Source organism: Ohtaekwangia kribbensis (assembly GCF_042676245.1).
GTDB classification, from domain to species: domain Bacteria; phylum Bacteroidota; class Bacteroidia; order Cytophagales; family Cyclobacteriaceae; genus Ohtaekwangia; species Ohtaekwangia kribbensis.
Genome location: NZ_JBHTKA010000001.1, coordinates 288,358 through 346,028, shown reverse-complemented (window position 1 = coordinate 346,028; position 57,671 = coordinate 288,358). Strand labels below are relative to the sequence as shown.

The 57,671-nt window shown below is 44.1% G+C and carries 54 protein-coding genes (2 of these 54 only partly in view); 28 read left to right on the top strand and 26 right to left on the bottom strand.

Annotated elements, in window-relative coordinates; translation table 11 throughout:
- The 7 genes in view from ACFQ21_RS01535 to ACFQ21_RS01505 are tightly spaced (at most 14 nt apart) and all read right to left on the bottom strand, a layout consistent with a single transcriptional unit that may run on beyond the window.
- Positions 1-362: the 5' portion of an NAD(P)-binding protein gene (locus tag ACFQ21_RS01535; RefSeq protein ID WP_377573826.1), read on the bottom strand. 1,264 nt of this gene lie to the left of the window's left edge; 362 of the gene's 1,626 nt are visible here — the first part of the coding sequence; the start codon lies at positions 360-362; the stop codon falls past the left edge of the window.
- Positions 359-1,885, bottom strand: a complete 1,527-nt coding sequence (locus tag ACFQ21_RS01530) for a polyamine aminopropyltransferase (protein WP_377573824.1) — start codon at positions 1,883-1,885, stop codon at positions 359-361. Before ACFQ21_RS01530 ends, ACFQ21_RS01535 begins: the two co-directional genes overlap by 4 nt.
- Before the next feature lie 9 nt (positions 1,886-1,894).
- Positions 1,895-2,101, bottom strand: coding sequence for a DUF350 domain-containing protein (locus tag ACFQ21_RS01525; protein WP_377573823.1), 207 nt, complete (start codon positions 2,099-2,101; stop codon positions 1,895-1,897).
- Positions 2,102-2,115: 14 nt separating this feature from the next.
- Positions 2,116-2,289: a hypothetical protein gene (locus tag ACFQ21_RS01520; protein WP_377573821.1), complete on the bottom strand. Its 174-nt coding sequence runs from the start codon at positions 2,287-2,289 to the stop codon at positions 2,116-2,118.
- Between the two features lie 9 nt (positions 2,290-2,298).
- A complete protein-coding gene (locus tag ACFQ21_RS01515; RefSeq protein WP_377573818.1) occupies positions 2,299-3,552 on the bottom strand; it encodes a DUF4178 domain-containing protein in 1,254 nt (417 codons plus the stop codon).
- Positions 3,539-4,177, bottom strand: a complete 639-nt coding sequence (locus ACFQ21_RS01510) for a hypothetical protein (RefSeq protein WP_377573815.1) — start codon at positions 4,175-4,177, stop codon at positions 3,539-3,541. The genes ACFQ21_RS01515 and ACFQ21_RS01510 overlap by 14 nt, the downstream gene beginning before the upstream one ends.
- A gap of 2 nt (positions 4,178-4,179) precedes the next feature.
- Positions 4,180-4,578 carry an S-adenosylmethionine decarboxylase family protein gene (locus ACFQ21_RS01505; protein WP_377573812.1) on the bottom strand — a complete coding sequence of 133 codons (399 nt, stop codon included), beginning with the start codon at positions 4,576-4,578 and terminating at the stop codon, positions 4,180-4,182.
- A 237-nt stretch (positions 4,579-4,815) separates the two neighbouring features.
- Between ACFQ21_RS01505 and ACFQ21_RS01500 the strand changes: the two genes are divergently transcribed.
- The 3 genes from ACFQ21_RS01500 to ACFQ21_RS01490 all read left to right on the top strand — a co-directional run bounded on the left by ACFQ21_RS01500 (position 4,816) and on the right by ACFQ21_RS01490 (position 7,178).
- On the top strand, positions 4,816-5,418 hold the full coding sequence (locus ACFQ21_RS01500; protein WP_377573809.1) for a hypothetical protein: 603 nt from the start codon (positions 4,816-4,818) through the stop codon (positions 5,416-5,418).
- Between the two features lie 144 nt (positions 5,419-5,562).
- Positions 5,563-6,489 carry a sensor histidine kinase gene (locus ACFQ21_RS01495; protein WP_377573807.1) on the top strand — a complete coding sequence of 309 codons (927 nt, stop codon included), beginning with the start codon at positions 5,563-5,565 and terminating at the stop codon, positions 6,487-6,489.
- Entirely contained in the window at positions 6,486-7,178 is a 693-nt protein-coding gene (locus ACFQ21_RS01490) for a LytR/AlgR family response regulator transcription factor (protein ID WP_377573804.1), read from the top strand. The genes ACFQ21_RS01495 and ACFQ21_RS01490 overlap by 4 nt, the downstream gene beginning before the upstream one ends.
- A gap of 184 nt (positions 7,179-7,362) precedes the next feature.
- On the opposite strand, the gene ACFQ21_RS01485 is transcribed toward ACFQ21_RS01490, so the two are convergent.
- The 3 genes from ACFQ21_RS01485 to ACFQ21_RS01475 form a co-directional block, all read right to left on the bottom strand.
- Positions 7,363-8,007 (bottom strand): SGNH/GDSL hydrolase family protein, encoded by a 645-nt coding sequence (locus tag ACFQ21_RS01485; RefSeq protein ID WP_377573801.1) that lies wholly within the window; start codon positions 8,005-8,007, stop codon positions 7,363-7,365.
- A gap of 96 nt (positions 8,008-8,103) precedes the next feature.
- Positions 8,104-9,351 (bottom strand): MFS transporter, encoded by a 1,248-nt coding sequence (locus ACFQ21_RS01480; protein WP_377573798.1) that lies wholly within the window; start codon positions 9,349-9,351, stop codon positions 8,104-8,106.
- Positions 9,352-9,929: 578 nt separating this feature from the next.
- Complete coding sequence (locus ACFQ21_RS01475; RefSeq protein WP_377573795.1) at positions 9,930-11,045, bottom strand: ATP-binding response regulator; 1,116 nt, start codon at positions 11,043-11,045, stop codon at positions 9,930-9,932.
- Between the two features lie 252 nt (positions 11,046-11,297).
- On the opposite strand from ACFQ21_RS01475, the gene ACFQ21_RS01470 reads away from it, so the two are divergent.
- The 6 genes from ACFQ21_RS01470 (at position 11,298) to ACFQ21_RS01445 (ending at position 18,280) form a co-directional block, all read left to right on the top strand.
- Positions 11,298-11,453, top strand: a complete 156-nt coding sequence (locus ACFQ21_RS01470) for a hypothetical protein (RefSeq protein ID WP_377573792.1) — start codon at positions 11,298-11,300, stop codon at positions 11,451-11,453.
- Positions 11,407-11,670 carry a hypothetical protein gene (locus ACFQ21_RS01465; protein WP_377573789.1) on the top strand — a complete coding sequence of 88 codons (264 nt, stop codon included), beginning with the start codon at positions 11,407-11,409 and terminating at the stop codon, positions 11,668-11,670. Before ACFQ21_RS01470 ends, ACFQ21_RS01465 begins: the two co-directional genes overlap by 47 nt.
- A gap of 30 nt (positions 11,671-11,700) precedes the next feature.
- Positions 11,701-12,084, top strand: a complete 384-nt coding sequence (locus ACFQ21_RS01460; RefSeq protein ID WP_377573786.1) for an ATP-binding protein — start codon at positions 11,701-11,703, stop codon at positions 12,082-12,084.
- Positions 12,085-12,543: 459 nt separating this feature from the next.
- Complete coding sequence (locus tag ACFQ21_RS01455; protein WP_377573783.1) at positions 12,544-13,266, top strand: LuxR C-terminal-related transcriptional regulator; 723 nt, start codon at positions 12,544-12,546, stop codon at positions 13,264-13,266.
- 304 nt (positions 13,267-13,570) lie between these two features.
- On the top strand, positions 13,571-16,804 hold the full coding sequence (locus ACFQ21_RS01450; protein WP_377573780.1) for a SusC/RagA family TonB-linked outer membrane protein: 3,234 nt from the start codon (positions 13,571-13,573) through the stop codon (positions 16,802-16,804).
- A gap of 12 nt (positions 16,805-16,816) precedes the next feature.
- On the top strand, positions 16,817-18,280 hold the full coding sequence (locus ACFQ21_RS01445; RefSeq protein ID WP_377573777.1) for a SusD/RagB family nutrient-binding outer membrane lipoprotein: 1,464 nt from the start codon (positions 16,817-16,819) through the stop codon (positions 18,278-18,280).
- A gap of 188 nt (positions 18,281-18,468) precedes the next feature.
- Here the strand turns inward: ACFQ21_RS01445 and arr are convergent, their stop codons facing one another.
- From arr to ACFQ21_RS01410, 7 genes are all read right to left on the bottom strand, one after another.
- The gene (gene arr, locus ACFQ21_RS01440) at positions 18,469-18,924 is read right to left on the bottom strand and encodes an NAD(+)--rifampin ADP-ribosyltransferase (protein WP_377573775.1); all 456 of its coding nucleotides are present in this window, start codon (positions 18,922-18,924) and stop codon (positions 18,469-18,471) included.
- A gap of 259 nt (positions 18,925-19,183) precedes the next feature.
- The gene (locus ACFQ21_RS01435; RefSeq protein WP_377573773.1) at positions 19,184-19,582 is read right to left on the bottom strand and encodes a VOC family protein; all 399 of its coding nucleotides are present in this window, start codon (positions 19,580-19,582) and stop codon (positions 19,184-19,186) included.
- A gap of 119 nt (positions 19,583-19,701) precedes the next feature.
- Positions 19,702-20,787, bottom strand: a complete 1,086-nt coding sequence (locus ACFQ21_RS01430) for a DUF4932 domain-containing protein (RefSeq protein WP_377573770.1) — start codon at positions 20,785-20,787, stop codon at positions 19,702-19,704.
- 17 nt (positions 20,788-20,804) lie between these two features.
- On the bottom strand, positions 20,805-23,171 hold the full coding sequence (locus ACFQ21_RS01425) for an ABC transporter permease (protein ID WP_377573768.1): 2,367 nt from the start codon (positions 23,169-23,171) through the stop codon (positions 20,805-20,807).
- Between the two features lie 200 nt (positions 23,172-23,371).
- A complete protein-coding gene (locus tag ACFQ21_RS01420; RefSeq protein WP_377573765.1) occupies positions 23,372-24,151 on the bottom strand; it encodes a DNA-formamidopyrimidine glycosylase family protein in 780 nt (259 codons plus the stop codon).
- 125 nt (positions 24,152-24,276) lie between these two features.
- The gene (locus tag ACFQ21_RS01415; protein ID WP_377573762.1) at positions 24,277-24,732 is read right to left on the bottom strand and encodes a VOC family protein; all 456 of its coding nucleotides are present in this window, start codon (positions 24,730-24,732) and stop codon (positions 24,277-24,279) included.
- A 61-nt stretch (positions 24,733-24,793) separates the two neighbouring features.
- A complete protein-coding gene (locus tag ACFQ21_RS01410) occupies positions 24,794-25,690 on the bottom strand; it encodes an NAD(P)/FAD-dependent oxidoreductase (protein ID WP_377573760.1) in 897 nt (298 codons plus the stop codon).
- 270 nt (positions 25,691-25,960) lie between these two features.
- Between ACFQ21_RS01410 and ACFQ21_RS01405 the strand changes: the two genes are divergently transcribed.
- Positions 25,961-26,893 (top strand): LytR/AlgR family response regulator transcription factor, encoded by a 933-nt coding sequence (locus ACFQ21_RS01405; RefSeq protein ID WP_377573757.1) that lies wholly within the window; start codon positions 25,961-25,963, stop codon positions 26,891-26,893.
- Between the two features lie 153 nt (positions 26,894-27,046).
- Here ACFQ21_RS01405 and ACFQ21_RS01400 read toward each other — a convergent pair whose 3' ends face one another.
- A complete protein-coding gene (locus ACFQ21_RS01400; protein WP_377573754.1) occupies positions 27,047-27,193 on the bottom strand; it encodes a hypothetical protein in 147 nt (48 codons plus the stop codon).
- 36 nt (positions 27,194-27,229) lie between these two features.
- Here ACFQ21_RS01400 and ACFQ21_RS01395 point away from each other — a divergent pair, with 36 nt between their 5' ends.
- Positions 27,230-29,638, top strand: coding sequence for a TonB-dependent receptor (locus ACFQ21_RS01395; protein ID WP_377573751.1), 2,409 nt, complete (start codon positions 27,230-27,232; stop codon positions 29,636-29,638).
- A gap of 109 nt (positions 29,639-29,747) precedes the next feature.
- Entirely contained in the window at positions 29,748-29,948 is a 201-nt protein-coding gene (locus ACFQ21_RS01390; protein ID WP_377573749.1) for a hypothetical protein, read from the top strand.
- Between the two features lies 1 nt (position 29,949).
- Here the strand turns inward: ACFQ21_RS01390 and ACFQ21_RS01385 are convergent, their stop codons facing one another.
- The 5 genes from ACFQ21_RS01385 to ACFQ21_RS01365 all read right to left on the bottom strand — a co-directional run bounded on the left by ACFQ21_RS01385 (position 29,950) and on the right by ACFQ21_RS01365 (position 32,679).
- Positions 29,950-30,447: a hypothetical protein gene (locus tag ACFQ21_RS01385; protein ID WP_377573746.1), complete on the bottom strand. Its 498-nt coding sequence runs from the start codon at positions 30,445-30,447 to the stop codon at positions 29,950-29,952.
- Positions 30,448-30,495: 48 nt separating this feature from the next.
- Positions 30,496-31,038: a hypothetical protein gene (locus ACFQ21_RS01380; protein WP_377573743.1), complete on the bottom strand. Its 543-nt coding sequence runs from the start codon at positions 31,036-31,038 to the stop codon at positions 30,496-30,498.
- A gap of 69 nt (positions 31,039-31,107) precedes the next feature.
- Positions 31,108-31,620: a YfiR family protein gene (locus ACFQ21_RS01375; protein ID WP_377573740.1), complete on the bottom strand. Its 513-nt coding sequence runs from the start codon at positions 31,618-31,620 to the stop codon at positions 31,108-31,110.
- 157 nt (positions 31,621-31,777) lie between these two features.
- On the bottom strand, positions 31,778-32,239 hold the full coding sequence (locus ACFQ21_RS01370; RefSeq protein WP_377573737.1) for a hypothetical protein: 462 nt from the start codon (positions 32,237-32,239) through the stop codon (positions 31,778-31,780).
- A gap of 11 nt (positions 32,240-32,250) precedes the next feature.
- The gene (locus ACFQ21_RS01365) at positions 32,251-32,679 is read right to left on the bottom strand and encodes a hypothetical protein (RefSeq protein ID WP_377573734.1); all 429 of its coding nucleotides are present in this window, start codon (positions 32,677-32,679) and stop codon (positions 32,251-32,253) included.
- A gap of 238 nt (positions 32,680-32,917) precedes the next feature.
- Here ACFQ21_RS01365 and ACFQ21_RS01360 point away from each other — a divergent pair, with 238 nt between their 5' ends.
- The gene (locus ACFQ21_RS01360; RefSeq protein ID WP_377573731.1) at positions 32,918-35,323 is read left to right on the top strand and encodes a TonB-dependent receptor domain-containing protein; all 2,406 of its coding nucleotides are present in this window, start codon (positions 32,918-32,920) and stop codon (positions 35,321-35,323) included.
- Between the two features lie 112 nt (positions 35,324-35,435).
- Here ACFQ21_RS01360 and ACFQ21_RS01355 read toward each other — a convergent pair whose 3' ends face one another.
- Complete coding sequence (locus ACFQ21_RS01355) at positions 35,436-36,128, bottom strand: NUDIX hydrolase (RefSeq protein WP_377573729.1); 693 nt, start codon at positions 36,126-36,128, stop codon at positions 35,436-35,438.
- A gap of 198 nt (positions 36,129-36,326) precedes the next feature.
- Here ACFQ21_RS01355 and ACFQ21_RS01350 point away from each other — a divergent pair, with 198 nt between their 5' ends.
- From ACFQ21_RS01350 to ACFQ21_RS01335, 4 genes are all read left to right on the top strand, one after another.
- Positions 36,327-37,820 carry a xylulokinase gene (locus ACFQ21_RS01350; RefSeq protein ID WP_377573726.1) on the top strand — a complete coding sequence of 498 codons (1,494 nt, stop codon included), beginning with the start codon at positions 36,327-36,329 and terminating at the stop codon, positions 37,818-37,820.
- 17 nt (positions 37,821-37,837) lie between these two features.
- Positions 37,838-38,083 (top strand): hypothetical protein, encoded by a 246-nt coding sequence (locus tag ACFQ21_RS01345; protein ID WP_377573723.1) that lies wholly within the window; start codon positions 37,838-37,840, stop codon positions 38,081-38,083.
- 299 nt (positions 38,084-38,382) lie between these two features.
- On the top strand, positions 38,383-39,711 hold the full coding sequence (gene xylA / locus ACFQ21_RS01340) for a xylose isomerase (RefSeq protein WP_377573720.1): 1,329 nt from the start codon (positions 38,383-38,385) through the stop codon (positions 39,709-39,711).
- 158 nt (positions 39,712-39,869) lie between these two features.
- Positions 39,870-40,253, top strand: a complete 384-nt coding sequence (locus ACFQ21_RS01335; protein ID WP_377573717.1) for a hypothetical protein — start codon at positions 39,870-39,872, stop codon at positions 40,251-40,253.
- Between the two features lie 24 nt (positions 40,254-40,277).
- On the opposite strand, the gene ACFQ21_RS01330 is transcribed toward ACFQ21_RS01335, so the two are convergent.
- Complete coding sequence (locus tag ACFQ21_RS01330) at positions 40,278-41,573, bottom strand: S41 family peptidase (protein WP_377573715.1); 1,296 nt, start codon at positions 41,571-41,573, stop codon at positions 40,278-40,280.
- A gap of 144 nt (positions 41,574-41,717) precedes the next feature.
- Between ACFQ21_RS01330 and ACFQ21_RS01325 the strand changes: the two genes are divergently transcribed.
- Entirely contained in the window at positions 41,718-42,272 is a 555-nt protein-coding gene (locus ACFQ21_RS01325; protein WP_377573712.1) for a hypothetical protein, read from the top strand.
- 129 nt (positions 42,273-42,401) lie between these two features.
- On the opposite strand, the gene ACFQ21_RS01320 is transcribed toward ACFQ21_RS01325, so the two are convergent.
- Complete coding sequence (locus ACFQ21_RS01320) at positions 42,402-43,442, bottom strand: Rieske 2Fe-2S domain-containing protein (RefSeq protein ID WP_377573710.1); 1,041 nt, start codon at positions 43,440-43,442, stop codon at positions 42,402-42,404.
- 269 nt (positions 43,443-43,711) lie between these two features.
- Here ACFQ21_RS01320 and ACFQ21_RS01315 point away from each other — a divergent pair, with 269 nt between their 5' ends.
- The 10 genes from ACFQ21_RS01315 to treS all read left to right on the top strand — a co-directional run.
- Entirely contained in the window at positions 43,712-44,866 is a 1,155-nt protein-coding gene (locus ACFQ21_RS01315) for a Gfo/Idh/MocA family protein (RefSeq protein WP_377573707.1), read from the top strand.
- 180 nt (positions 44,867-45,046) lie between these two features.
- On the top strand, positions 45,047-46,099 hold the full coding sequence (locus tag ACFQ21_RS01310; RefSeq protein WP_377573704.1) for a sugar phosphate isomerase/epimerase family protein: 1,053 nt from the start codon (positions 45,047-45,049) through the stop codon (positions 46,097-46,099).
- Positions 46,100-46,137: 38 nt separating this feature from the next.
- Positions 46,138-46,563 carry a c-type cytochrome gene (locus tag ACFQ21_RS01305; protein ID WP_377573701.1) on the top strand — a complete coding sequence of 142 codons (426 nt, stop codon included), beginning with the start codon at positions 46,138-46,140 and terminating at the stop codon, positions 46,561-46,563.
- A gap of 138 nt (positions 46,564-46,701) precedes the next feature.
- Positions 46,702-47,409, top strand: a complete 708-nt coding sequence (locus tag ACFQ21_RS01300) for a 3-keto-disaccharide hydrolase (protein ID WP_377573698.1) — start codon at positions 46,702-46,704, stop codon at positions 47,407-47,409.
- 53 nt (positions 47,410-47,462) lie between these two features.
- Positions 47,463-50,774, top strand: coding sequence for a ThuA domain-containing protein (locus ACFQ21_RS01295; protein WP_377573695.1), 3,312 nt, complete (start codon positions 47,463-47,465; stop codon positions 50,772-50,774).
- Positions 50,775-50,799: 25 nt separating this feature from the next.
- Entirely contained in the window at positions 50,800-51,654 is an 855-nt protein-coding gene (locus tag ACFQ21_RS01290) for a sugar phosphate isomerase/epimerase family protein (RefSeq protein ID WP_377573692.1), read from the top strand.
- A gap of 109 nt (positions 51,655-51,763) precedes the next feature.
- Entirely contained in the window at positions 51,764-52,132 is a 369-nt protein-coding gene (locus ACFQ21_RS01285) for a transmembrane 220 family protein (protein ID WP_377573689.1), read from the top strand.
- 279 nt (positions 52,133-52,411) lie between these two features.
- Entirely contained in the window at positions 52,412-54,085 is a 1,674-nt protein-coding gene (locus tag ACFQ21_RS01280) for an alpha-amylase family glycosyl hydrolase (protein ID WP_377573686.1), read from the top strand.
- A gap of 81 nt (positions 54,086-54,166) precedes the next feature.
- Positions 54,167-56,113: an alpha-1,4-glucan--maltose-1-phosphate maltosyltransferase gene (locus ACFQ21_RS01275; protein ID WP_377573683.1), complete on the top strand. Its 1,947-nt coding sequence runs from the start codon at positions 54,167-54,169 to the stop codon at positions 56,111-56,113.
- Between the two features lie 3 nt (positions 56,114-56,116).
- Positions 56,117-57,671 carry the start of a maltose alpha-D-glucosyltransferase gene (gene treS / locus ACFQ21_RS01270; RefSeq protein WP_377573680.1) on the top strand. 1,790 nt of this gene lie beyond the right edge of the window, so only the first 1,555 of its 3,345 coding nucleotides appear in the window; its start codon is at positions 56,117-56,119; the stop codon falls past the right edge of the window.

The following is a 57,671-nucleotide window of genomic DNA, read 5'->3' as shown; positions in this document are numbered from 1 at the left end:
GGCAGTGGCAAATAGTGCGCACCCCATGGATAAGCAGATATAGCATTGCTTCCGGCCATGGCGTTGCCACCGGTATCATTATCCAGTTCAAGCAAAATAAAATTACCGGTATACTTTTTCAGATAACGCGCTGCGGATAGTCCGGATATACCACCGCCAATAATTACAACGTCTGCGCTACTGCTTTCGGATGGTGCATCAAATTTACCGGTGCGCAGCATATGTCCTAACTGTGCGTTAGGACCAACGAGGTTTGACGGGTATGCGGAAGGTGTAGTGCAGGATTGCAGTGCTGATAACAACAGCGATGAACCGGCTGCTGCCTGCATGGAATGCTTTACAAATTTTCTGCGCGAGATCATCGTGTATAATCAGCCCATTCTTTTTCAAAGGTATTCACCAGCACCTGATTGTTCAGCGTGTTGTACGGACTTTCTGCCACACGCATGTCCGGAGGAAAATTTTCCATCTGCCTGATGGTTTCCTCATTCACAAAGCGAAGGTCTTTTGGAAGATTGAAGTGTTGTGACAGACTTTCTTTATATCCCAATACAAATCCCCATTCTCCGAAGGAAGGAACATAGCAATGGTAGGGCGTTGTCAGAAAACCGCTTTGACGCAAGGTACGATCAATGATCCAGAAAGAGTTTTTAGCAACAAAAGGTGATGTCGATTGAATGACGAGACAACCTTGTGGCGCCAGTATACGGTAAAGTTCTTTATAGAAAGAGACGGTATATAGTTTGCCGAGCGAGTAATTGGATGGATCCGGAAAATCCACCACGATAAAATCAAATGTTTTTTGATGTTCGCGAATCCACACAAAGGCATCGGTGTTGATCACGCGTACCTTCGGTGATGTGAGAGCGTGGTGGTTGAGTTTCATCAACGCACTGTTCGATTGAAACAGGTCGGTCATAACTTTGTCCAGATCGACCAGCGTAATAGTCTCCACCGAAGTATATTTGAGTATTTCCCGCACCGCCATACCATCACCACCTCCCAGCACAAGCACATGTTTGGGGGCTTTCATTTGAGCAAGTCCCGGGTGAACCAGCGCTTCATGATAGCGATATTCATCCGCAGAACTGAACTGTAAATTTCCATTCAGAAATAAACGCCAGTCCATCACACTGCGGGTTAATACAATGCGCTGGTAAGGGCTTGACCGCGCATATACCACTTTGTCAGGATACGTAAGTGATTCGGCAAGTGCTGTTAATTTTTCAGAGAGTATAAATCCGGATGCGAGCAGGAGCAGACACACAATCGCAGACCATTTCAACCGGTGATAACTTCTGATCTCGTTCCTGAATTTATAGGCAACGATCCACGCGACAACAACATTCAGAAACCCGAAGAAGAAAGATGTGCGCAATAGTCCGAGATAGGGTATAAATAATAGCGGAAACAGGAGCGAAGCAAACAACGCACCGATATAGTCGAAGGTAAAGATCCGTGAAACGAGATCGCTGAATTCAATGCGGTCTTTCAGAATACGCATGAGCAACGGTAATTCCAATCCTACGAGTGTACCGGTAAGAATCACGAGGGTATATAGAATTACCCTGAAATATACTACCTGTTCAAACAGTATAAAGAGTATACCGGCACTGAATCCGCCCACCATCCCCACGAGCAGTTCGATGCTGATAAACCAGCTCAGTAAATTTGATTTCAGGAATCGCGAGAGGTACGATCCGATACCCATAGCAAACAGGTATGTACCAATAATGGTGGAGAACTGGGTAACGGAATCTCCCAACAGGTAGCTGGCCAATGTACCGGCTACCAGTTCATAGATCAATCCGCAGGTGGCTACTGCAAATACAGATATGAGCAGTAACCATTGAAAACTGCCGGCTTTACTTTCCTGTTTGTACATGAATACAGATTAGCTATGAATAGCCGAGCCTATAATAATTCCCATAGCAATCATAAAGGCACCGGCAACAATAGCGAGTGCTATATTGTTCTTCTCGATGATCTCTTTCCAGAGGTTTTCCGGTGTGATCTTTTCAAAGATCCAGAAGCATATACCGAGTATAATAATGCCGACCAGTGAAAAGACGATCGATGCGAGTACATATTTCCATTCCATAGTATGTTGTTGGTTTATTTGTGGTAAAAGTATCCTCTGGCGTGGCCACGTGTGGCGCTTTTTTCATGTGTGGTTTTGGTAGCGTTTAACCAACGCCAGCCAATCATGTTCGAGTAAATATAAAAACCGATTACTACGGCAGAGAAGCCGAGGTAATATTTAAGTCCTTTCAGTTCGTCCCAACGCATAGGCGTAAATTATTCTTCAGTTGCATAAGGTGAATAGTCGCTGTCTTCCCAGCGTTTTGCTTCGAGCATATATTTGCGAATAAAAAATACAGCAGGGAAGATCGCGAGCAATACCAGGATAACAATAAAGTTCGACAGGGATGAAACATCGCGCACCACCCTGATCGAAAAGGATTGATACGACACGCTGAACTCAGGGTATATATTGATGTGGTAACGTCCTTCCGGAATTTCGGATAAAAACGCTTCGCCACGGGTGGAGCCTTCGCTCCACGATTCTCCATCTTCATACCCCGAATAGTATTCTATATCTTTTGAAAAGTTATACTCGGTACCTGTTGTTTCATTGATGAGCGCAAAGTCTGCATAGAACCAGTCGTTTACCAATGGAGCATAAATATCCATGGCAACGCTTTTGGTTCCTCCTTTTAAGTCAAATGAAGATGATACAAAGAACTTCTGATCTTTCAGTTCGCTCTGGTTGAATGTGCCACTGAAAACTACTTCTTCCTTGGCGCTACTGTTAAAGTAAAACTGAAGTGCAATAATCACTAGCAAAATAGCAAGCGATGCCTTGATCAGCGTTCCTTCTTTAAATGAAGTAACCACCGGCTGCGTGTAACCACGTCCTTCTTTTTTCGGAAGTCGGCTCACCGGTATATTAAATGCCTGGGCTACTTCCTGCGGTGAGCAATATTCTCCCTTACACCACAGAAGACTATCACCGTTTTTTTCAAGTGTAGTCATGTAAGGCGGAGCTATATATTCGTGGTTCGTTGTTGATGCGGTAAGGTCTACCACATCAAAGAAAAACTCTCCGCGTGCATAGATTACATCGGCGCTATACTTCTGATATAGTCGATAGAAGCTTTCCTCATAGTAAAATTCCATGTCGGGGTTGTCCTTGGGACCAACTTCGACAGGCCATACGAAATTCCAGTTGCCGCTATACTCCGACAGGAAAGCATATCCGTGCATTGGGTTGAAGAGCAGGTACTCGCGCCATTTGTAATGGTATTTGCTTTCCTGTTTTACCACGAAGCCCATTACTTCATAGACAACGCCATCAAATTTACCTTTGGCTCCAATCGGTATAGCGGGTTCATCTTTATAGCCAAATATATTCCGGTCGGTATTCCACTTACCTAAACGCACATAGTATTGACACGAGCTGCAGGTCATGGCGAGTGTCATGGCTTTGCCGCGAACCGTATTAACCGTGCCGCAATTGAGACAGGTTATTGTATAGTTACTTCCACTCATCCCAGGTAAGTATATTTTTGAGATTAAGTTCTTCCAGTGTTACTTTTTGTCCGGAAAGAACGTGTCTGTTATTTTTTTTGATCGTGAAGAACGCAGTCTGTCCGCTGCCGTTGCTGGCCTGAATAAGGAAGAAGCCCGGATAGAATAAATTCCACGGCCCGATCTCCCCGGTATAGCTTATGCCTTCACATTTCTCTACATACTCACCTCGCAGCGTAACGTTGTTGGCGAGAATGACTTTCTTGCCGGCATGCAGTTGTGAAAGATCATTTTTCACCTCTGTCCAGGATGCTGTAAACAGCGCGAAGCTTCCAAAAGACTCTGCAATCCAGAGGCACTTTCCGCCATCGCAGGTAGTACACCAGAAATTTTTGTAGTCGTTGCGTAGCTGAAGGCGTAATCTCCCGATAACGGTGAAATTATACTCCTTATACACTCCGGTGGTTCCGATCTGCAGGAAACTCCAGTCATCCGGAATGTGTGCGGCCTTTGGCTTCTCTGAATCAGCCACGTTATCAGCCACAATTTCATTGCATACCTGGCAAATGACCAGCGTGGCATCATTCAGTTGTACCTTATGAGCCGTGCTGCAACCCGGACAATTATAAACTGTATTTTGTTTCACGGTTAGCGGTTGATGATTTGTTCGAACAGGATATCGGCATGAAAGAAATTACAAACGGCTTTGTATAGCCCTTCCGTTGTAGCGCGATTGTCTCTGAGGAAATTGGACAGGAAAACATCAAACGTTATGTAATTCTGTTCCGGCCAGGTGTGGATGGAAAGATGAGACTCGGTGAGACAAACCACACCGGTAAAGCCACCGCCAGGAAAGTTATGATATACTTCTCCAACCTTGCTCAGTTGGAAAGCTTCTATCTGATCGTTGATAAAATTTTGAAAAGCATGATAGTCGCCCAGCTTGGCGATGTCGGGAACGGAAAAGTTCGCAACAATGTGTAAGCCGGGTATAGACGTTTGTGTCATAGCCGGAGTCTTCACAGGTACAGAATAGGGAGTGTTCAAGTGAACAACGTTTTGGTAAGGTTACTAATTTTTTCGGAACTGTTCAAATTATACGCCAATCCCGTAAGGGGTTGATACTCTTGAGGCTTGAGACTTGTGTTTTCCGGAATATAGACACTTCATTCCCAGCCCATTTACGCAGACAGTGTTTGACGACAGCAGGCTTGTGTTCATCGAAAAAATTTTAGCAGCCCCGTACGGTAACCCAATTTTCCGGTACATTAAATTTAAACAACTATGAAAAACAAAATTTCTTTCAGTATTATTCTTTTAGGATTGTTCATGGGAGGATGTATTGTGAAATCGCTGCACCCGTTTTACAAAGAGAGTGATGTGTTCTTTAAGGAAGAACTGGTGGGCGCATGGCGCGACCAGAAAAATGGTAAATGGCAGATACTTCCGTTTGAAAAAAAGAACGCGTATGCCATAACGCTTACGTCTGAAGAAGGTGTGGCGGCAACTTTTATCGCACATCTCTTTTCGCTGAACAACAGTATATATCTTGATTTTATTCCGGAAGAGCAGGAGGGAAAACAAGTCGATCTGTTTGCGCTTCACCTCATACCTTCGCATTCGCTGGCGCGGATACATATTACCGATAGCAAACATCTTATCATCGAATGGCTTAACGAAGAATGGCTGGCAGAGCTGTTTGAACAGAACAAGATCCGGATACAGCACGAAGTTGTTTACGATGGTGAGGTAAAGGATGAAAACAAGATGTATATTCTCACGGCTTCCACCGATGAATTGCAAAAGTTTATTCTGAAGTATGGAGACGATCCAAATGCCTTTACGGGGAAATCGGAAGTAGTGATGAATCTTAACCGACTGTACTAGATGGCCACAACGATCATGAGAATTGTCCGGAGCACATTGCTACAACATTTTTTGTTCTGGATAATTTGCTTTTATATTTTACTTCAGCTGTTTGCCAGCTCCAGCCGGTTGCTCCCGATCGACTATATATATACCATTATCTTCATGATCACACTAATGCTGCCGGTATATATCAATTTACTGTTGTGGATGCCCCGGTACCTGCAACAGGGGAAATATATAGGCTATGGTGCACTGGTGCTGGCAACGCTGGGGATGGGCACATACTTCAATTTGATATTGTTTGATAAACTGATCGACTATGTATTGCCGGGATATTATTTTATTTCCTATTACGAATTTACCGACCTGCTTAAATTCTTTGTGACCTTAATAACCGCTACTTCATTGTTGAAGTTGTCCAAAGAATGGATTCAATTAAATGAGACGAAAGAACGCATGCAGCAGCTTGAAAAAGAGAAACTCACAGCCGAGTTGCGTGCGTTGATGAACCAGGTAAATCCTCATTTTCTTTTTAACAGTCTTACGGTGCTATATTCACTCGCACTTCGAAAGGCAACTGAAACTCCGGAGGCGATCATTAAGCTATCGGATATACTGCGTTATGTTATTTATGAATCGAATGCCCTGTACGTGCCGGTGCGATCCGAGGTGAAAGTTCTGCACGACTATATTCATTTGCAACGCTATCGCATCGGGTCGGAAGCGGCTATAACTTTTGACGTTGCGTTGGAAGAAGATGTGTCGATCGCGCCTATGATCTTGTTGCAGCTTGTAGAAAATAGTTTTAAGCACGGTATAAAAGGTGATACCGGTAATACATTTATTAACATGCATTTGAAAGCCGATCGCCACCAGGTCGATTTTAAGATCGAGAATAACAAAGGCCAAGGGGAGGAGTTTGATAAGAACCAGGTAAAAGGTATAGGCTTGCATAATATACGCGAACGCGTGCGACTGCTCTATGGTGATCGTGGTATATTTGATGTAACGGAAACCGGGAATATATTCCGGGTACATTTGCGCATTCGTCCGGAGGAGATAACCAAACCATTTGCTGACCGAAGATGAAGATTACATGCATGATCGTGGAGGATGAGCCGGCCTCGCAGGACATTCTGAAACATTATATAGCTGATGTCCCAGACCTGGTTTTAACCCATGTATGCAGCCATGCGCTGAATGCGAATGACGTATTGGCAAAAGAACCGGTGCAGGTTATGTTCCTGGATGTAAACATGCCGAAGCTCTCCGGTATAAATTTCTACAAGAGTCTCCAGCGGCCCCCACTGGTAATTTTTACAACGGCCTATCCCGAGTACGCTATAGAAGGCTTTGAAGTAGATGCTGTGGATTACCTGGTGAAGCCGTTTCCGTTTGAGCGATTCCTGCGGGCCGTTAATAAACTTCGCGATAAATTACAGGCAGCGGCCCCCCCGGTTTCCTGCAACTATATCATGCTGAATGCTGACAAGAAACTGTACAAGGTAAAACACCGCGACATACTTGTTGTAGAAGCCTTTGGTGACTACGTGAAAATACATTTGCCCGGCCGGGTAATTATTGTGCACGAAACGATGCAAAGTATGCAACAGCAATTGCCGGAACAATTGTTTGCAAGAGTACACAAATCATTTATTATCGCCCTCGATCATTTTCAATATATAGATGGCAATACGGTGATGGTGGCATCTAGAAGTATACCGATTGGACAGATTTATAGGAGTGATTTTTTGAAGCGCATCCAGAGGAGCCTCTAGGTGCGAGCTGCGAGCTTGTGGTAATTTGATGCCGCGGTTATCTCTCACATGGCGGTTGTAAAATCCATTGCGCAGAGGGCACGGCGAAGCTGCGAAGAGTCACAAAGTATATTTCTCTGTGTAACGCTGAATTTTCTTGAGTCTTCGTGTTTCTGGATTTTGGTTAACGATTACCGATTACCGATTACCGAATAACCCCAAGCATTCGCTCCACCCACGCACGATACATCTTCCCTGATGGATGCAGTCCATCGGTTGCCACAAGGTCGTGGTCTGTGAGGCCTTTGCGGGAGATATCGGTGATGTATATATACTTTACTCCCAGCTTTTGTGCGACCGATTTGTTTATGGCATTGTAGGCATCTATACCGGTGCTGATCACATTTTGTTTTTCTTTGCCGAAGGGTGTATAGCCGTAGTCGGGTATGGAGACAACGAATACGCGTGACTTGTCGCCTTGTGCCAACGCTATGGCTGTGCGTAACAGTTCTTCAAATTCCGGGGCATAGCTTTCTGCAGATTTACCCTGGTAATAATTGTTTACACCAATGAGTAATGAGACTAATGTATATTCGGGTTTGAGCCTGGCTTTTTCAATGGCGTGTTTCAGGTCATCAGTGCGCCAGCCGGTGGTTGCAACGATCTGTGGTTCGGAGCAATCTATACCTTTCGCACGTAATGCATGAGCCAGTTGCACGGGCCAGCGTTCATTTACGGCTACACTTTCACCAATGGTATAGGAATCGCCCAGCGCCAGAAACTTTATGGTTCCATGTTGTGCCATACCTTGTGTTGACAGGAATATGAATATCACGATAAACTTTCTCATACTCAAGGGATATACGGATGTCTCCGTTGCTAAACGTATAAAAAAGAAAGAGGATGACATAGCCATCCTCTTTCAATATGTTGAAGCGCCTTTGCGTTAGGCAGCAGCGGCAGCAGTTTTCTTTCGGTTCTTCATATAGATCACCAATCCGGTAAAGGCTACCACGAGCATGATTGGTATGATCAGCGTAACGTTAATGATTTCAGGACCGGCAGCACGTTTCGCTTCTTCAATAAGTGCAGTCTTTTCAGTTTCTGATATACCTGCAGGAAGTTTGCTTTCAACAAGTTCCTGGTAGTATCCACCCATAAAGATCAGGTATACGGATACGGCAAACATACCTGCACCACCCATAAAGTTAAGGCCTACAGCACCAGTCTTCGGAAGGTTCTCTGCCACGAAGCCAATCATGGTTGGCCAGAAGTAGCAAACGCCCATACCAAAAACAAGCGCGCCTACGAAGATCATATTACCGGTGCTGTGACCAAGTAAATATAGTCCTGCTACTGAAAGTACAGCCGAGATCAGCAATACACCCTGAGGAGAGAATCGGTGTACAACGGGTTCTGCGAGACCGCGTCCTACCACCATGACACCGGTTGTAAGCGTGAGTATCAATATAGCATTGTCCGTTACACTCTTCAGCAAAACATCGATCCACTGACCGGTAAACAATTCCGTGATTGCCGTACCAAACATACAGATGATCATGAAAAGGAAGAGCGGTGTAAATACAGCTTTATACATATCACCGGTTGATACACCGGAAGCAACGCGCTCCGTTACCGGGAATTTCAGGCGTGAGAAAAAGAAACCATAGAGCAACGTAGGTATAATCATAGTCGCTACCTGTATCTGCCATCCTAAACCGATTTTGTTAAAGAAGAACACAATCAGTGTACCGATAACAATACCGCCCGGGAACCACAAGTGGAAGTGATTGAGTTTGGTTGTTTTGTTCTCGGAGTAAATAGTCGCCACGAGTGGGTTACACGCAGCTTCTACGGTACCGTTCGCTATACCGATCAACAGCGTTGAAAGGAACAATGACCAGTAACCTGTTGCAAAAATGGTGAGTACTATACCGAGTAAGTGAAATACGAACGCGATCAGCAGCAAGCGCTTCATACCGATTACGTCCACCACCATTCCTCCGATGATTACCGCCAGCGGGAATCCCCAGAATGCTGTTGCTGTAATAACCCCTAATTGTGCACCATCCAGGTTGAAGATTTTGCCGAGTTCACCAAGAATACCTGCCCGGATACCGAAAGACAGTGATGTTACCAGCAATGCGAGACAGCTTGCCCAAAAGAGCCGAGAGCGATCTATAGATTGTTCCATGTAGAATAGGTTTAAGTTTCGAAGCCATGAATATGAATGGAAATTTTTTCTCCTGCAACACTAATCACACCAGGAAAAAATATTTTACATCGATTGCAATGTACAATAAATCTGGTAATCTTATGGTCGTAATGACTATAATATGCGCCTGGGCCTGTACTTCTTTTACTTGTCGGAGGTGCTTGCCTGCTCACAGAAAAATCCGGTACTCCCGCTTATAGAAACCCGGAACTCTCTGTTGAAGAGCACGCTAAAGTTTTTTTAAGTCGCATGACGCGGCAGGAAAAGGTTGACGGATCGCATTGCCCGGAAAGACAAAGCAACTTTACGGTCTGGCACATCGGGACATATTAAATGGTGAAAAAGCACACAAGGATTTTAAGAAGGCCTCGGACAAGTAGGGCGATACAGAGTAGTTGCTGGCTGTGTGCTTCTGGCTACAATGAAAAAAAACATCGACATCTTGTGGCCAGAAGCCGGTAGCTTATATATAGCAGTATACATGTGGTCACCAGCCGGAATCCATGCCGCGGCAGTAACAAACTCAAGAATAACGATGAACAGATAACGATTAACGATTAATGCTCAACCTGCGGGATCGTAAGATGGACGGTAGTTTCCCTACCAAAGGATGAAGTGATTTCGATGTTGCCTTTTAGTTTTGCGATGGTTTCTTTTACGGTGTAGAGTCCCAGGCCGGCACCGCGACTTCGTTCGGTGCCGCGGTAAAACATGTTGAATATTTTTGGCATGACATCATCGCGTATACCGATGCCGTTGTCTTGTATGGTAACAACGGCGCTCTCCTCCGTAGCATATACTCTAACGTTAACGTAAGATATTTTCTTGTTGTCGCTATAGGATATAGCGTTGGACAGGAGGTTGGTGAAGATTATACTGATGCGATCGTGGTCGGAGTAGAAGGGGACATCCGCATTGATAGAGATGCTTTTTTTAACCTGGTTGTCTTTATCGAGGTAGTCAAGTTTGCTCAGACTTGTTTGTATAATGGACGACCAATTGATTTCTTCGATTTGAACATCGCTGCGTGCATTCTGATAGTATTCAAGTATTTCACTCAGTGTATCATCCAGTTTGGTTATGCTGGTGGCCATCATGGTGTGCAGGGAATCCAGAATTTTATAGTCTCGTTGATCGGTGGTTAAACTCAGTAAGCCCATCACCGATGCCAGCGGTCCTCGTAAATTATGCGATACACTATATACAAAACTGTCAAGCTCTTTATTAACCTTCAGCAATTCTATATTTTGTCGCTTTAGCGCGAGTCTTGCTTTGCGTTTCAGTCTTTCTATTTTACGTTTTTTTACTGCGTTAACGATCGCTGTAGGCAGTCGCGATAAATTGGATTTCAGTATATAGTCATCCGCGCCATCGTGGAGACAGGAAACTGCATACTCTTCGGATACTGTGCCGGTAACAAGAATGAAGGGTACATGCCGCGCTTCCTGCAAACATATCTTCAATGCTTCGCGCGAGTTAAAACCGGGAAGGCCATGATCGGAGAGAATTACATCAGGTTTGTACATTCTGATGGCATCATTAAATTCTTCACGCGTATCGACACACTGGTAAGAGAAAGTCAGATTCTCCTTGCGAAGAACGTGTTCAATTATACTAACATCATCGAGGTTGTCCTCCAGCATGAGGATCTTCAACTCTTTTTTATCATCCATAACCACAATGTTTTATTAGGATACAACTTCAGTAGAGGTAGACCAGGGAAGGAATTACTTCATTCAATATAATAAATTATCGGTATTAATAGTAATTTAGGTGAGCCTTTTTGAAAATGACGAGGCTTTGTCAGTTTCTATTTTGAATGGATGATCGAATAGAGTGCTTGTCCAATTGTGTTCTATCCATATAGGGACAAGTAACTTGAATGGGACGGAAAATTGCTTCAGGGAAAATGAAATAATAATTACATGAGAACGGAACGCCTGGTCACCGCAGTTCAGGAGCTTTCGCTTGCCCGCGATTGGGACACTGTTATGCGCATTGTTCGCATTGCCGCCCGGCAACTTACCGGAGCAGATGGTGCTACATTTGTTTTGCGCGACAAAGACAAGTTACTATACTGATGAGGATGCCATCGGACCGTTGTGGACAGGAAAGCGTTTCCCGCTCAACACATGTATCAGCGGATGGTCGATACTAAATAAGAAAACTGTCGCCATCGAAGATATATACCTCGATGACCGAATTCCGCAAGATGCCTATCGCCCCACATTTGTAAAAAGTCTGGTGATGGTGCCGATTCGCGCAACGGAGACCATAGGCGCCATCGGAAATTATTGAGCGGAGAAACATTAGCCAACAGACGATGAGATGAGGCTGCTTCAGTCGCTGGCGGATATCACTTCCGTAACAATTGAGAATGTTATTGTTTATACGGAGGTGGAGCAACGGGTTAAAGACAGGACTGCAGACCTCGAGGCCGCCAATAAATCGCTGGAAGCATTTTCATATTATATCTCGCACGACTTGCGCGCTCCGTTACGATCTATACTCGGCTTCATCGGTATACTTAATGAAAATGCTGCCGATCGATTTACTTCCAGTGATCGCGATACGGTTGACAGAAAAGATTTTGAAGGCATCGGTACAGGACTCTCCATTGTTAACAGAATCGTAGAAAAGCTTGGCGGTAAAACGTGGGCGAATGCAAAAGTAGATGAAGACGCACAGTTCTGTTTTTCGCTGCCTTTGTGATGCAAAGTATATCTGGTGATCTCACCTCTGTATATAACATGCTGTATATATACTTTCTTTTCTTTATCGCCTTCAGGTATGCAGGTTAACGGTCCTGAAGTACACGGTGCACACCAACTTGACTGCGAGATTAAAACGAGATTAAAACCGGATTAAAAAGTAACAATTGCACTGTTCGTTTGTGGGACTTTCTTCTTACAACCCGTAGTATAAATCTTATTTGGTATTTTATACGGTATAACAATTTTAATTTTGCCGATCGTAAACTAGCTTGCAACGTAATTGTTCGTAGCTACGTAGAATTGTACTTAGTACTTCAGAGAGTTTAACTGTATTTGAAGGAAGAGAATAATGAGAAAGTAGATTGGTTGTGTCTCCACCATACACACCATCAATAGTCTAAAGAACAGGTTATTGTAGGAAGAAGTATAAGGAGTCATTAAAAATCAGAAATGCAATATGTTTTATCGGAAAAGAGTAGTATTGATTGACAGGGATGCGCAGTTTCAGGATGTACTGAAATATGTACTTGGATCCATTGATAAGATCCTCATTGTTAATCAGTATACAGAATGTGCTGATGCTTTGAAAAGCGTAGACCGCGATCAGCCGGATATATTTATCATGGGAATTGATTTCATTTTTTTGAAAGGTCCCGAGTTCATCACCAAAATAAAAAAGAAAAATCCGCGAATCGATATTCTTGTGATCTCAGACTATACCGATCAGGATATTGTGTTGAATGTTATCGGCAGTGGCGCTACCGGTTTTCTGCTCAAGCAAAATTGTCTCCCCAGATTACAGGAGTCTATCGAATGTCTTCTGAAAGGAGGTGCACCACTTGATCCATTTATAGCGCGCATCATTATCAGTGCGCATCACACGGGCGATAACTCTCCGCTAAGCAACCAGGAAACAACGGTGTTGAAACTGATGATGAAAGGATTGACCTCGCGCATGATTGCAAGTGAGTTGGGTATAGCAAAAGATACTTCGAAGACGCACATCAAGAATATATATAAGAAGCTGGAAGTAAATTCACGTGCACAGGCAGTGTCTAAAGCAATTGCCAACAAGCTGGTGCCTTCCAATATTCTGCCCAAGCTTGCGTGGTATTTTTACTACTCTACCGGCATGCTCCTGGAGGAGATCGTGTCAATCTCTTTGGTGTCAGAGTTTTAAGCAAATAAGTTAACGTAAGATGGGTGATTTTATATCACCCTTATTGTTTCTCCTGGTCGAGAACTAATTTTTTGAAAACAGCCCGCTGTCCATGATTTTATAAGGCGTTTGATCCGAAACATCGGTATAAGATTCTAAACGTTCACGCTTCCTTCAGCCGCTGAAACTATATTGAATACGTATAAAATAACCCCTTTGGTGTTAGGTTTTATATTTACTCATCTCACCTTTGGGTTATAAAGAGTGTATTTTCTGTACATGATCTACAGGTTAACATTGCCCGCATAAATTAACCTAAATGAACATGAAAAGAATTTTACTCGCGTGCTTCGCAGCAGTGCTTGTAATGGTCTCTTCGGGGACTGTGTTAGCACAAGAACGAATTTCGGGTAAGGTGATTTCCGCAGAAGAAGGATCGCCTTTACCTGGTGTCAATGTAGTTGTGAAAGGTACAACCAATGGTACCGTAACCGATGCAGAAGGAAACTATACTCTTTCCGCTCCTTCTGATGGAACACTCATCTTTACTTTTATCGGACTCGCCACACAGGAGGTCGCCATCGGTGGCCGCACTACGGTTGATGTTCAACTCGCACAGGATGCCCAGCAACTGAATGAAGTAGTTGTTACTGCTCTCGGTATAGTGCGTAGCAAAAATGAATTACCGTATGCTGCGCAGGAAGTACGCGGTGATGATATTAGTCGTGCCCGCAGTTCCAACTTCGTAACATCTTTATCCGGCAGAGTTGCCGGTGTTGATGTGAAGAGTAACAACAACATGGGTGGATCTGTAAACGTGGTGATCCGCGGGTATAAATCGATCATGAACAACAACCAGGCGTTGTTTGTAATTGATGGTATACCAGTGTCCAATGCTAACAACAACACCGTTAACCAACGCAACGGTGCGGCTGGTGTTGACTATGGTAACGCAGCGGCCGATATCAACCCGGATAACATTGAGTCGGTAAACATATTGAAAGGTGCAGCAGCATCTGCGCTGTATGGTTCGCGTGCAGCGAACGGTGTGGTAATGATCACGACCAAGAAAGGACGCAAGAACAGCTTCGATGTTGTATTGAACACCGGTGTTGTGGTTGGTAAAATCGACAAGAGTACATTTGCCCGCTATCAGAAAGAATATGGTGGTGGGTATAGATTAACCTTCCAGCCAAATGAGACATACGATGATGGATCTTTGCCAGTACCTCAGTTTACTGCCGATGCATCATACGGGCCTAAGTTCGATAATCAGTTAGTATATAACTGGGATGCATTCGATCCAAAGCACCCAAACTATCACAGAGCAACAACGTGGAGAGCAGCTGACAATGGTCCGGAAACATTTTATGAGACAGCGGTACAATCTAACCAAAGCATTCTGATAAGCGGAGGTAATGATAAAGCTGTATTTAAAGTTGGTTATACCCGCAGTGATGAGACCGGTGTATTGCCGAACAGTACATTGGACAAGAACATGTTCAACTTCTCTACTTCGTACGACTTTACTCAAAAGCTTACGGTAAGTGCCTCTGCTAACTTTTCGCATATAGAAGGTCTGGGCCGTTATGGAACAGGCTATAGCTCGGCAAACCCGAACCAGGTGTTCCGCCAGTGGTGGGCTACCCATGTGGATATGCAGGAGCAGAAAGACGCGTACTTCCGCAATCGCCAGAACATAACCTGGAACTGGAACTCTGCACGTACAGGTCCTATATATATGGACAACTCATACTGGACACGCTATGAGAACTTCAACAACGACTCACGTGATAACTACTTCGGCTATATCGCTGCAAACTATAAAGTAAACAGCTGGCTGGAGGTAATAGGACGTGCCGCTGTTAACAAGACTGTAGATCTGCAGGAAGAACGTGTAGCGGTAGGAAGCTCTGCTGTTGCCCGTTATGAAAGATTCGACAGAACGTTTACCGAGTCAAACTATGACCTGATGTTGAACTTCAAGAAAGCTATTTCTGATGATATATCGTTCAGCGGTGTACTCGGTGGTAACATACGCCGTAGTGAAATGAATTCTATCCGGGGTCTTACCAGCGGAGGTTTAGCGGTGCCGGGTCTATATGCGTTGTCTAACTCACGCACGCCTATGAGTCCTCCGACCGAAGTAAATGAACGCATTGGCGTGGATGGTATATTTGCGAGCGCAAACTTTGGCTATAAGGAAATGATATTCCTTGATCTTGCCGGAAGACGCGATCAGTCTACTACACTTCCATCCAACAACAATACATTCTATTATCCTTCTGTAGCGGGTAGCTTTGTATTCTCAAAGCTGTTGGATGTATCATGGTTGAATGAAGCGAAAGTACGTACCAACTATGCACAGGTAGGTAACGATGCTCCTCCGTTGAGTGTATACAATGTATATGATAAACCAACTGCGATTGGTGCCGTACCGTTCTTTTCATTGCCGAATACAAAGAACAATCCAGATCTGAAACCGGAAAGGACGAACAGTATAGAAATTGGTTTGGAAGCTGACTTCCTTGATGAGCGTGTAGGTTTCGATTTCACCTGGTATAAATCAAGTACATTCGATCAGATCCTTCCGGTAACCGTAAGTGCTGCTACAGGATATACCGGTAAATATGTAAATGCCGGTGAAGTAGAAAATAAAGGTATAGAAATTTCTGCGTTCGTAGTGCCCGTAAGAACAAGTGACTTCTCGTGGACCATGAACCTGAACTACTATCGTAACCGTAATGAAGTAGTTAGTCTCTATAGCGAAGGCGGAAACCCGGTGTTGAATGTGCCGATCAGTGCTAATGGTGTTGCCTTCCAGGGGGGGGTAACATTGAACGCAGCGGTAGGTCAGCCTTACGGTGTTATCCGCGGTACGAATTATACTTACCTGAACGGACAACGTGTTGTTAATGCAAAAGGATACTATCAGCCAACAGCAAGCTCTGCAGAAATAATTGGTGATCCGAACCCATCCTGGTTAGGTGGCGTAGGCAACACATTGAAGTATAAAAATCTTAGCCTGAGCTTCCTGGTGGATGTTCGTCATGGCGGAGATATATTCTCATTGGATATGTGGTATGGTGACGGTAGCGGTCTCTATGAAGAAACTGCAGGCCTGAACGATAAAGGAAATCCGAAACGTAATCCGGTAGCAGAAGGTGGAGGTGTGTTACTGCCAGGTGTTAAAGCGGACGGAACTCCGAACAATGTATATGCCGAGAACTTTGATGGTAGCGGTAACACGGCATACGGTTATGTTGCCAACGGTCAGTCTGGTGCGCCACGTGCTGCGTATGTATATGATGCGAGCTATGTGAAACTTCGTGAAGCATCGATCTCCTATTCTTTACCATCATCACTTCTCAGCGGTTTGAAAGTTATCAAAGCGATCGATATATCACTGGTAGGTCGTAACCTTTGGATCATTCACAAGAACATGAAATACTCTGATCCTGAAGAGAGCATGAGTTCAGGTAACACAGCCAGCGGTTATCAAAGCGGGGCGTATCCGACCGTTCGTAACTATGGATTTAATGTGCGTTTCAAATTCTAAGATCAACTTATCATGAAGAAAATATTTGTAATATTCCTCTCGTTCGCGCTGTTGACATCCTGTGTCGACTCGCTGGATGATTATAACGTAGACACCAAGCGTGCACAGACTGTAACTGCGGAAACATTATATAGTGCTTCGTTGAAAAACCTGGCCGATATACTTACAACTCCGAACGTTAACAACAATAACTTCAGACTCTATGCACAGCATTGGACAACCACAACGTACCTGGATGAGCCCCGCTATGTGTTAACGTCACGTCCTATACCGCAGAACTTCTGGGATGCGTTGTACCGCGATGTATTGTCTGACCTGGTAGAAGCCCGCAAAATTGTAGAGGCGAACCAGTTCATTACGGAAGGCGTGAAGAATAACCAGCTTGCTCAGATTACGATCGTAGAGGTATATACGTGGTCTGTACTGGTAAATACATTTGGTAATGTTCCCTATAGCGAGGCGCTTGATATCAACAACTCGCTGCCGAAGTTTGATGATGCGGAAGATATATACCTGAATTTATTAGACCGCCTGGATGCAGCGTTGCCACTTCTGACAACGACATCAGCTGGTTTTGGTACAGGTGAATTACTCTACGCTTCCAAGACCGGACTTGCTAACAAGATCGACTACTGGAAAAAGTTTGGTAACTCGGTAAAGCTGAAACTGGCGATGGTGTTGGCAGATCAGAATCCTGATCGCGCAGCAAAAGCAGCAAGCGAAGCAGCAGCAACAGCGGAGAACCTGATCACAACCAACGATCAGAGCGCACGCTTCCCGTACATCAACGATGCTCCGAATAACAACCCGATTGCAACAAACCTGAACTCATCATTCACATCACGTCAGGACTTTATTGCAGCCAACACGATTGTTAACCTGATGAATACACTGCAGGATCCGCGCAGACCATTTTACTTTACGCAGGTAGGAGGAGAGTATAAAGGCGGTAACTATGGTTTCCAGAATGACTATGCTGTATTCTCGAAGATCAGCACTAAGATCATCACGCCTAGTTTCGAAGCGCTGCTGCTGGATTATGCGGAAGTAGAATTCCTGCTGGCCGAAGCGATCGAACGTGGATTTATAACCGGAACTGCTTCTGAACATTATGATAAAGCTATAACAGCTTCGATCACGTATTGGGGAGGTACACCCGCAGATGCTGCAACATACCTGGGACGTACGGAAGTTGCCTATACAACTGCAACCGGTGACTATAAACAAAAGATCGGTACACAAAAATGGATCGCACTGTTTAATCGCGGATGGGATGCATGGGTAGAGTGGAAGCGACTCGACTATCCTCAGTTGTTACCGCCATCCGGTACAGGTATACAAGTTGAGTTGAAGATTCCGGTGAGATTGATTTACCCGATCAGTGAGCAAACGGTGAACGGTAATAACCGTGCTATAGCTGCTGAAGCTATAGGAGGAGACCTCATCACCACGAAACTCTTCTGGGATATACACTAGAGTACTTTTTTATGTTGAATGTAGGGACTGTCCAATTTGGGCAGTCCCTTTTTCGTTGTCCCAAATCCAATGGCGCGAAGAACACAAAGAAGACATCGTGTTACGCGGAGGAATATACTTTATAGATGATGGAAAACATAAGGGACGTATACATTTAACGTAGCATTTATGCCGGGTATATATTAATCTTATTCGTCATTTAGCGAATTAATTCCTTGTTCTTTTAATTGTTCCAGTGCGACTTTCATGGCATTAACTTGTTCTGCAGGGTGTCCTTGCCAAACGGAAACTTCGCCAACAACTTTAAACGGTTCAGACGAACGATAAGACTTCGTTGGATTGCCTGGAAATTTTTTGTCAGTCAAGTCCGGGTCATCTTCTATTGCTCCTATTGGTTCTACTAAATAAATTCTTTCGCGGCCTTCTCCAACAGCGAGTTCAGCGCCCCATATAGCTGCATCTAATGTTGCAGACAGGAAAATGTATTTTGCATTTTTCCGTTGTCCAAAGTTTGAGCTGAAACCCGGTTCAATGAGTCCACCAATTTTCAAGTCCGCTTTGGTGCCGTGAAAATAAGTTTGAACAAATGGAGTCGCACCTTGTACGCTTAATTTGCTGTCGTCTTTACTTTTCTCAGTTGACATTTACCTGTAGATTGATTTTTCTTATTTATAGGGCACTAATTCCGGGATGAGCAATTGCCCTTCGTCAATTTACTCCATTAATTCTTAGATAGTAGAAATGACAATATATAAATTCGTATACAGTGAGAGAATGTCGAAAGGGGAAAGACTTGTTGCAGAAAATCCAGTTACACAAAGTACACCAGGGAGACACAAAATTACTCAGAGTTGTACACGGTTAACGATTAACGTATAGCTGATAACGGCTAAAGCCTAACCCCTAAGCCGCCCGCGGATCCATATACATGATCTCCCAATGATGTCCATCGAGATCGTAAAAACTTCGGCCATATATCCAGTCCTGGTCTTGCGCATCGTTGGGCGATGTAGCACCGGCCGCTAATGCCGTGTTCACAAGCTCATCTACCTTTTTCCGGTTGTCGGTTGAAAGTGTGAGGATTGTTTCGGTGCTTCGGGTGGCATCCGCTATTTCCTTTCGGGTAAAAGTTTTGAAGAAATCCGTTACCAGCAGCATTACATATATATCTTCTCCCACAATCATGCAGGTGGCATTTTTATCTGTAAACTGTGGATCGAATTTGAAGTTGAGTTTTGTAAAGAACTCAATTGCTTTCTCGAGATCTCGTACCGGTAAATTCACAAATATCTTGGTTGCCATAGCCCGGTGTCGTTAAGAAAATTGACAACACAAACTTATTACCAATGGCAGAAACGTTCGTTGTGTGAATGCGACAATCTCGGGGGGAATTGCGACAATCGCACGGGTATACCTGTCGCTTATTGCTTCCGGCACCATTCAAGTATAGCCGGATAGAGATCTGCGATGAGCCGGGGAGCATTCGGTGCCCGGTAGAGTTCCATCAATTTTGCATTGAACGCTTTATAGTTACAGAAGCCTCTCCGGTCTACCATTTGCATTTCAGTACGCTCATTGATGATCCTGAAATCAGCAGCAGGGTAGGTATCCATTGCATACAAGGTAAATACAGCCCACGTCATGTACTCATTAAAAACGGAAAGCGCATCTTCATAATGATCCGAATCTTTACCGGCTGTCCATTTGGAGCGATCGCTGAAGATGGAATAGATCACATCGCTGTAATAATCGCTGGCCGGGTTTACATAGTTATGATCGATCTCAGTAAAGACCACGCGTGTCATAAATCCTTCGGTAACATTCGCGTTATACCGCTGATGTGTAACGGGACCACAGATAAACATAATCGTCTGGTTGAAATTGTTCCCTTCAAAACGGTTTGTAGAATGACTTCCATACACCAGTGGCGAGAATGTAATTCTATAGTTATCGTACCGCAGGGAAAATTTATGTTCAAGCCATTGCCATTGTTTATCGATGGTGAGTTGCTTCCTCATCAGCGATCCAAGTTCCTCATAGTAAGACGCGTTGTCTCTGAAGAATTTTCGAAAGGAAGTCCTGATGGCAAATTGCCGGAGTTCCGGTATATATCCTTCAATTGAATTTTGTGTCCAGCTCAGTTGATCGTACGTTTGGTCTTTTACGATGCTGTCGGCTGCGTTGAAATAAAAACCACAGGCATCCATTTTCAGGTAGGGGTACCGTTGTGGAAGTTCGCGGTTGATCCACTGAACAATCTTCTCATTTTTGAACTTGCCGAAATGCGCCAGTACCTTCTGGTAATATTCTGTAGTATGATCGACCAGGTTGGAATCGGCAATGCCTGCTGGAGTAATTGCCATAACGATGTGGACAAGCTCCTGCACTTCGGGTATCTCCAGCGACCATTTGCCTTTGTTGGCGGCGATATACTGGTCAGAAAAATGTTGTGCCCGACAAGCAAGGCTTATCAGGCACAACGTACAGGATACCATTACAAACCGCATGGGTAAGTATATATATACTATTCGTTTCGAAGCGACTGAGCCGGGTTCCTTCGCCCCGCGCGCAATGCCTGCGTGCTCACAATAAACAGCGCCATCAGCAACGCAATTGCTCCTGAAGCAAACAATACCCATAATGGTATATCGATTCGATAGGTGTATCGTTCGAGAAACTTATTCATCATCCACCAGGCCAGCGGTGCAGCAATGGCGAATGCAATAATAACGAGTCTTGAAAAATCTTTCGAGATCAGGAATACAATGCCACTCAAGGTAGCACCCAGTACTTTACGAATGCCAATCTCCTTGGTGCGTTGTTCAGCTGTGAATGCTGCAAGTCCGAATAATCCGAGGCCGGTGATAAATATAGCGAGGAACGCAAATATATTGGACAGATCACCGATCAGGTTTATCTCCTTGAATTTCTTGTCGAACTCCGTACTGGCAAAAGCATAATCAAACGGATACGCAGGATTGTATTTGGTAACAGCCTTCTCTACATCTTTCAATGATTCAGCAATAGCTTTATTGGCAGGAAGACGTAACGTGATAAAGTTCGCGGATTCTTTGTTCAATACGGTAAACGAAGGTTTAACTTCTACAAAGAGATTTCCCATCAAAACATTTTCCGTTACACCGATAACATTGAACTTGTTTCCCCAAATCTCAAGTTGTGTACCGATCGGTTCTTTCAATCCCATCACATCCACAGCGGCTTGATTAATAATAACAGCGGATGAATCACTTTTATACTCTTCCGAAAAATCACGGCCTTCCAGCATTTTCGTACCCATTGTTTTATTATAGTCATAGTCTACACGCAACGTGGTAAACAACACTTTCAGGTCTGAAGGTTTACCGGGCCAGCTTACAAAGTTGTTGGAGAATATCTGTGTGATGGGACTTTGTGATTTGGTAACCGATGTCGCAATGTTTGAATTAAGAAGCTCGTTCTTCAGTGCTTCATAATTTTTTTCGAGATCAGCGGTATGGTCAATCATTAAAAGATCTTTCTGCTCATAACCAAGCGTGCGATCTTTCACGTGACTCACTTGTTTATGTATAATGAATGTAGCGGATATCAGTATAATTGAAAAACCAAATTGCAGCGTTACCAGGAGCTTGCGCGGTGTAACGCCAGCTTTGCCAACTGAAATTTTTCCTTTCAGTACAGATGCCGGTTGAAAAGACGAGAGGTAAAAAGCAGGGTAACTTCCCGAGAGTAAACCGGTAAATAATATCAATGAAATGGAAAGGATCCAGAACAGGGGAGAAGTAAAATCGAGTGTGAGTTTTTTCTCCACGAGTATATTATAAAACGGCAACGCGACTTCCACCAACACTACAGCGATTAGCAAGGCAAGTGTTGACAGCAGAATAGATTCGCCCAGGAACTGTGCTATTATTTCATTTCTTCGCGAACCTACACTCTTGCGTATACCTACTTCACGCGCTCTGCGTTCTGAACGTGCTGTAGAAAGATTCATGAAGTTGATGCACGCGATGATCATGATAAATGCAGCGATCGCAGTAAAGCCGGTAACATAATCAATCATGCCGCCTTCTTCAACACCATCTTTGAAATTGCTATAGAGTCTCCAGCGGCTCATCGGGTACAGGAATGCTTCACGCTTCATTTCATTTTGACCATTCTTGGTAAATATATCGCGAATGCTGTTGTCCACTTGTGCCGCCGGTGTACCTGGCTCTAGCTCTACAAACGTCTGGAACGAATATTCACCCCAGGTATTTTCTGTTTCCTTTATCCAGCCAGCAAACTTTTTATAGTATTCCCATGGCATTAAACAGTCAATTTCAAAGCTGGAGTTTCGGGGTATATCTTTTAGTATACCGGTAACTTTTAACTCTCCGAAGTTATCGACATTAACCACCTGGTTGATCGGATCCTGGTCGCCAAACAAGGCATGAGCCGTAGACTCCGTCAATACGATAGACGTAGGATCATCCAGTACACTGGCAGCGTCACCTTTGATCAATTCAAATTGAAACATCTCCAGGAATGCAGGGCCAACATAATGTCCTTGCTTACTAATGCGATTGTCGCCTACACGTAACAAGTGCTCACCACCCCAGTCTGCGAGTACGGTATTCTTCACATGGGTGTCAGCATTCTTTATACCTTCTGCGAGTGGCTGCGGTCCGGATGTCCACGAGTGGATCGTACCATCAAAATGCGAACTGATCCATGCCTGGTATAAATTATCATACTTCGGTTGAAAGCGATCGTAGGTAACTTCATCGTGTACCCACAGCAGGATCAGAATGGTACAGGCTATGCCTATAGCAAGACCGGATATATTGATGACCGAGTAAACTGAGTTTCGTAGTAAATTTCGTAAAGCGATTTTGAAATAATTTTTCAGCATGTTTCAGAGCATTGCGTTCGTTGAATGATAGAACTTCATCATGTTGCTGGTTACAACAGTTCGCAGATTCCCAATATCGGTGCCATACGGAAAATATGCCCTGCAAGAAGTATTTCAGCGGTTTGTTTCAAACACATCGATCAGATATGAACGAAGCTGTCCGCTTGCGGGCATATATGAGGAGGGTTGATACGACTGGGTTATTCAAACAATTCCTGCTCCTCGGTATAGTAAGTAACCCGTGCATTTACAGTAGTGGAGATGATCTCGCCACCGGTAGGGCTATGCGTTTTTTTGGAATTATGGATTGGCAGGAAATCGCGCACTTCTCCGCTGATGATGTCCGGATCTTTTTTGAGGATTTGTTTCTGCGCATCCTTCAAAACAGATTTGATGGACTTAGCAAGTCGTTTGATAGCAGCATCCGGAATTTTATTGCTCACAGCAAACGGAGAGATGCGTGCATCCCAAAGTATTTCATCGGCATACGCATTGCCTATACCGCGGATGTTGTGCTGATCGAGCAATACGTTTTTTATAATGGCTTTCTTTTTCTTCAGAAGATCTTTCAGGAAATCAGCATCCATTTCATCAGCCATCGCATCGGGTACATCGCTTGGTTCAGGATTCAACGTGATGGTAGCTGCTTTTTGAAAGTCGGTCAACACAAGTTTATGATCATCGTTGAAAAGAATTTCGAGTATGGTATGCTTGGGCTTTTCATCTTCCGGCACCAGGTATAGTTTACCTTTCAGCATCAGGTGCAGCCGGAGTATATCATCTTTCCTGAATTTGAAATATAGCTCTTTGCCTTCGCGGTATACTTCTATGAGAGTTTGTTTCAGTAAAGATTTCCGGAGTTCTGCTTCTGAAGCATTGGACTTCTTGTCCAACACCAGGTTAACATCCTTTACAGCTTTGTTGTGTAACTTCTTTTGAAGATTGATACTGAATACTTGAAGGTCTGGTAATTCCGGCATAGCTAATATGGGTTGACAGCTCGAACTTTGAAACGGACGAATGTACCAGACTGTTGTAACAGTTGCAACTATACCTGGCCAGATAAAAATTGAGGTCAACTGTTCGCGGGCCTGACTATATATAGTTACACATTCGCCTCGGGCTGCCACTGACCTTCCTTGTTGCGTACCAGTCTGGGCAACGGAGTGCCTACACTCCAATATAGTCCTTCCGGATCGCTAACAATAAAGCCTCGTCCCATAGGAGAGGTGCGCATCTCGCGCACTACTTTCGCTCCTGATTTTATTACGCGCTCGTATACTACCTCCGGAGTCTCTGTATCCAGGTGAATCGAAAACGCAGGATACCCGCCCTCACGTTCAGCTTTTTCAACAACACTGGCCACCGAACTTTTGCCGGGCTCAGCGCTATAGATGGTTACAGAGCCGCCACCAGACCAATGCAATTCAGCATGCGCGATGATGGTCTCATCTTCCGAGGTATAGATTGATACCTGTTTAAACCCGAGAACATGAACCAGGAAGTGCAAGGCCGCCTGTGCATGGCGATAGCCGAGGTTTGCTTTTAGAGATGCACTCATAGTGCTATAATTTTGTATGCAACTAAAAATACAACACCCAGAACGCAATCACAATGTGAATCTAAAAGTCTTCATCGATCATTTCTTTATTCACCATTGCGCCTGCCTTTGTACCCGCAGCGATCGCAGCAGATACCGAACGGAACATGGTTGTGTTATCTCCGGCAGCATATACTCCGGGCACGGTTGTGCGCTGAAAATCATCGATCTGCAGAAAGCCTTGCTCCGTAAGTACACATCCCAATTCTTGTGGCAACGAACTATGTTGTTTAAATTCAACACGTGCGAATAAAGCGGTGAGCGGATGCGTTGTCCCATCCTGGAAAAGCAGGTTGGAAATATACCCGTTGGTATGATCAATGCCGGTAATTTCTTTTTCAACTACTGTGATGTTACGTTTGGAAAGCGCTGCTGTTTGCTCGGCTGTAAGTTTGGATTTACCATGGGTGAACAGCACCAGGCTGCGGCTCCAATGGTGAATAAACTTTGTGAATTCAAAAGCAATATCGCCATTGGCAAGTACTCCGAGCGGTTGCCCGCGTACTTCATAACCGTGACAATAAGGACAGTGTAACACCGATATACCCCAGCATGCAGCGAAGTCTTTTATAGCGGGCATAACATCCGTTATACCAGTGGCAAATATTACTTTGCGGGCGGTGAAAGATTCTCCGGTCTCCGTTTCAATTGTAAACGCGTTATTGATGTGCGTGGCACGTGTGGCCAGTCCGTTGTGAAAGCGCACCGTTTTGTATTGCAGTACCTGTTGTTTGGCTGTCTCACGGATTTGTTTGGGAGTTTCTCCATCGTGCGTGATGAAGTTATGTGAATGAGGCGTTTGCCGGTTACACGGCATGCCACTGTCAATAACAAGTACATTTCGAAGGGAGCGCCCCAGCGCCATGGCCGCTGACAGACCTGCATAGCTTCCTCCGACTATTATTACATCATAGCTCATAATCATATTGAAGTTTGGATCGGGGCGAAGATAGTCTGGTAAAAACATAAATGCAACTTTGTTGCATTTATGTTTTTACGATATTACGATGTATATATTAGACGAAAGAGGAGGTGTCTGCGTCATATATAAACAGAAGCATAACAGTTATTCATACCAATCGGCAGTTATCTGCCCCTGGCTATATCTTTCAGCTGTTTTTTGCGTTAGTGATTTTCGAAACCCTTGATAAATTTACCCCACGAAAGCCACGATTTACCCCAAACCCGTATGAAGGCATTCATCTCACAACTTAATCCGCGATTTTCTTTTCGCATCGGAGCACACCTTGTTGAAACATTAAAGTCTCCGTTTCCTTATTATCTGAATGATGACCGAAAGAACACGCTGATTCCATTGGGCATGAGTCTCTTCCTTGTAGTCTTTATGCTGGTGTTCCAGCCCTATAATCCTTATAAGGTGTTGTTGATCGGTACCGTTACCTTCATGGTGCTGTTTGCCAATATTGTTCTTTTACCCAAAGTATTTCCGGCAGTCTTTGATGCGTCCAATTGGACAGTAGGTAAATATATAGTGTTTACTATATGGCAACTTCTACTGGATGGTATAGTTACGGCCATTGCCCTGGATGTGTTCAACTTTCATCCGGAAGTTGCCTTTGTGGATAAGATATTCAAAGTTTACTTTGGTGTTTTTACCAACGGAATTATACCGATTGCGCTGGCTACGCTGGTATTGCGTAATCACATGTTACAGGAAAATCTGCGCAGCGCAGTAATGGCCAATTGTGAGCTTGAGAAAATACGACTCTTGAAAGAAGATCCGTTGCATACGAAGTCCAATGTTGTCACGATTTATTCGGATACACGTGAGACACTAGACCTGGCCCTGTCTGAGCTTTTATATGTTGAAGCAAGCGATAACTACTCTACTGTATATTGGAAGAATGGACAAGGCATAGAAAAGAAAATGCTGCGAATCAACCTCAAGAATATGGAAAGCCAGTTGGATAATTATTTTGCTATTCGCTGCCACCGTTCCTTTATTGTTAACATCAATGCTATCGATCACGTTACCGGAAATGCCAACGGTTATAAATTAGGAATCAAGGATACTAATTTTTCAGTGCCGGTGTCGCGTGCCAAAGGAAAAGAGGTTATCGAAAAAATAGGACAACTTCGAAATGTATTTGAATTGAACTAACCATTCGTATCACAAACACAGTTATTGATACCACACACTTGTATCTCGTAACTTAAAGCCATCCACTCGCTACATTCGGGTATAGTTATACCTCTGTGCAGGCTTCATTCGCGTTAGGAAATCAAACAAATAAAACGCTTATGAACGCAATGCTCATCCATCCGGCAGGTATAGTCCTGCGAAGAACTTTTTTATCCTGCGGGAATTTCCCCGTGTCTCATCATCTGTATATAGTAACCCGACAGCCTCCGGTTGCGGAAGATCGTTTAGGACAATCGAGTATTGTCTTCTGTGAGTCAATTAAAAATAGATAATCCCAAAACCCTTTCCCTTACTATGAAATTACCCCTGTTATTTCGATTTGTAACCGGTATTATTATGCTGTTCACGTTTGTTTTCTCCGACCTGTCCGCACAGTCTACGCAGACTATACGCGGACGCGTTGTTGATGGTGTGAGCAATACTGCACTCGTAGGTGTAAGTGTGATGCTGGTGAGTACGGATGAAAAAATATATGGAAGTACCACCGATGCCGATGGCCGGTTTCGGATCGACAACGTTCCGGTGGGCCGACACACTATTCGCATTACTTATATAGGATATGAAGAGCAGACTATTCCCAATATTATTGCTACAGCGGGAAAGGAAGTGGTGCTTACCTTAAGTCTCACCGAAAGTGTGAGCCAACTGAATGAAGTTGTTATAACGGATGATGTAAAGAGCGACAAGACTGCTACAAACAATGATATAGCAGTGGTGAGTGCACGCTCATTCAACGTAGATGATACCAAGCGTTATGCCGGTGCTATAGGAGATCCTTCGCGCATGGCGGCTAACTTTGCCGGAGTAGTGGGTGGAAATGATTCACGTAACGATATCGTTGTACGCGGAAATTCACCCACCGGAATGTTGTGGCAACTGGAAGGACTGAACATTCCGAATCCGAATCATTTTGGAGCATTGGTAAGTACCGGTGGTCCGGTAAGTATACTCAACAATAATAATCTTGATAAATCAGATTTCATGACGAGTGCCTTCCCATCACAATATGGAAATGCAACGGCCGGAGTATTTGATCTTCGTCTGCGCGATGGTAACAATGAAAAACGCGAGTTGCTCGCGCAGGTAGGCTTCAATGGATTTGAAGTAGGAGCAGAGGGACCATTCTCGAAAAATTCGCAGGCTTCCTATATAGCGAACTATCGCTACTCTACACTGGGTGTATTTCAAACACTGGGTATAGAATTCGGAACGGGTTCGAATACACCGCTCTACCAGGATCTCAATTTCAAAGTGAGTCTGCCAACCGCACGGGGCGGCAAGTGGACTATATTTGGTCTCGGGGGAACAAGTTCAATTGATTTATTGGGAAGTGAGACGGACCTGAACGAGGATGCCAACCTATATGGTACGGAGAATCGTGATTCCTATACTAAATACAGAACGGGTGTAGCCGGCATAAGCTATGAGAAGTCGATCGCGAATACATACCTGCGCTTTACTGCGGGAGCGAGTGCTACACGTGAGCAGTTCGATTCTGATTCGCTGGTGCGCAATACAGAGAACGAAGTTACGGAGCGATACCTGCGTGCACAGGGTGATATGAATACACAGAAGTATTCATTCAACTTTTATACCCGTACCAAGTTCAATGCACGTAACAGTCTTACGTCCGGTTTTTATATTGACGCTACACAGTTCGACTTGTTTAACCGCGATATATATGCAAACCTGAATCGCGATACCGTGCGCCTGGATGTAGATAACCGGGTAACCCTATACCAGTTCTTTACAAGCTGGAAACATCGGTTCAACCAACGACTGGTGTTGAATGCGGGAGCGCATGCTCAATATTATTCCCTCAACGAACAGTTTGCCGTTGAGCCGCGCGTGAGTCTCCAATATATACTTAACAGCAAACAGTCCATCAGCGTTGGCTATGGTATACATAACCAGGCACAGAACGTAACTACCAGTTTTATTCAAACCAAAGCGCCTAGTGGAGAAGTGTTGCTAACGAATAAAGATCTCGACTTTACAACGAGCCAGCACTATGTACTCACATACGACTGGAATATAGTTGAAAACCTGCGCCTGAAAGCCGAAGGGTATTACCAGACGTTGTCCAATGTACCGGTGGAGCAGAAGTCTTCATCCTTTTCTGCACTTAATACAGGCGTGAGCTTTGCGATAGAGGAAGAAGACAGTCTGGTAAATAAAGGCACGGGGCGTAACTATGGTATAGAGCTTACGCTGGAGCGTTTTTTCAATAAGGGATATTATTTTTTGATTACTACTTCGCTGTTCGATTCAAAGTATAAAGGCAGCGATGGCATCAGCCGCAATACAACATTCAATACGCAGTATGTATTCAATGCACTGGCGGGTAAGGAATGGCGTATTGGTAAAGCGAAGAATTTCTTTTCCATCAACCTGAAACTTTCCACGATTGGAGGGAAACGTCTTACACCGATTGACTTTGAGCAATCGCAGCTATTTGGCCGCACGATATACAGGGATAGTGAAGCATTCAGTGAACGACAAGATCCATACTTCCGGGCTGACCTTCGCTTCTCTTATCGAAAAGAGTATAAACGAAGCACACTGGAAGTTGCACTTGACCTGCAAAACCTCACCAACAACGAGAATGTTTTTATGCAGAGCTATAACCCGCGCACCAACTCGGTAGTAACGCAGTATCAGCAATCGTTCTTCCCCGTACCGTATGTACGGTTTACATTTTAATGGTTAGACATATTGGGGTGTACCGGCTGCGAATCGGTAGAGGTGTAAGATGGGAGCAGCAGTCGGTACTATAATTTTTATAATTATTGGGATCGCTAATAACTATCGAATGCATAACGGATTGATATGGTCATGGCTGGCAGAAGCTATGCGAGCTTTGTATGCCGAAGTTATACCGGGCTATGCAACGTCTGTACAGTGTTGTGACAATGAGCCTGAGGCTGCATGCGTTTGTAGTGAGTGTATATACCTTCCGTTAATGATATTGCTGGAAGAGTATCTGGAAGGTGATGAGAATATCCAAATGTAAATCATCCTATAAATAACAACACTGCAAAATTGCTTGAAGGAATTGAATCCAAGCTTTGTTTTAGGGCGGCTATTCCTTCTAATTGAGCGGTTGCAATTTGAGGATCATCATTTTCAGAGAAGTCTTTGTTGAATTCAATCAGCTCGTTGGTAGAGAATTTCTCTGGTATGAGTGATGAAGCATATTTTAATGTATGTTCGTAAGTAAGGATGATAGGTGACTGTTGCCTTCTTTCGATAATTTGATCTGCTATTGCATTGTACTCTCCTTCGAAAAGATTGATATTTCTTTTTTCCTGAAGGAAGATCAGCAGGTCTGCCAAAATAAATCCGGACCAGTTAAAATCAATCAGTTTTTTAGTGTCGTGCAGTATAACAGCGTGAAAGTTGTCAATCGTCTTTTTCGTAAAGAATCCTTTTTGAATTTTTACCTCAGCGGCTTCTACTAGATTCTGGAGTTTTGCGGTAGAGATAAGTCTGAATTCAGCTAAAGCAGACATAAAGGTTGAGTATAAATCAGTGAATTGTAAATATGTAAAATATACAGCTTAGAAGCTATGAACATTGATTAGATATAACATTACAACAGCAATTGTAAAGAGGGTCAATACTCCTGCAATAGCCCTTCTTTTATTGAACCCAGTAACATAAAAGAATATAAAGCTTCCAATACCAATAATTAGTACAATGGGAATCCAGATAAACATTCCAAGTACTATTATGGTGTACCGTGCTTCGATAGAATCTGAGATATCAAGCCAGCGTGTGAAAAAGGGTTTTAGCTGTTGCTGTGCTATCGCCTGCCGCCAGGTTTCTTTGTCTTGAAATAACTGTGGCTGATTCGTTGTCTCATTAAAGATGAAGTAGTAATTCTTGCCGAAGCCTATGATATGATTTTTATAGAAATACCATTCTTTCAGATTTTTAATCGAGGACTCAAAACCTATTAAGACTGGAGTTTCAGAGTAGGGATCACAATCACAAATTACATGTCCACCGGGAGTCTTGAATTGAATTTCTCCCATGCCTACGCGGGCGTAAGCTTCGATGAAGTTAAGCAATAAAATGCCAATGACTATTATGGATTTCATCTTCAGTCATTCTTAACGAAAGATGTTGCGAAAAGATACCTGTTAAAGATTTATAAAGTTGTGTACAGACTATAAAACTTCTCGCGCCAACGTAACCACCTGCATAGCTGTTTTCAGGTTTCGCTTTTGGAGATCTTTCAGGTTGATATCGTATCGTATCCGGTTTTCGATGGTAGTGAAGCTGACACCGGCTCCTTCCAGGTGAAGCCGCTCCCGTTCGGTTACAATCATGATGGGTTTACCATCCGTTAGTTTCAAGACTTCAGAAAGCAGATTACTTTTTTCATCTGCCACATATACTATACATGCATCCGTAACGTCCGCCAGGTTATCGGTTTTGATCACGTGACCTTTGGCACCTGAAAATATTTTTCCGTCCATGCTTTTTTGTAATTCTTCGAATGCCTGCGTTTGTCCGAGCACGATGATTTTGAAATCACCTGTTAGCGCTGGCCACGAACTATACTTAGTAATGCTCTGAACATATAGAGCATAGGATCGGTGCGCACTTACCTGCGCATGCGAGGGACGGTGCATGGATACTATAAGCCATGCTGACACTATAACAATACGTAGAGACAAGGTTTTCAAATAAGGGATTCAATGATACCTCTTTGAATTTTGTCGCGAAATACCCCAATTGTTGTTGGTTCGGTCGTATACTTTATATTTAGGTATGGTATAGGGGCATTAATTCACTTGGAGTGCGAGGCATCTGCCTCTTACGTGAACATATTTTTTAGATATTTATTCTGATTCGCGTACTTAGCCTGTCCTTCAGATATTGCTGCAAGCCAGCGAGGTCGTCCTTCTTTTCGATCTCTTTCAAGGGGAATTTATCTTTTTTGCTTGATATAGTTCTAAATCGCAGTATCGTTCCGTTTCGGGTGGATGAGTACAGACAGTAACATCCCAACAGGAATGGTATCACTGGGATGATGATCTGCTCAATATAAATGACGTTGACTTCCTGGTTGCCGATTACATGCAACGCACGAAGTATATAGAAGATAGCAATACTAACGAGCACGATTCCGAACGTTAATATAGCGGCCCAATTATTTAGCTCTTTTCCTTTTTCGATTGTAACACTTTCAATGTCTGAGAACGGAATGGTTTCATAGTTGAACCGACTTCTCAATAAATGTATACCTTGATCGGAGAGTCCGAATTCTGTTGTTTCGTACGCGTATTCTTTCATTAAGGGTATAGCTATTTGTCTTTGGTTTTCTTCCAAGTAGTTATAGCACGGTTAAAGAATGTCCAGACTTCCGCGCTGTCACCATCAATATATACATGAAAATTTGTGCCATCGTGTTTCGTGATTTTTAAGAACGAGGCATACGTTAACGACTTCGTCAGGTCTTTGGTTTTGATGGAGTCAATCTCAGCGTAGAAAGCAGATTGTATAGAGTTCTTGGAAGAGTCCCTTTTGTCGATCCAATAGGAGGCGAGTCTTTTATCTGTAAAGAAGTTACCGCTGGTTTTTAGATCGGCTTGTGTATCGAAAAGTATAATTTTTTCTTCGTCAAGTAGACCCAGACTCTTTATGTAGTTTAGTTGTGAAGTTGATAGTTCGTCACCCTGCTTTGATTTATAACTACAGCTGATATACAACGATGACAGGATCACCATTGTCATTATACCTGTGTATCTCAGTTTTCGATTCCGGGGCGCAGTCATTTTGAATACCAACGATTACTTTATTATGAATCCAAAAATAATCAATTTGAGAAGACAAACGGCAGGCTAAGTCCGGAATTGTGAATGGATTGAATCAGCAGTTGTTCCGTTGTATTTTCTTCAATTCAGAATTTCTCCAAAATCCATTATCAGCTTGCGGTCGATTCAGTTGTAACCCAAATCCACAGTTTCGATCATGAAGTATTTTTTCGTTCTCCTATGTCTTGTCAATTCAATTCCTGTCTTTTCGCAAACGGGTCAGGTAACCGTTTCCGGAGTTATACAAGACAAGCATTCGCATACAAAAATCGCCTATGTAAATGTAGTTGTTAAATCGTTACCCGATAGTGTATTTGTGAGTGGGACTGTTACCAGCGATGAGGGTTTGTTTTCTCTTTCCGGTATAGCGCCCGGAGACTATATCCTGGATATGCTATATATGGGATACGCGCCTAAGCAAATGCCGATTCGGATTGGGAGACTGAACGCATTTCTTGATCTCGGCATTATAAACCTGGAGGAAAACTCCACGACACTGTCAGAAGTGGTTGTGGAAGGAGCGAGGGATGTTGTTGCTGAAACGATGGAACGAAAAGTTTTCAGAGTAGAAGATAACATTAATCAGAGTGGCGGGTCTTTGTTACAGGTGATGCAGAATTTACCCGGTGTTACGGTGAGTGATGAAGGCACAGTCCGGCTGCGCGGGAGTGATCGCGTCACTGTATTGATCGATGGAAAGCAAACTGCATTGACTGGCTTTGGAAATCAAACCAGCCTCGACAATATACCGGCTTCGGCTATTGAACGCATTGAGGTGATCAACAATCCATCGGCTAAATATGATGCAAACGGAAATGCCGGAATCATCAATATCATTTTCAAAAAAGAAGTAAAGGAAGGATTTAACGGAAAAGCCGGCCTTGCATTGGGAGTGGGGGCGTTGTGGGTAAAGCGTGAAAATTATCCGACCATCCGGCCGCAATATCAGAATACTCCGAAGGTAAATCCATCGATCTCGTTGAACTACAGGAAGAAGAAGAGTAACGTATTCTTACAGGTTGACAATCTATATACACACACGCTGAACAAGAACGAATTTGTAGACCGTTATTACGACAACGGTGATACGGTGCGGCAACAAACCAAAAGAAACCGGAATACAAATGTTATTACAGGTAAGGGAGGTTTCGATTGGTATATCAACGATAAAAACTCATTGACGGCTTCAGCTTTGTTTAGTCGCGAGAAAATAATGGATCGGGGAGATGAGCCTTTCTTCAACGGTGATCTGTCGGAGCGATTACGCCTGTGGCAATTTCTGGAAGACGAAGTAAAGACTACGGCAACATTTTCATTCGCGTGGCAGCATAAATACCTGCAGCCCGGGCGAGTCCTGAATATCGCGTATAATTATACCTTCCACCGGGAGGATGAAAAATATTTCTTTACGAACATCATGCCTACCTATACCGGTGAGGATTCCTTTAAGCTTTTGTCCGATGAGCACGTGAGTGATGTAACGGCCGACTATATACATCCGCTCCGGTATGGAAGATTTGAAAGTGGTTTGAAGTTCCGGTTCAGGGAGATTCCTACGGACATGAAATTCTATCCGGGAGTAAACTCTCCGCTTGATGTTAATGCCGGTGGATATGCCAATTACTCCGAAATAATTCCGGTGGTATATGGCAACTATATTTTTGAAAGTGAAAAGTTTGAGGCGGAAGCAGGACTGAGAGTGGAGTATGTTGATATCAACTACCGGGTAGATCCGAATCACAATACCTATAAGAGCGATGGTTACGATTATACGCAGCCTTTTCCGAATGTTCGTCTCGCGTATAAAATGGATGCTAACAATACCGTGTCGTTTTTCTTTACAAGACGCGTTGACAGACCCAACGAAGTTGATATACGCATCTTTCCCAAATATGATGATGCTGAAATCATCAAAGTAGGAAATCCCGCCTTGCGACCACAGTTTACCAGCTCACTGGAGATTGGTTACAAATCCAGTAACGACAACGGTTATCTATATACTGCTGTATATCATAAGCGCATGCAGGCTACCATAACACGTATAGCCGGCACACAACCGGGAAGTACCTTAATCTATAACATCTTTCAGAATGCAGGGGATAGTTATAGCACTGGTGTTGAAATTATATTCTCTGAAAATATAGCGAAGTGGGCCACGTTGAATCTTAACCTGAACGGCTATCAGAATATAATAGAAGCATTTAGTGTGGTTAATAAATATCCTTCTGAAAATACATTCAGTGCCGATCGGCAAAGCATGCTTTCAGGAAGTATAAAGCTTAACGGCTTATTCCATTTACCAGGAAAGACCGATGTACAATTATCAACCGTATACCTGGCCCCCGATGTCGTTCCACAAGGAAAAACGTATTCACGATTTTCAGTTGATATAGGCGCCCGTAAAAATATACAGAACGGCAAAGGCGAGCTCTTTGTAAACGCCACCGATATAGCCAACACACTCCGAATCAAGAAACAGGTTAACGGTGACGGATTTCACTACATCAGCAGCGATTACTACGAAACGCAGGTAATACGAGCCGGATATAATTTCAAATTTTAAGTATAGCAGGATAATCGATAGCTATCCGTTAATCGTTACTCATGATTAGTACACATGATCCGTTAATTGTAATCAGTAACGCCTTAACGGATAACGATTCACGATTCCCGCACTAAAGCTCAAACGTAAACCCCTTCTCCGTAAGTTTATCATAGATCTTCTTATCGAACCGATAGAGACTTGCAGCGCGGTGCGATACGTCTTTTTGTTTCTCCTGGCAGGGCACCAGCAGATTCATCTTCATCAGCTTGCGTCTGAAGTTCGGTTTGTCGAGTTTCTTGCCGAGTATAGCTTCATATAGTTCCTGCAGTTGCAGCAGTGTGAATTTCTTCGGGAGTAAATTAAAACCGATAGGCTCGTGTCTCACTTTGTGCTTGAGGTGAGAGAGTCCTGCTTCCAGTATATCGTTGTGATCGTAGGGCAGGGTAGGTATATCTCCGATCTTGAACCACTTTGCATCAGATGCTGTAAAGCCCGGATCAAGTGTATAGTTCTCAGGTTTAACCAACGCATAATACACAATGGTGATAACACGTTTGGAAGGATAACGATCTACATCACCGAACGAGCGGAGTTGTTCCAGGTATATTTTGGAAACACCGGTAAGGTCTTGTAGCAGGCGGCCGGCAGCATCATCAGCACTTTCGTTATATTTTATCCATCCACCGGGTAAAGCCCATTTGCCTTTGCTGATCCCTTCTCCGTGCTGTACCAGCAGAATGTCGAGCTCGCTCTTTTTAAAACCGAAAATGAGACAGTCGATCGAGAGCGCATCGATGATTGCATCCGGAAAGTCTTTTGCCATAGGTCGTATCTGGCGGGAAGATAGAAAATAAATTTAGCAACCTTGTAGTCAAATGTACTATAAGTTATATCTTTATGCGATTTTCAACCGATTGTATATTCGAGATATGGAGTATTGGACAAATTGCAGCTTCTCAGAAAATGCGCAAGGTTCTGTATATTCTGTACGCTGTTTTACATCATTCACTTTACAAAGCCTATGAAATACCTGCTGGGTTACGACCTTGGAAGTTCATCAATAAAAGCTACGCTCGTAGATGCTGCTACCGGACAAACGGTCGCGTCTGCACAATCACCGTCTGAAGAAATGCCGATGCTGGCGGTGCAAGCCGGCTGGGCGGAGCAAGACCCGGAAATGTGGTGGGAGCATGCCGTTAAAGCCTTGCAGACTTGTTTGAAGAAATCAAATATCAACGGAGCTGATGTTGCCGCGATTGGTATTTCATACCAGATGCACGGTTTGGTTTGTGTTGATAAAGATCAGAAGGCATTACGTCCTTCAATCATCTGGTGCGATAGCCGTGCCGTTGAGATTGGCAAGAAAGCATTTCAGCAACTCGGTGGTGATTATGCTTTGCAACATTTACTTAACTCACCTGGAAATTTTACAGCGTCCAAACTCAAGTGGGTAAAAGATAACGAGCCTCAGATCTTTGAACGCATTCACAAAATAATGCTTCCAGGCGATTACCTCGCGATGCGTTTAACCGGTGATATCGTTACGACTGCATCCGGTTTATCAGAAGGTATGTTCTGGGATTACGAAGCTGAAGCACCCTCAAAAAAATTACTCGAGCTATACGGTATACCTGCCGACCTGCTCGCGACACAGGCACCGACTTTTTCGGTACAGGGAAAAGTAAAGAAAGATATAGCAACACAGTTGGGATTGAAGGAAGGTATACCCGTGAGCTATCGTGCGGGTGATCAGCCGAACAATGCATTCTCATTAAATGTATTGAATCCCGGAGAGACAGCGGCAACCGCGGGTACATCCGGTGTGATATATAGTGTTACCAACCAGAATGCGTTTGACAAGAAGTCGCGTGTTAATACATTCATTCACGTAAACGATAAACGTCCGGCCAAGAGCAACGGTGTATTGTTGTGCATCAACGGTACGGGTATACTCAACAGTTGGCTTCGTAAAAATCTCAAGAGCAACGGAGAGCCGTACGCGTACGATGCGATCAACAACATAGCTTCGCAGGCTCCTATAGGTGCTGAAGGATTAACGGTTCTTCCGTTCGGTAATGGTGCCGAGCGTGTGCTGGAAGACAAGAATATAAACAGTTCATTCTTCGGGTTGAACTTCAATCGTCACTCGCAGTCGCATGTATTTCGTGCAGCACAGGAAGGAATTGTGTTCGCGTTGAAATATGGATTTGATGTATTGCAGGGAATGGGACTAAAGAACAACGTGATTCGTGCCGGCAATGCCAATATGTTTTTAAGCCCGTTATTCCGCGAAGCGTTTGTCAATACAATCGGTGCTCGTCTCGAGTTATATGATACTGATGGATCGAAAGGCGCGGCACTCGGTGCAGGCGTTGGTGCCGGTATATATGGTTCATTCGAAGAAGCGTTCAAGGGATTGAGCATCATCAAATCAGAAGAACCGGATCCATCAAAGGCTGCTGCGTACAGAGAAGCTTACAGCGGATGGTTGAAATTGTTGGAGGGGCAACTTTAAAATTCATAACTTTCAATATGAATTTGAGGCCAGAAATAGAATTGATCAAGCAACAGTTGGATGAAGTGGAAGACGAAAAACTGTTGCAAATTATTCGAGAGCTACTTGCATACCGAAAAGCAAAGTCAAAGACATTGAAGCCGTTTACAAAGGAGGAGTATTTTCAACGTAACGATGAATCCATGAAGGCCATTGAACAAAGGAATCTCATTGCGCAAGAAGATGCAGTGAAATACTTCAAAGGAAAAAGAAGAAGTGATTAAGATTTCTTGGACACCGTTTGCATTACGAAGTCTGGATGAAATTCATGAGTATGTTCTGAACGAATAGAAATCAGAAAAGTATTGCAGACAAACTCATTGACCGAATTTTTAACAGGACCTCGCAACTTAGTGATTTTCCTGAATCTGGTCAGATGGAGATTAACTTGAAGGGAACGCAATCAGAGTCGATATCTGGTTGAAGGGTTTTATAAAATAGTATATATATACAAAGTTGAATGGTCAGAAGTAATTATAACAGATATATTTCATACAAGTCAGGATCCAATTAAATTAAACAAATGAAACTAACACTCGGAGACAAAGAATACTTCAAAGGCATTGGCCAGGTGAAGTATGAAGGTAAAGAATCAGACAACCCACTGGCATTCAAATTTTATGATGCCAAGAAGAAAGTAGGCAAGAAAACAATGGAAGAGCACTTCCGTTTTGCTATAGCTTACTGGCATACATTCTGTGGAACAGGCGGTGATCCGTTCGGACCTGGAACAAAGCAATTCGCATGGAATGAAGGTGACGATGCTATGCAGCGTGCTTATAACAAAATGGATGCAGCGTTTGAATTCATTACCAAAATTGGTGCTCCGTTCTATTGCTTTCACGACTTCGATTTAGTGGAAGAAGGTGATACATTGAAGGAATCTGAAGATCGTATTCAGAAAATTACTGACTACGCCAAGAAGAAACAAAAAGCTTCTGGTGTAAAATTGCTGTGGGGAACTGCGAACCTGTTCTCAAACCCACGCTATATGAACGGTGCTGCTACAAACCCTGACTTCAACGTAGTTTGCTACGCTGCTACGCAGGTGAAGAATGCACTGGACGCAACGATTGAGCTGGGTGGTTCTAACTATGTATTCTGGGGCGGTCGCGAAGGCTATATGTCACTGTTGAATACAGACATGAAACGTGAGATTGAAAACCTCGCGCGCTTCCTGCATGCTGCTAAAGATTACGCACGTGCACAAGGCTTCAAAGGTACATTCCTCATTGAGCCGAAGCCGATGGAACCTTCCAAACATCAGTATGATTTCGATTCTGCTACGTGTATAGCATTCCTTCGCGAGTTTGGTTTGATGGATGATTTCAAACTGAACATTGAAGTGAACCACGCTACATTAGCACAACATACATTTGATCACGAACTGCAGGTAGCTGCTAACGCAGGTGTACTCGGTAGTATCGATGCAAACCGCGGTGACTACCAGAACGGTTGGGATACCGATCAGTTCCCGAACAACCTGTATGAACTGACAGAAGCTATGCTGGTAATTTTACAAGCTGGTGGTTTCAAGAATGGTGGTGTAAACTTCGATGCTAAGACCAGAAGAAATTCAACTGACCTCATAGATATATTCTACGCGCACATCGGTGGTATGGATGCTTTTGCCCGTGCATTGTTAACAGCACAAGCTATATTGGATGATGGCACCTATAACAAACTACGCAAAGAGCGCTATGCATCATTCGAGTCAGGTAAAGGAAAACAATTCACGCAAGGTAAAGTAGGTCTTGAAGAACTGGTTACACTCGCTCGTAAAAATGGTGAGCCTGCACAAATCAGTGGCAAGCAAGAGTACTATGAGAACCTGCTGAGCAAGTTTATCTAGTAAATTACTGATTGAAATTTTTTCTCCCGCAGAGGATACAGATTTTCGCAGATGTAAATACATTTTTATTCTGCGATTTGTCTGCGAAAAATCTGCGGGAGATTTTTTTGTAATTCAACGGAAAGATTTTAGTATCTTGGTTTTATAACGGACATGCTATGAGGACTTTGATAGTATTCGTATTGGCATTTGTTTCGATCGAGACCACTGCTCAAATCAATCCGTCACGGGCTGGTAATTCGCTGCCGGGATTTTTTCGAGTAAAGAAAACTTCCGAGCCGTTCGACTTTCGTTCCACCCGACATACTCCTGTACTTAGTTCTGCAGACTCGTATGCACCCGGCCGCTATTGGCAAACGTCAACCTATACTACTTATTCAGAGAACGGACGAATCCGCACCACACACATCTTTGACGCCACCGGACAACTTCGTGAATCAAGACCATCCGTAAGTCTGCGCAAGACCGGAGTGTTGTCGTTACTGCGTGTACAGTTTTCTTTTCAGCGACAGCCTACGCTTTTTACCTATACCATTCGTTAGCTGTTATCGGTTAATCGTTATCCTTTAATGGAGATTTTTCTTTGAGATTTCTTTGTGCAATGGATTTTCATTAGCGTGGAGCATGATCTGCTCAATCCAGTCAGCGTTTTCGTTAAGGTTAATATCAGGATTTATACCGGAGTCTTCGTATAGCAGATGCTCGGCTTTACCTTTCATATCTGTTATATAAATGGAGAATCGTTTACTCGGTAAAATTTCTCTTCGGCCATAATTACTTCCATACGTCAGCATTCCCTTTGTTGGTTGTCCCGCAGTAACGGTGTTCGGTAATTTCTTCAATTGTAATGTAAGGATCTCTGCCCGACTTAACGTCTCGTTATTCATTACTATATATAAGTGTCCTGTCCTGGTATATTTCTTTAACAGGTTGAAATATTTTTTGCTTTCCTTTTCTGCTCCGCCTTCGTTGTTTCGAAGATCCAGAATGAGGTATGGAGCTGTTAATGAATCTTTAATAGTTGTATAGAAAGCAGCGGATTGTTGGGATGTAGTATTATCAGCCTGGAAAGATCTGATGCGTAAATACTGCACACGATCATTGATATTCTTGAATTGAAATTTAGCAGCATCATGCGGCAGATTTACATAGTGGTAGGATTGAATCTCTTTGGAATAAATGCTTTGCGAGTACGAACCGTAGAAGTATGAATTTACCAGCGATTTATACCTGAATTTTTCATTGGGCTGAAACATAAAACTTTTCGTCAGCGGATGTGCATAGATAGCTTTATAGAAATTCGGTCCCTGTTTGTAGAGGTGAACCGCTATATGTCCTTTTTTCCAAAGCGGTGTCTCAGAATTTAGCACTACACCGATGTATTCTTTATCCGTGGTTTTGAAAAGTCCTATTGAATAAAAATTTTCATAATGATAAATACCTTCGATAGAGTCTGCAGGCTTTTGAGCGAGCGCAGTCTTTAGCGAGTCGATGTTAATGTTGAGTCTGGGATAGTTCGCGAATTCTTTCGTCTTGATAAACTTCTCAATATCTTCCTTGCTTCTGAAATTATAATTCGGGACTTGGAAGAATGACAAGTGGTTATCGCGCAACGCAAAGAAGAGCTGCGATAGGTTGTAGAAGTATTTATAGTCATCCACGTTACGTACCGTGTCGGATACAAGTCGGTTGTATAAAGCGTTGTAAGAAGTAAGTTTATTGCCTTTGATCTGTGCTTGGTAGGATGGCGTGTTTTGCAATATAGCCCGCAACGAAGCAAGGTCTTCCAGGTATGATGCGTTGGACTGAGCGTTTAGCGTTATTGCACAAAGAAACACCGTGAGCGTTAAAAGTAATCTCATGAGCGAAGTGAGTTGGGTTTCTTCCGAATGTAACAAAAAATCGGCCAGTGCATTTCACCGGGAAGTAAAGTCAAAAGACTTCGTTTCCTGCCGATGGTGTTTTGCATGTCATGGAGTTACAGTACCTTTGGATAAACTCATCGTATGAAACACCTGTTTTGCTTCTTGATTATCCTTGTCCCATTTTTTACGCAGGCACAAGGCAACACCGCGTATGGTAATTTTAAACTTGTAGACCAGGAGATCATTTATCAGAAGATCTTTGTGCAGGACTCTGTTACTGTGAAAAAAGTAGCCGAGTTCTATAAAACGCTACCCTATATTTCAAACCTGCAATCCGGTGCCGATGAAGTAACATTTGATCTGAACGATCTGGTTGTTGACTATAAGAAATTTCAATTCACACAGGTTGCAACACCTTCTATTATTCAAACCGGAAAATATAGCGGTAAAGTTGTAATAGGAGTGAAGGATGGTAAATATCGTATCACCGTACACACCATCATGTTAACCGGTAACATTGGTTACAAGAACATCACGGAAAAAGATAAACTCACCAGCTACGCGGCCAAAAACAACGGCACAATTCTCAACCCCGAATGGTGCAAACCCAACACCTTAGGACTCCTCGACAAGGCCTTCACCGACAAACTTCAATACATCCCACAAGAAAAGAAGATCGCCAAAGACGACTGGTAGAATTAGCTGCGTGCCTTGAGCTACGAGCCGCGAGGAAGCTGCATTCACTTCCTGAGGGAGCAACGTATTGCATTAACAAAATCGAATATATACCGAAAACGTCTGGAAGCTGGCAGCCAGCAGTTATTTCTACGTTATCCAATGCAGCGTCTTCTCCTTCACCGGGTTTTCAAACGGAGTGTTGTTCTGCTGCGACAGATCCCATTGGCGTTTTAGTTCGTGGTACCAGCGGGCCTGGGCATCGGGTTCGCCCAGTAGCATGAGCGTTGGTTTTGTTTCAAGTCCCTTCTGCAACTTACGAAATATACCCAGATCCTGGTGGATGAACTGTTTGCCGAGGTGACGCAGGGGCCACCATATATACTTTATGAAATCGAATGATGCGTAAAATATATGGTTGAGTTCAGTCTCATTTTCATTGATAGGTGTGAGGCATGTAATGGAAACAATCTCATGTTTACCAACGCGTATATGTTCAAAGCGATTTCCCGGAAGTTGAAAGTTTATCTCCGTAGACGTTTCTCCTTTTAAAATAGAATACCCTTTCGAGTTTGATGATGGTTTATGACGCGCCATCTTAAAGCCGAGATCAACCGGAACAAAATGTTTTTCTTTCAGCTTGAGTTTCTTGGCCGAACGCCAGTACCATGATTGATGTACAAACGTTACGTGTGCCGGGTCGATCAATCCGATCACCGACTGATCTATATCCGCAGGCATTGTTACCTTCTCAACAAACCTGAATTTCTTGTCAGCAGGAAGCAGTAAGTCGGGTACACGTTCTTCAGCACCCTTCAGTTGAGTTTTGTTGAAAGGTATATATATCCAGATGGTACCGTTGATATCTTTACAGGGATATCGGAACACTTTGATCTTCGAGCAATCAAATTTTTCATCCGCTAACGCAGGAATTTTGGTGCAGACACCTTCGTTGTTAAACTTCCAGCCGTGATAGCAGCATTGAATTTCCTTGCCATCGTACCAGCCTTCCGATAAAGGAACACCGCGGTGCGGACAATTATCTTTCAGAGCAAAAGGGTTGTTGTTTTCATCGCGGCCAAAAACAATTCGCTCGCCCAAAATCTCTTTCGCTACAAGCTTGCCAGGTTTCAGGAATGAACCGTGCATTGCGAAATACCAGAGGTTGCGTAAAAAGAGAGACTCAGTCATTTAGGGGTTTGGGTAATCAACAAAAATAACGATTTCGATCGTAAGCGTACAGAAATAAGCAAACGTCAGAAAATTAAAAAATTGTAACCGCCAACTTATAACGCAATCGTTTCCGGTAATTTTATTTGTTTACTTTTCGCACTGATAATATTTTATTGCAGTAAATATCAAACGAATGAAATGTCCATCTGCTTATCAAGTGCTTAATTCCTGGCAGTCATGATGGTTTCTTCATAAATCCTTAAAACTTAACCAATTACAAAACACACATGAAAAGAAAATTGCGCATGGGTATGGTTGGAGGTGGTTTAACCTCTTTTATTGGACCTGTACACCGGAAAGCGGCCGGCATTGATGGAGAAATTGAATTAGTATGCGGGGCCTTCAGTGTAATTCCTGGCGAGTCTAAAGCAACGGGCGAAGCGTTGTATCTCAATCCGAACCGCGTTTATGAAACGTATCAGGAGATGTTTGAGAAAGAATCAAAACTCCCTGCCAGCGAGCGCATGGATTTTGTTTCGGTAGTGACGCCAAACCACGTGCACTTCGGCCCTTCAAAGATGGCGCTCGAAAGTGGTTTCCATGTGATTGTTGAAAAGCCTATCGCTTTCTCACTTGATGAAGCAAAGACCTTGAAGAAGGTTGTTGAAAAATCAGGTTTGATATTGGGACTTACGCATACCTATACCGGCTATCCGCTGGTAAAAGAAGCCCGCAATATGGTTGCAGCCGGTAAACTTGGTGCGATCAGAAAAGTATATGTTGAATATCCGCAGGGATGGTTGTCAACGTTGCTGGAAAAATCTGGTAACGCACAGGCGTCCTGGAGAACTGATCCAAAGCAATCCGGTATGGGCGGTGCTATTGGTGATATCGGTACACACGCTGCGAACCTGGCAGAGTATATTACCGGACTGAAGATTACGGAAGTATGTGCTATGCTTAACACCGTAGTAAAAGGTCGCCACCTCGATGATGACAGTTCTATGTTGCTCCGTTTTGAAAATGGTGCATCCGGTATATTAATGGCAACACAGGTTGCTGCCGGTGAAGAGAACAACCTGAACATTCGTATATACGGAGAGAAGGGTGGTATTGAGTGGAGACAGATGGAACCGAATACACTTGTAGTAAAATGGCTGGGTAAACCAATGGAGATTGTGCGTGCAGGACAAGGCTATTTGTCTGACGATGCAAAAGCATTTACCCGTACACCGGCAGGTCACCCGGAAGGATATCTGGAAGCATTTGCTAATATATACCGCGCGTTCACCAAAGCAGTACGCGAATACAAACCCGGCAAGAAAATCAACTATGCTAAATATGATTTCCCGGATGTTGAAGACGGCGTACGCGGCATGAACTTCGTGCAAACCGTAGTAAAATCTGCGAACTCCACGAAGAAGTGGACACCGTTGAAATAGCTGTGAGCTACTAGCCACCAGCTGCTAGAAGTAGCTATTAGCTGCTAGACGTTAGTGGCTAAAGCTATAAATATCTTAGTAGTACGAACGCTGCTAACTGATCAAACAGCTAGCAGCTCGTAGCTTGAAGCCAGCAGCAAAAAAACGCGAAGCGTAATTTTAAAAAAGCATTGAAAGGAAATGAAAACAATAAAAGGTCCTGCGATTTTTCTGGCGCAGTTCATGGGCGATGAGCCGCCCTTTGATAATCTGAAGACTATATGTAAGTGGGCTGCTTCACTGGGATATGTAGGTGTACAGATTCCTACATGGGATACACGTTGCATTGATCTCAAGAAGGCTGCCGAGAGTAAAGATTACTGTGATGAGTGGAAAGGTATAATTGAATCGTGTGGTTTGCAGGTAACAGAATTGTCTACGCACTTGCAAGGGCAACTGGTAGCCGTACACAGCGCATACGATGAACTCTTTGATGGCTTTGCTCCGAAAGAGCTCCGTGGTAATCCGAAAGAGCGCACCGAGTGGGCAATCGAGCAATTGAAATATGCAGCGAAGGCAAGTCAGAATTTAGGACTGACAGCACACGCTACATTTTCAGGAGCATTGATGTGGCATACGGTATATCCGTGGCCACAGCGTCCTGCGGGATTGGTGGAAGATGGTTTTGCTGCACTGGCGAAACGTTGGTTGCCGATCCTCAATGCATTTGATAAAGCCGGTGTAGATGTTTGTTACGAGATACACCCAGGTGAAGACCTGCACGATGGTATAACGTTCGAGCGTTTCTGGGAAGCGACTGGTAAACACGAGCGTTGCAATCTGCTCTACGATCCAAGTCACTTTGTATTGCAGCAACTCGATTACCTTCAATATATAGACTTCTACCACGACTTCATCAAGATGTTCCATGTGAAGGATGCCGAGTTCAATCCAACCGGAAAGAGCGGAGTATACGGAGGTTACCAGGATTGGATCGATCGTCCGGGAAGATTCCGTTCACTGGGCGATGGACAAGTAGATTTTAAATCCATCTTCAGTAAACTGACTCAATATGGTTACGAAGGCTGGGCGGTGCTCGAGTGGGAATGCTGCATGAAGCATCCGGAGCAAGGTGCTGCCGAAGGTGCTCCGTTTATCAAGAGCCATATCATTCGCGCAACGGATAAAACGTTTGATGATTTTGCATCAACCGGTAAAGATCAGAAGCTCAACAAGAGAATTTTAGGAATATAGAACCCAATACAAATCAACAAAACCACAGAACACAGAACATGAAAAAATTATTTGTACTCATTGCCTTGGTTGGAATGGCCGGCTTTTCGCTGACATCATGCGGATCGAAGAAAGAAGAGAAGAAAGAAGAGGCAGATGCTTACAGTGACTATGAAACTGCAGAACCGAAAGCTGCATCAGCAGACGACCAGATCGCTCAAGGTCAGGCTCTCGTAGATGCGAGCGATTGTAAAACATGTCACCACCCGACTAACAAGATCGTTGGTCCTTCTCATACAGATGTAGCGAAGAAGTACGAATTCACAAAGGCAAACGTAACCATGCTGGCCGGTAAGATTATCAATGGCGGAAGCGGTAACTGGGGCGAGATCCCGATGTCACCACACGCAGATATATCACAAGCCGATGCAGAGAAAATGGCGATGTATGTGCTTTCGCTCGATGGTGAAAAACCAAAAGACTAATGCAAGCTGCGGGTGAGGTATATATACTTCGCCTGCCGTTTCATAATAACTACACCCAATCAATTAACCCAAACCGGAAATGTCCATCTTCTTAACGTTGCATGGGCATTTCTTTTCATCCACCTAAACCCAAAAAAGATGAAACGTTTCTGGACGCTCGTAACTGTACTCATGATGGTATCGTCTTTCAACAGCTTTTCTCAGAACAAGTTAACACCTGCTGAAGAAAAAGCAGGATGGAAGCTTCTGTTTGATGGTACTACAACAAAAGGCTGGCATGTTTTCAACAACAAATCCGATGGTGCAGCCTGGAAAATATCAAACGGTGAATTATACCTCGATAGCTCTGAAAAAGAGGGAAGAGGCGATATCATTACCGACAGTGAATATGAAAATTATGAACTTACACTGGAGTGGAAAGTAAGCGAGTGTGCCAACAGCGGTATACTTTTTAACGTAGTGGAAGATGCTCAATATAATGCCGTATACCTGACGGGACCAGAGATGCAGGTACTGGACAACTCCTGCCACCCCGATGCAAAAATACACAAGCACCGCGCGGGCGATCTGTATGATCTGATCCCTTGCGCAAAAGAAACTGTTAAGCCTGCAGGTGAGTGGAACGTTGCAAAAATTGTTTCCAAGAACAGCCACTACGAATTCTGGTTGAACGGAACAAAGGTAGTGAGCTTTACCATGCACGATGCTGCATGGGACGAAATGGTAAAGAACAGCAAGTTCAAGACCATGCCTGATTTCGGCAAAGCTAAAAAAGGACATATAGCCTTGCAGGATCACGGTGATAAAGTTTCCTTCAGAAATATCAAGATCCGCGTATTGAAATAACAACAACAGTGCCTGAGGATATACATCTTCAGGCATTTTAATTTCTACCTGTTATGAAACACTCCTATATAGCAATCGCGGTGTTGTTCTGTCTGTTGCTTGCGTGTAAGCAAGACAGATCGCGCGGACGTGTACTCGTCTTCTCCAAAACCAACGGCTTTCGTCACGAATCGATTAGTACTGGTAAAGTTAAACTGATCGAGCTCGGTGCTAAAAATAATTTTGATGTAGATACAACGGAAGATGCCAGCGTTTTCACGGAAGAAAATCTGAAAAAGTATAGCGCGGTTATCTTTCTTAATACAACCAACAACGTACTTGATCTTCAACAGCAAAGTCACTTCAAGCGCTATATACAGGCTGGCGGTGGTTTTGTAGGTATACATGCTGCTGCCGACACGGAGTACGAATGGCCGTGGTATGGCAGATTAGTAGGCGCGTACTTCAAGAGTCACCCGCATATACAGGATGCCACGCTGAAGAAAGTAAAACCTTTCGGACCGAATACATTACCCGATAGTTGGACACGCAAAGACGAATGGTATAACTACAAGAATATATCAGACGAGATCAACGTGATCTATAACCTGGATGAGACATCCTACCAGGGCGGCCAAAACGGAGCCGAACATCCTATAGCCTGGTATCATGAATTTGATGGCGGCCGTTCATTCTATACCGGTATGGGCCACACGCACGAGAGTTACTCCGACTCGCTATACATGCAACACGTGCTGCAGGGTATACAATATGCGATGGGCGAGAAGGGCCTCGACTACTCGAAAGCCACCGCAAAAGTTGCTCCCGAAGACAATCGCTTTACGAAAACGGTTCTGGATTTCAATCTTAATGAACCAACGGAAATGGTGGTACTCAACGATGGTCGCATCATTTTTGTAGAGCGCAAAGGCGATGTAAAACTATACGATCCGAAAGATGGAAAGGTAAACGTAGTCAATACGCTCAATATAGGAACGAAGTTCGAGGATGGTGTGATGGGTATCACAGCGGATCCGGATTTCGATAAGAACCACTGGCTATATATATACTATGCACATCCGGAGAAATCCGCTAACATCTTGTCCAGATTTACCTTTACGGATAAAGTGGACATGGCTTCCGAGAAAGTAATTCTGGAAGTGCCGACACAACGCGAGACCTGCTGCCACACCGGAGGATCGTTGACGTTTGATGCAAAAGGAAACCTGTTCTTATCCACCGGTGATAACACTTCGCCTTTTGAATCGAAGGGATTTAGCCCATCCGATGAGCGTGCCGGACGCAGTCCGTTTGATGCACAGAAGTCATCAGCCAATACCAATGATCTTCGCGGAAAGATCCTGCGCATCCATCCCGAACCCGATGGTACCTATACTATACCGGAAGGAAACCTGTTCGCAAAAGGAGAGGCCGGTACACGCCCGGAAATATATGTGATGGGTTGTCGCAATCCTTATCGAATCTCAGTTGATCAAAAGACGGGTACATTATTCTGGGGTGAAGTTGGTCCGGATGCAGGTGAATCCGATTCACTTCGCGGTCCGCGCGGTCATGATGAAGTTAACATGGCTACCAGGCCGGGTAATTATGGCTGGCCTTATTTTGTAGGTAAGAACTTTGCCTACAGGAAACATGACTTTGCAACCGGAAAGAGCAGCAGCGCATGGGATGCTACAAAGCCACTTAATGAATCTCCTAACAATACAGGTAAGAAAGAATTACCACCTGCTCAACCTGCGTTGATATACTATCCTTATGCAAAGTCAGAAGAGTTTCCCATGCTGAAAGAGGGTGGACGCAACGCTATGGCCGGACCGATATACTATAGCGATCAGTATAAAGGTAAAGACACTGCCTTCCCTGATTACTTCGATGGTAAACTGATTGCCTATGATTGGATGCGTAACGTGATATTTTTAGTGAGTCTTGATACGGCAGGCAAGATCATGGACATGGAACCGTTCATGGCGAACACGGGCTTCAACAACATCATTGATATGTCGTTCGGGCCGGACGGTAAACTATATATGATCGAGTACGGCACGAAGTGGTTTGCACAGAACCTCGATGCACGCCTCGTGCGCATTGACTACAACGGAGGCAATCGCACGCCGGTAGCACAGCTCTCGGTGGATAAACCTTCGGGGTCAGTTCCGTTATCCGTGAAATTCTCTTCGAAAGGAAGTCTTGATTATGATACCGGTGACAGCCTGAGCTATCTGTTGGAAGTAGCCGGCAAGACCTATAACTCCGACAACGGCAACTTCGAAGTAACACTGGACAAGCCGGGAGTATATAATGCTAAATTGAAAGTTACGGATGATAAAGGTAACAGTGCCAATGCCGTTACGCAGGTAACAGCGGGTAACGAACCTGCGGTGATCAAAGCATCCATTGTGGAAGGAAATAAAACGTTCTTCTTCCCGAATACAAAACTGAAATATAGTATTGAAGTTACCGACAAAGAAGATGGCTCTACAGCAGATGGTAAAATTTCTGCCGATGCTGTCACGATCTCCTTCGACTATATGAAGGGTTTTGACATGACAAAAGTAGCGCAAGGTCACCAGATGCCGACAGCAGAATTGCCGGGGAAAGCACTGATCGCGAAGAGCGATTGTAAATCATGCCACATTATCGATCAGCGTTCTGCCGGGCCAAGCTATAAAGATGTTGCCACCAAGTATAAATCGCAGACCGGTGCTATAGATTACCTGGCCGCTAAAATTATCAAAGGCGGCTCAGGTGTTTGGGGCACCACGGAAATGGCCGCTCACCCGCAGATCAGCGTGGAGGATGCAAAAGAAATGGTAAACTATATATTGTCTTTGGGGGATGAGAAAACTGCGAAAAAACTTCCGCTGAGCGGAACGGTAACAACCGGCAACGAGACCCTGGGAGCATATTTACTCACCATTTCCTATTATGATAAAGGTGCAGCACCGGTTCCTTCCATCGGTACAAATGCCACCGTAGTATTGCGCAGCCCGATGTTGAAAGCAAATGAAGCAACGGATCTGCATATAGTGCGTGTACTCAATTTTGGTGACAACATTGCTCTCGAAAATGTAAAGCACACAGCACACGCAAAATTTGCTGAACTTGATCTCACCGGAGTTAAAAAAGCGAAACTTCTTCCATACCTTGGAGACGATCAGGTAGGTGGTGAAGTGGAGATACACCTGGATAAACCAGATGGAAAATTACTCGGTAAAGCAAAAGTAGCCGGTAAAGGTCTCGTGCCTCAAACCATTAGCCTGGAGACATCCGCCGGATATCACGATTTGTACCTCGTCTTTAAAAATGAAGGTGCAGGAAACAAATCTTTGTTTTATTTTGGTGGTATAGAATTGTTAAATAAATAGGAGCCCATTAAATAAACCTACAACCATGAAAAGAAGAGAGTTTGTACAAACAGCATCGTTCGCGGCAGCGGGCCTTCTTTCGCTACCTACCTTTTTGGCAGCGGGCAAAGTAAAGGCGGCATCCAGTCTCGGACTGCAATTGTATACATTGCGCGATACTATACCCAACGATCCAAAGGGTGTGTTACAGAAAGTTGCCAGCTTCGGCTATAAGGAATTGGAAACTTATGGCTATAACAATGGCAAGATTTTCGGAATGGAATTCGCAGAATTCGGTAAATATGTAAAGAGCCTCGGTATGAAAGTAACGAGCGGTCACTACGGCTGGGACATTGTAAGAGGCAACTGGGAGAAGGCTGTTACGGATGCAAAATCTATCGGTCAGTCATTTATGGTTGTACCCTGGATCGCGCAGGAAGAACGCGGCTCGATCGAGAGCTTCAAGAAGCTTTGTGGCGAGTTGAACAAAGCCGGTGAGATCTGTAACAAGCACGGTATACGCCTGGGCTATCACAACCACGCCTTTGAGTTCGAACAAGTTGACGGACAGATACCATACGATGTTATGCTGGCCGAACTTGATCCGAAGAAAGTAGGCATGGAGATGGATATCTTCTGGGTTGTAAATGCCGGTCTTGATCCGATCAAATATTTTGAGAAGCACCCAGGTCGCTTCGAGCAGTGGCATGTAAAAGATATGAGCAAGGAAGATCGTAACCGTAATGCCGATGTAGGTACCGGTACAATCGACTGGAAAGCAATCTTCGCCAAAGCAAAACAATCCGGTATGAAGCACTACTATGTAGAGCAGGAGTCATATCCGGGGGCACCGATCGATAGTGTTGGTGCCAGCGCCAAGTACCTGAAAACAATATTGTAATTTTCTGTACTTTCAGATAGTAAAGATGTCGGGTGTAAATGCCCGACATTTTTGTTTTATACCGATAGCTATTTTACTTTGACACCACGTTTCACCTTATCGATACACTATGCGTGTTGTCAACTTCATTCTGGCCATTATGTTCCTGGGCTTTGCCTTTTTACAACTCAATGATCCTGATCCTGCTCTCTGGATTGTGATCTACGGAGTAATGGCCGTGTTCTGCATTACTGCCATGTTCGAAGTTTACTCACGCAAGGCCATTCTCGCGGTGATGATCATTTACGGCATCTATAGCTTGTTCTATATACCCGGAGTAATGGAATGGCTGCAGCAGGAAGATCGGTCAGCCCTGTTTGATGATGTGGCAAAAATGGAACACCTCTACATCGAAGAGTCGCGCGAATTCCTCGGCCTTCTTATTTGTATTGTTGTGCTGGCATTCTACCTGTATCGCTCCGGTAAGCGGAGTAAGTAAAGGAGCAGCCTATAGCGGGTAACAACAGTGTAAACCTACTGTGAATCACATTCATACAACAAGTAATCTTAATATTAAAATCAATTTTGTCTACAGGATCAATTAACGCAAATCTTCCGGTAATCCTTTTCAATTTATTATCTTCATGTCTTTATGAGAAGAATTTTTGTGTTCCTTTTTACAGTCGGCCTGCTGGCATGCTGTTCTAGATCAAAAGAGAAAATTCCACCAGTAATGCCTATGGAAAAGTCTTCAGGGAAGGTTGTCATATACCAGCTCATGACACGCCTTTTTGGAAATAAAAATACAACGAACAAACCCTATGGTACCATCGAAGAAAATGGTGTGGGTAAGTTCAACGATATTAATCCGGCTGCACTGCGGTCGTTAAAAACAATGGGCATCACGCACGTGTGGTATACCGGTGTTATTGAACATGCTGTACTGACAGACTATACGAAATATGGTATAGCACTGGACGATGCCGATGTAGTGAAAGGACGTGCCGGATCACCGTATGCTATCAAAGATTACTACGATGTTAATCCCGATCTGGCCAACGATGTTGGCAATCGCATGACTGAGTTTGAACACCTGGTAGATCGCACGCATGCCGAAGGTTTAAAAGTGATCATCGACTTTGTACCGAACCATGTAGCGCGCTCCTATAAATCGGATAAGAAACCGGCCGGTGTAAAAGACCTCGGTGAAACCGATGATAAAAATGTAGCGTTCAGTGCCTCGAATAATTTTTACTATTTACCCGGACAATCATTCCATGTACCGGCAGGCTATAAACCGCTTGGCCCGAATGCATTCCCCACGCTCGATGGTAAATATGATGAGACACCTGCGAAAGTTACAGGCAACGATCAGTTTACAGCAAGCCCTGGAGTAAACGAATGGTTTGAGACCGTAAAACTGAATTACGGTGTAGACATTCAGAACGGGCGCAGAACATTTTTCGATCCGGTGCCTGACACGTGGGTAAAGATGAAAGATATACTGGTGTTCTGGGCGAATAAAAAAGTCGATGGCTTTCGCTGCGATATGGCCGAGATGGTGCCGGTTGAATTCTGGAACTGGGCTATACCACAGGTGAAGGAAGTAAATAAAGATATAGTCTTCATTGCCGAGATATATAACCCGGCACAGTACAACAACTACATCAACAACGGTCAGTTCGATTACCTGTATGATAAGGTACAGCTATACGATACATTGCGTTTACTGGTGCGCGGTGAGCGTAGCACAGCTGATATCCATGCTATATACCAGACACAGGAGAATATACACCCGAACATGCTGCACTTCCTGGAGAACCACGATGAACAACGCATCGCGTCACCGTTCTTCGCGGGCGATCCGTGGAAAGCTATACCAGCCATGGTGATCAGCGCTACATTGGACAATGGTCCGGTAATGATATACTTTGGACAAGAGGTAGGAGAGGCCGGTGCCGGTGCCGAAGGATTTTCAAGTGAAGATGGTCGCACCACCATCTTTGATTACTGGGGTGTACCTCAACATCAGAAATGGATGAACGGTGGCAAGTTCGATGGCGACTCGCTGTCGATGGAACAGAAACAGCTTCGTTCATTCTATAGCGACCTGTTAACGCTGTCTTCTAAAAATCCTGCGCTAGTGGATGGTGAATATGCAGACCTGACAGCATCCAATATAGCAGCTGGTAATTTTACAGATAAAGTACACGCCTTTATGCGCTTCGCTGGCGAGGAACGGTTGCTGATACTGACGAGCTTTAACGCTGCACCGCTCCCGGTAAAAGTGCAGGTGCCCAAAGATATATTTACCCGTGCCGGATTAGACCCGGCCGCAAACTATATAGCCCGCGACTTGTTATGGAGGGAGGCAGAGGTTGGTTTCGACCAGAACCTCGCGTTTCAATTAACACTGAAACCCTATAGCTCGTTTATCTTCAAGATAAAATAGGGCAGGGTATATAATTATGGATATATAAAAAGTATAGAACGCTACCCGATTGATAGTAAACGTTCATTAAAAATTAGCCCGATGCAAGAACACAGAGGACAGTCCAGAGTAATGATTGAAAACGTGCAGCCGCAGGTAGACGGAGGGTTGTACGCGGCAAAGCGAACCGTTGGTGAACGGGTAGATGTTACGGCTGATATATTTGGCGATGGTCATGATCACATCCGCGCGCACGTATGGTATAAACGCGATGGTGATGCCGAATGGAGTATTGTGGAGATGCTGCCTGTAATGAACGATTCATGGAAGGGTTCTTTTTACGTGCAGCAAAGAGGTATATATCTGTTTACTGTGGTAGCGTGGGTAGATCATCTCGAAACCTGGTATGACGGATTCAAAAAGAAAGCAGCTGCGCATGTTGATGTAAGAACAGAATTGCTCGAAGGCGTTATCATGCTGAAGAAACTCGCTGGCGATAGGAATAATGAACTGCAGCACGCAGCTAAAAAACTCGAAGAGCACTATAACGCAGCCGTGGAGCATGTACTCAGCGAAGAGTTTAAAGAAATCGTGCATCATTACCCGCTTATTGAATTCGAAACACAGTATGATAAAGTACTGCCGGTGGTAGTAGAGCATAAAAAAGCAAACTTCTCTACCTGGTATGAATTGTTTCCACGGTCCGCATCGCTCGAAGGTAAACACGGAACGTTTCAGGATGTTATCAAACTGTTGCCGCGTGTAGCGTCCATGGGTTTTGATGTACTGTATCTTCCGCCTATACATCCTATCGGTAAAGTAAACCGCAAGGGTAAAAATAACAATGTAAAGTCAGAGCCGGGCGAACCGGGTTCACCGTGGGCCATTGGCAGTGATGAAGGTGGACATAAATCTATACTCCCGGAGCTGGGCACGTTAGACGATTACAAACGACTGATCCAGGAGGCAAAAAAATATCACATCGATATAGCACTAGATCTTGCGTTTCAATGCGCGCCCGATCATCCGTATGTAAAAGAACATCCCCAGTGGTTCAAACAACGTCCGGATGGAACGATACAGTATGCTGAAAATCCCCCGAAGAAATACCAGGATATATACCCTTTTAATTTTGAGACAGACGACTGGATAGCGCTGTGGCAGGAGTTGAAATCGGTGATCACCTTCTGGATCGATCAGGGCGTACAAATATTCCGTGTCGATAATCCACATACCAAGCCTATACCATTCTGGCAGTGGGCAATTGCCGAAGTGAATAAACTATATCCGGATATAATCTTCTTATCAGAAGCATTTACACGTCCGCGAATCATGGCTTCGCTTGCCAAGATCGGGTTCACACAAGGTTATACATACTTTACCTGGCGCGTGAGTAAAGCCGAGCTGACGGAGTATATGAATGAGCTGGTATACGGCCCATCGCGCAATTACTTCCGTCCGAATTTCTGGCCGAACACACCGGATATACTTCCGTGGCATTTGCAGCACCAGGGAGAGAATGTATTTATCATCCGCTTTGCACTGGCCGCTACATTGTCATCCAACTATGGTATGTATGGTCCGGCCTACGAGTTCTACGACAACGTGCCGACGGAAGGCAAAGAAGAATACTATAATTCCGAGAAATACGAAATCAAGCAGCACGACTGGAAGCGCACCAATCGAATGACCGACATCATTACGATTGTAAACCGCGCGCGTAAAGAACATGCCGCTCTTCAATCAACCTGGAACATTCATTTCTGTTTTATCGAGAATCCGAACCTCTTCGCGTATCTCAAAGCTACAGATGATCTTTCCAGCATTATACTCGTTGTGGTAAATCTCGATCCGCATGGCCGTCAGTCAGGCTATGTACAATTACCCAAGCACATTCTGAACATCGGTGATCGCGTCAATGTAAAACTGCATGACCTGATGACGGATGATCACTATACCTGGACACAGGAGTGGAACTATGTGGAGATCGATCCCTATAAAATGCCATTTCATTTGTTCAGACTGGCAGTACACGAATCATATATGTAACACATGAGTACACCTATCAAATCCGGAGAACCTCTTTGGTTTAAGGACGCAGTCATTTACGAAGTATCGGTTCGCGCATTTTACGATAGCAATGGCGATGGTATAGGAGATTTTCCCGGGTTGATCCAGAAGCTGGATTATCTCGAAGATCTTGGTATCAATACCTTGTGGTTACTGCCATTCTATCCATCACCGTTAAAAGATGATGGCTTTGACGTGTCCGATCATACCGATGTCCATCCGGATTATGGTACACTCGCTGACTTCAAACAATTTCTGAAAGAAGCACACCGCAGAGGTATACGCGTTATCATTGAACTTATACTCAATCATACGTCCGATCAGCATCCGTGGTTCAAGCGCTCGCGCAAAGCGAAGGCAGGCTCACGCTATCGCGATCTCTATGTATGGAGTGACACGACCGATCGCTACAAAGAAGCGCGTGTCATGTTCTCCGATGCCGAAGCATCCAACTGGACATGGGACACCGAAGCGCGCGCCTACTACTGGCATCGTTTCTACCGCCATCAACCCGAGTTGAACTTCGAGAATGCCGAAGTACAAATGGAAATGATCAAGGTGGTTGACTTCTGGATGAAGTTAGGTGTGGATGGATTTCGCTTAGGCTCGGTTGCTTTTCTCTTTGAAGAAGAAGGTACCAGCTGCGAGAACCTTCCGCAGACACACGTGTTCCTCAAGAAGCTTCGTGCGCACATCGATAAGAACTATAAAGATAAAGTACTCATTGCCGAAGCCAACCTCTGGCCTGAAGATGCAGCAACTTACTTTGGTGGAGGTGAAGAGTGCCACATGAACTTTAACTTTCCCCTGATGCCGCGCATGTTCCTCGCGCTGCGTACAGAAGACAGTTACCCGATTGTTGACATCATTGAGCAAACGCCTGTAACACCTCCCAATTGCCAGTGGGTTGTTTTCCTCCGGAACCACGATGAACTCGGTTTGGAAATGGTAACGGAAGAAGAGAAAGATTATTTACTCAAAGCCTATGCGAGCGATCCGAACTCCAAAGTAAATACCGGTATACGCAGACGTTTGGCTCCCATGCTGAACAACGATCGCAGAAAGATCGAACTTTTATATACTATATTATTTTCATTGCCCGGTACACCAGTTATATACTATGGCGATGAAATCGGTATGGGCGATAATATATACCTGGGCGATCGCTTTGGTGTACGCACGCCCATGCAGTGGAACATGAACCTCAACGCAGGTTTCTCTACCGCGAACCCGCAGCGCTTGTTCCTGCCCATTATTACCGACCCGGTATATCGTTATGAATCTGTAAACGTGGCTACTGAAGAAGAGAATCCTTCTTCGCTGCTATGGTGGTTAAAACACGTTATGGCTATGCGCAAACGCCTCAATATCTTCGGACGAGGCACCATGAAATTCATTGAGAGTAACAACGCCAAAGTGCTGGCCTTTGCGCGTACCGATGAGAAGCAACAGATCATCGTTGTGGCAAACCTTTCACAGTTTTCGCAGGCCGCTATATTGAATCTGGCCGAGTTCAGAGATTGTGATATGACGGAAG

Excerpts from the sequence above, each read along its gene's own strand:
- ACFQ21_RS01295 (WP_377573695.1), top strand. The coding sequence starts at position 47,463 with ATGAAACACTCCTATATAGCAATCGCGGTGTTGTTCTGTCTGTTGCTT.
- ACFQ21_RS01450 (WP_377573780.1), top strand. The coding sequence starts at position 13,571 with ATGAAAAGAATTTTACTCGCGTGCTTCGCAGCAGTGCTTGTAATGGTC.
- ACFQ21_RS01445 (WP_377573777.1), top strand. The coding sequence starts at position 16,817 with ATGAAGAAAATATTTGTAATATTCCTCTCGTTCGCGCTGTTGACATCC.
- ACFQ21_RS01390 (WP_377573749.1), top strand. The coding sequence starts at position 29,748 with ATGCATAACGGATTGATATGGTCATGGCTGGCAGAAGCTATGCGAGCT.
- ACFQ21_RS01345 (WP_377573723.1), top strand. The coding sequence starts at position 37,838 with ATGAATTTGAGGCCAGAAATAGAATTGATCAAGCAACAGTTGGATGAA.
- ACFQ21_RS01480 (WP_377573798.1), bottom strand. The coding sequence starts at position 9,351 with ATGGAACAATCTATAGATCGCTCTCGGCTCTTTTGGGCAAGCTGTCTC.
- ACFQ21_RS01455 (WP_377573783.1), top strand. The coding sequence starts at position 12,544 with ATGTTTTATCGGAAAAGAGTAGTATTGATTGACAGGGATGCGCAGTTT.
- ACFQ21_RS01485 (WP_377573801.1), bottom strand. The coding sequence starts at position 8,007 with ATGAGAAAGTTTATCGTGATATTCATATTCCTGTCAACACAAGGTATG.
- ACFQ21_RS01300 (WP_377573698.1), top strand. The coding sequence starts at position 46,702 with ATGAAACGTTTCTGGACGCTCGTAACTGTACTCATGATGGTATCGTCT.
- ACFQ21_RS01410 (WP_377573760.1), bottom strand. The coding sequence starts at position 25,690 with ATGAGCTATGATGTAATAATAGTCGGAGGAAGCTATGCAGGTCTGTCA.
- ACFQ21_RS01530 (WP_377573824.1), bottom strand. The coding sequence starts at position 1,885 with ATGTACAAACAGGAAAGTAAAGCCGGCAGTTTTCAATGGTTACTGCTC.
- ACFQ21_RS01335 (WP_377573717.1), top strand. The coding sequence starts at position 39,870 with ATGAGGACTTTGATAGTATTCGTATTGGCATTTGTTTCGATCGAGACC.
- ACFQ21_RS01525 (WP_377573823.1), bottom strand. The coding sequence starts at position 2,101 with ATGGAATGGAAATATGTACTCGCATCGATCGTCTTTTCACTGGTCGGC.
- ACFQ21_RS01460 (WP_377573786.1), top strand. The coding sequence starts at position 11,701 with ATGAGGCTGCTTCAGTCGCTGGCGGATATCACTTCCGTAACAATTGAG.
- ACFQ21_RS01290 (WP_377573692.1), top strand. The coding sequence starts at position 50,800 with ATGAAAAGAAGAGAGTTTGTACAAACAGCATCGTTCGCGGCAGCGGGC.
- ACFQ21_RS01310 (WP_377573704.1), top strand. The coding sequence starts at position 45,047 with ATGAAAACAATAAAAGGTCCTGCGATTTTTCTGGCGCAGTTCATGGGC.
- ACFQ21_RS01435 (WP_377573773.1), bottom strand. The coding sequence starts at position 19,582 with ATGGCAACCAAGATATTTGTGAATTTACCGGTACGAGATCTCGAGAAA.
- ACFQ21_RS01325 (WP_377573712.1), top strand. The coding sequence starts at position 41,718 with ATGAAACACCTGTTTTGCTTCTTGATTATCCTTGTCCCATTTTTTACG.
- xylA (WP_377573720.1), top strand. The coding sequence starts at position 38,383 with ATGAAACTAACACTCGGAGACAAAGAATACTTCAAAGGCATTGGCCAG.
- ACFQ21_RS01280 (WP_377573686.1), top strand. The coding sequence starts at position 52,412 with ATGACACGCCTTTTTGGAAATAAAAATACAACGAACAAACCCTATGGT.
- ACFQ21_RS01515 (WP_377573818.1), bottom strand. The coding sequence starts at position 3,552 with ATGAGTGGAAGTAACTATACAATAACCTGTCTCAATTGCGGCACGGTT.
- ACFQ21_RS01475 (WP_377573795.1), bottom strand. The coding sequence starts at position 11,045 with ATGGATGATAAAAAAGAGTTGAAGATCCTCATGCTGGAGGACAACCTC.
- arr (WP_377573775.1), bottom strand. The coding sequence starts at position 18,924 with ATGTCAACTGAGAAAAGTAAAGACGACAGCAAATTAAGCGTACAAGGT.
- ACFQ21_RS01355 (WP_377573729.1), bottom strand. The coding sequence starts at position 36,128 with ATGGCAAAAGACTTTCCGGATGCAATCATCGATGCGCTCTCGATCGAC.
- ACFQ21_RS01275 (WP_377573683.1), top strand. The coding sequence starts at position 54,167 with ATGCAAGAACACAGAGGACAGTCCAGAGTAATGATTGAAAACGTGCAG.
- ACFQ21_RS01350 (WP_377573726.1), top strand. The coding sequence starts at position 36,327 with ATGAAATACCTGCTGGGTTACGACCTTGGAAGTTCATCAATAAAAGCT.
- ACFQ21_RS01500 (WP_377573809.1), top strand. The coding sequence starts at position 4,816 with ATGAAAAACAAAATTTCTTTCAGTATTATTCTTTTAGGATTGTTCATG.
- ACFQ21_RS01420 (WP_377573765.1), bottom strand. The coding sequence starts at position 24,151 with ATGCCGGAATTACCAGACCTTCAAGTATTCAGTATCAATCTTCAAAAG.
- ACFQ21_RS01425 (WP_377573768.1), bottom strand. The coding sequence starts at position 23,171 with ATGCTGAAAAATTATTTCAAAATCGCTTTACGAAATTTACTACGAAAC.
- ACFQ21_RS01380 (WP_377573743.1), bottom strand. The coding sequence starts at position 31,038 with ATGAAATCCATAATAGTCATTGGCATTTTATTGCTTAACTTCATCGAA.
- ACFQ21_RS01320 (WP_377573710.1), bottom strand. The coding sequence starts at position 43,442 with ATGACTGAGTCTCTCTTTTTACGCAACCTCTGGTATTTCGCAATGCAC.
- ACFQ21_RS01395 (WP_377573751.1), top strand. The coding sequence starts at position 27,230 with ATGAAATTACCCCTGTTATTTCGATTTGTAACCGGTATTATTATGCTG.
- ACFQ21_RS01415 (WP_377573762.1), bottom strand. The coding sequence starts at position 24,732 with ATGAGTGCATCTCTAAAAGCAAACCTCGGCTATCGCCATGCACAGGCG.
- ACFQ21_RS01370 (WP_377573737.1), bottom strand. The coding sequence starts at position 32,239 with ATGAAAGAATACGCGTACGAAACAACAGAATTCGGACTCTCCGATCAA.
- ACFQ21_RS01360 (WP_377573731.1), top strand. The coding sequence starts at position 32,918 with ATGAAGTATTTTTTCGTTCTCCTATGTCTTGTCAATTCAATTCCTGTC.
- ACFQ21_RS01405 (WP_377573757.1), top strand. The coding sequence starts at position 25,961 with ATGAAGGCATTCATCTCACAACTTAATCCGCGATTTTCTTTTCGCATC.
- ACFQ21_RS01490 (WP_377573804.1), top strand. The coding sequence starts at position 6,486 with ATGAAGATTACATGCATGATCGTGGAGGATGAGCCGGCCTCGCAGGAC.
- ACFQ21_RS01330 (WP_377573715.1), bottom strand. The coding sequence starts at position 41,573 with ATGAGATTACTTTTAACGCTCACGGTGTTTCTTTGTGCAATAACGCTA.
- ACFQ21_RS01465 (WP_377573789.1), top strand. The coding sequence starts at position 11,407 with ATGGTGCTACATTTGTTTTGCGCGACAAAGACAAGTTACTATACTGAT.
- ACFQ21_RS01305 (WP_377573701.1), top strand. The coding sequence starts at position 46,138 with ATGAAAAAATTATTTGTACTCATTGCCTTGGTTGGAATGGCCGGCTTT.
- ACFQ21_RS01495 (WP_377573807.1), top strand. The coding sequence starts at position 5,563 with ATGATCACACTAATGCTGCCGGTATATATCAATTTACTGTTGTGGATG.
- ACFQ21_RS01470 (WP_377573792.1), top strand. The coding sequence starts at position 11,298 with ATGAGAACGGAACGCCTGGTCACCGCAGTTCAGGAGCTTTCGCTTGCC.
- ACFQ21_RS01520 (WP_377573821.1), bottom strand. The coding sequence starts at position 2,289 with ATGCGTTGGGACGAACTGAAAGGACTTAAATATTACCTCGGCTTCTCT.
- ACFQ21_RS01385 (WP_377573746.1), bottom strand. The coding sequence starts at position 30,447 with ATGTCTGCTTTAGCTGAATTCAGACTTATCTCTACCGCAAAACTCCAG.
- ACFQ21_RS01430 (WP_377573770.1), bottom strand. The coding sequence starts at position 20,787 with ATGCGGTTTGTAATGGTATCCTGTACGTTGTGCCTGATAAGCCTTGCT.
- ACFQ21_RS01365 (WP_377573734.1), bottom strand. The coding sequence starts at position 32,679 with ATGACAATGGTGATCCTGTCATCGTTGTATATCAGCTGTAGTTATAAA.
- ACFQ21_RS01315 (WP_377573707.1), top strand. The coding sequence starts at position 43,712 with ATGAAAAGAAAATTGCGCATGGGTATGGTTGGAGGTGGTTTAACCTCT.
- ACFQ21_RS01285 (WP_377573689.1), top strand. The coding sequence starts at position 51,764 with ATGCGTGTTGTCAACTTCATTCTGGCCATTATGTTCCTGGGCTTTGCC.